Annotated in this window: 52 protein-coding genes and 1 tRNA gene (1 of these 53 running past the window's edge); 19 read left to right on the forward strand and 34 right to left on the reverse strand. The window is 69.5% G+C overall.

The annotated features are described in order from the left end of the window. The 4 genes from BM236_RS07985 to BM236_RS08000 all read left to right on the forward strand — a co-directional run. A partial coding sequence (locus BM236_RS07985; RefSeq protein WP_091122282.1) for a glycosyltransferase family 4 protein occupies positions 1–1048 on the forward strand: 1048 nt, incomplete at its 5' end. 203 nt (positions 1049–1251) lie between these two features. Further along, on the forward strand, positions 1252–1926 hold the full coding sequence (locus BM236_RS07990; RefSeq protein ID WP_175507601.1) for a 2OG-Fe(II) oxygenase: 675 nt from the start codon (positions 1252–1254) through the stop codon (positions 1924–1926). A 55-nt stretch (positions 1927–1981) separates the two neighbouring features. Further along, entirely contained in the window at positions 1982–2737 is a 756-nt protein-coding gene (locus BM236_RS07995; protein ID WP_091122286.1) for a CDP-alcohol phosphatidyltransferase family protein, read from the forward strand. 148 nt (positions 2738–2885) lie between these two features. Then, positions 2886–3314 (forward strand): acyltransferase, encoded by a 429-nt coding sequence (locus BM236_RS08000; protein ID WP_091122287.1) that lies wholly within the window; start codon positions 2886–2888, stop codon positions 3312–3314. 6 nt (positions 3315–3320) lie between these two features. On the opposite strand, the gene BM236_RS08005 is transcribed toward BM236_RS08000, so the two are convergent. The 4 genes from BM236_RS08005 to BM236_RS08020 are packed head-to-tail and all read right to left on the reverse strand — an operon-like array spanning position 3321 to position 8097. Then, on the reverse strand, positions 3321–4805 hold the full coding sequence (locus tag BM236_RS08005) for a lipopolysaccharide biosynthesis protein (RefSeq protein ID WP_281247633.1): 1485 nt from the start codon (positions 4803–4805) through the stop codon (positions 3321–3323). Further along, positions 4802–5878, reverse strand: coding sequence for a polysaccharide pyruvyl transferase family protein (locus tag BM236_RS19325; protein ID WP_245750208.1), 1077 nt, complete (start codon positions 5876–5878; stop codon positions 4802–4804). The genes BM236_RS08005 and BM236_RS19325 overlap by 4 nt, the downstream gene beginning before the upstream one ends. Next, positions 5850–7154 carry a Coenzyme F420 hydrogenase/dehydrogenase, beta subunit C-terminal domain gene (locus BM236_RS08015; protein ID WP_091122293.1) on the reverse strand — a complete coding sequence of 435 codons (1305 nt, stop codon included), beginning with the start codon at positions 7152–7154 and terminating at the stop codon, positions 5850–5852. Before BM236_RS08015 ends, BM236_RS19325 begins: the two co-directional genes overlap by 29 nt. Positions 7155–7158: 4 nt before the next feature. Then, positions 7159–8097, reverse strand: coding sequence for an arsenate reductase/protein-tyrosine-phosphatase family protein (locus BM236_RS08020; protein ID WP_091122294.1), 939 nt, complete (start codon positions 8095–8097; stop codon positions 7159–7161). Positions 8098–8115: 18 nt separating this feature from the next. On the opposite strand from BM236_RS08020, the gene BM236_RS08025 reads away from it, so the two are divergent. Together BM236_RS08025 and BM236_RS08030 are read left to right on the forward strand one after the other, a co-directional pair. Further along, complete coding sequence (locus BM236_RS08025) at positions 8116–9579, forward strand: tyrosine-protein kinase domain-containing protein (RefSeq protein WP_175507603.1); 1464 nt, start codon at positions 8116–8118, stop codon at positions 9577–9579. Positions 9580–9715: 136 nt separating this feature from the next. Continuing rightward, the gene (locus BM236_RS08030; protein WP_139230055.1) at positions 9716–10921 is read left to right on the forward strand and encodes a hypothetical protein; all 1206 of its coding nucleotides are present in this window, start codon (positions 9716–9718) and stop codon (positions 10919–10921) included. On the opposite strand, the gene BM236_RS08035 is transcribed toward BM236_RS08030, so the two are convergent. Both BM236_RS08035 and BM236_RS08040 read right to left on the reverse strand, forming a co-directional pair. After that, positions 10872–11807, reverse strand: coding sequence for a glycosyltransferase family 2 protein (locus BM236_RS08035; protein WP_091122299.1), 936 nt, complete (start codon positions 11805–11807; stop codon positions 10872–10874). The genes BM236_RS08030 and BM236_RS08035 overlap by 50 nt on opposite strands. Further along, entirely contained in the window at positions 11804–16723 is a 4920-nt protein-coding gene (locus tag BM236_RS08040; RefSeq protein WP_217645265.1) for a PKD domain-containing protein, read from the reverse strand. The genes BM236_RS08035 and BM236_RS08040 overlap by 4 nt, the downstream gene beginning before the upstream one ends. Before the next feature lie 1316 nt (positions 16724–18039). Between BM236_RS08040 and BM236_RS08050 the strand changes: the two genes are divergently transcribed. From BM236_RS08050 to BM236_RS08060, 3 genes are read left to right on the forward strand one after another with little or no spacing between them, the layout of a single operon-like run. Then, positions 18040–19356 carry a glycosyltransferase family 4 protein gene (locus BM236_RS08050; protein ID WP_175507604.1) on the forward strand — a complete coding sequence of 439 codons (1317 nt, stop codon included), beginning with the start codon at positions 18040–18042 and terminating at the stop codon, positions 19354–19356. Between the two features lie 32 nt (positions 19357–19388). Next, positions 19389–20408, forward strand: a complete 1020-nt coding sequence (locus tag BM236_RS08055) for a glycosyltransferase (RefSeq protein WP_175507605.1) — start codon at positions 19389–19391, stop codon at positions 20406–20408. Positions 20409–20428: 20 nt separating this feature from the next. After that, positions 20429–21397 carry a glycosyltransferase family 2 protein gene (locus BM236_RS08060; RefSeq protein ID WP_175507606.1) on the forward strand — a complete coding sequence of 323 codons (969 nt, stop codon included), beginning with the start codon at positions 20429–20431 and terminating at the stop codon, positions 21395–21397. A gap of 56 nt (positions 21398–21453) precedes the next feature. Here BM236_RS08060 and BM236_RS08065 read toward each other — a convergent pair whose 3' ends face one another. From BM236_RS08065 to BM236_RS08075, 3 genes are all read right to left on the reverse strand, one after another. After that, positions 21454–22371: a glycosyltransferase family 2 protein gene (locus tag BM236_RS08065; protein WP_245750229.1), complete on the reverse strand. Its 918-nt coding sequence runs from the start codon at positions 22369–22371 to the stop codon at positions 21454–21456. A gap of 23 nt (positions 22372–22394) precedes the next feature. Further along, positions 22395–23609: a DUF1972 domain-containing protein gene (locus BM236_RS08070; RefSeq protein WP_091122310.1), complete on the reverse strand. Its 1215-nt coding sequence runs from the start codon at positions 23607–23609 to the stop codon at positions 22395–22397. Positions 23610–23833: 224 nt separating this feature from the next. After that, positions 23834–24532: a helix-turn-helix transcriptional regulator gene (locus BM236_RS08075; protein WP_091122311.1), complete on the reverse strand. Its 699-nt coding sequence runs from the start codon at positions 24530–24532 to the stop codon at positions 23834–23836. A gap of 426 nt (positions 24533–24958) precedes the next feature. Between BM236_RS08075 and BM236_RS08080 the strand changes: the two genes are divergently transcribed. Then, complete coding sequence (locus BM236_RS08080) at positions 24959–25669, forward strand: response regulator (protein ID WP_245750210.1); 711 nt, start codon at positions 24959–24961, stop codon at positions 25667–25669. A 55-nt stretch (positions 25670–25724) separates the two neighbouring features. Here the strand turns inward: BM236_RS08080 and BM236_RS08085 are convergent, their stop codons facing one another. Next, the gene (locus tag BM236_RS08085) at positions 25725–26483 is read right to left on the reverse strand and encodes a response regulator transcription factor (protein ID WP_091122312.1); all 759 of its coding nucleotides are present in this window, start codon (positions 26481–26483) and stop codon (positions 25725–25727) included. A 538-nt stretch (positions 26484–27021) separates the two neighbouring features. Here BM236_RS08085 and BM236_RS08090 point away from each other — a divergent pair. The 3 genes from BM236_RS08090 to BM236_RS19330 all read left to right on the forward strand — a co-directional run bounded on the left by BM236_RS08090 (position 27022) and on the right by BM236_RS19330 (position 30663). Continuing rightward, entirely contained in the window at positions 27022–28503 is a 1482-nt protein-coding gene (locus tag BM236_RS08090; RefSeq protein ID WP_091122315.1) for a sensor histidine kinase, read from the forward strand. Continuing rightward, a complete protein-coding gene (locus BM236_RS08095; protein WP_091122316.1) occupies positions 28475–29170 on the forward strand; it encodes a response regulator in 696 nt (231 codons plus the stop codon). The genes BM236_RS08090 and BM236_RS08095 overlap by 29 nt, the downstream gene beginning before the upstream one ends. Before the next feature lie 134 nt (positions 29171–29304). Further along, positions 29305–30663, forward strand: coding sequence for a sugar transferase (locus BM236_RS19330; RefSeq protein WP_091122319.1), 1359 nt, complete (start codon positions 29305–29307; stop codon positions 30661–30663). Positions 30664–30681: 18 nt separating this feature from the next. Here BM236_RS19330 and BM236_RS08105 read toward each other — a convergent pair whose 3' ends face one another. From BM236_RS08105 to glmU, 6 genes are all read right to left on the reverse strand, one after another. Beyond that, entirely contained in the window at positions 30682–31443 is a 762-nt protein-coding gene (locus tag BM236_RS08105) for a siderophore-interacting protein (protein WP_091122322.1), read from the reverse strand. A gap of 22 nt (positions 31444–31465) precedes the next feature. Then, positions 31466–32053 (reverse strand): aminoacyl-tRNA hydrolase, encoded by a 588-nt coding sequence (gene pth / locus BM236_RS08110; protein ID WP_091122325.1) that lies wholly within the window; start codon positions 32051–32053, stop codon positions 31466–31468. A 3-nt stretch (positions 32054–32056) separates the two neighbouring features. After that, the gene (locus BM236_RS08115) at positions 32057–32713 is read right to left on the reverse strand and encodes a 50S ribosomal protein L25/general stress protein Ctc (RefSeq protein WP_091122327.1); all 657 of its coding nucleotides are present in this window, start codon (positions 32711–32713) and stop codon (positions 32057–32059) included. Between the two features lie 265 nt (positions 32714–32978). Then, positions 32979–34007, reverse strand: coding sequence for a hypothetical protein (locus BM236_RS08120; protein ID WP_091122329.1), 1029 nt, complete (start codon positions 34005–34007; stop codon positions 32979–32981). Between the two features lie 128 nt (positions 34008–34135). After that, complete coding sequence (locus BM236_RS08125; RefSeq protein ID WP_091122331.1) at positions 34136–35107, reverse strand: ribose-phosphate diphosphokinase; 972 nt, start codon at positions 35105–35107, stop codon at positions 34136–34138. Between the two features lie 51 nt (positions 35108–35158). Next, positions 35159–36658, reverse strand: a complete 1500-nt coding sequence (glmU, locus tag BM236_RS08130) for a bifunctional UDP-N-acetylglucosamine diphosphorylase/glucosamine-1-phosphate N-acetyltransferase GlmU (protein WP_091122334.1) — start codon at positions 36656–36658, stop codon at positions 35159–35161. Between the two features lie 146 nt (positions 36659–36804). Here glmU and BM236_RS18935 point away from each other — a divergent pair, with 146 nt between their 5' ends. Beyond that, entirely contained in the window at positions 36805–36957 is a 153-nt protein-coding gene (locus BM236_RS18935; protein ID WP_175507607.1) for a hypothetical protein, read from the forward strand. 45 nt (positions 36958–37002) lie between these two features. Next, a complete protein-coding gene (locus tag BM236_RS08140) occupies positions 37003–37185 on the forward strand; it encodes a hypothetical protein (RefSeq protein WP_091122338.1) in 183 nt (60 codons plus the stop codon). Positions 37186–37201: 16 nt separating this feature from the next. On the opposite strand, the gene BM236_RS08145 is transcribed toward BM236_RS08140, so the two are convergent. From BM236_RS08145 to BM236_RS08175, 7 genes are all read right to left on the reverse strand, one after another. Next, positions 37202–37280 (reverse strand) — tRNA-Gln (locus tag BM236_RS08145). Between the two features lie 78 nt (positions 37281–37358). Next, on the reverse strand, positions 37359–38906 hold the full coding sequence (locus BM236_RS08150; RefSeq protein ID WP_091122341.1) for a class I SAM-dependent methyltransferase: 1548 nt from the start codon (positions 38904–38906) through the stop codon (positions 37359–37361). Between the two features lies 1 nt (position 38907). Next, the gene (locus tag BM236_RS08155) at positions 38908–39093 is read right to left on the reverse strand and encodes a DUF6752 domain-containing protein (protein WP_091122343.1); all 186 of its coding nucleotides are present in this window, start codon (positions 39091–39093) and stop codon (positions 38908–38910) included. Positions 39094–39096: 3 nt separating this feature from the next. Continuing rightward, positions 39097–40641, reverse strand: a complete 1545-nt coding sequence (locus tag BM236_RS08160) for a class I SAM-dependent methyltransferase (RefSeq protein WP_091122345.1) — start codon at positions 40639–40641, stop codon at positions 39097–39099. 4 nt (positions 40642–40645) lie between these two features. Further along, positions 40646–40903: a DUF6752 domain-containing protein gene (locus BM236_RS08165; protein WP_091122348.1), complete on the reverse strand. Its 258-nt coding sequence runs from the start codon at positions 40901–40903 to the stop codon at positions 40646–40648. Next, the gene (locus BM236_RS08170) at positions 40903–42468 is read right to left on the reverse strand and encodes a class I SAM-dependent methyltransferase (RefSeq protein ID WP_091122350.1); all 1566 of its coding nucleotides are present in this window, start codon (positions 42466–42468) and stop codon (positions 40903–40905) included. The genes BM236_RS08165 and BM236_RS08170 overlap by 1 nt, the downstream gene beginning before the upstream one ends. Then, complete coding sequence (locus BM236_RS08175; protein ID WP_091122352.1) at positions 42465–42893, reverse strand: FAD synthase family protein; 429 nt, start codon at positions 42891–42893, stop codon at positions 42465–42467. The genes BM236_RS08170 and BM236_RS08175 overlap by 4 nt, the downstream gene beginning before the upstream one ends. 85 nt (positions 42894–42978) lie before the next feature. Between BM236_RS08175 and BM236_RS08180 the strand changes: the two genes are divergently transcribed. Together BM236_RS08180 and BM236_RS08185 are read left to right on the forward strand one after the other, a co-directional pair. Further along, a complete protein-coding gene (locus BM236_RS08180; RefSeq protein ID WP_091122354.1) occupies positions 42979–44067 on the forward strand; it encodes an ATP-dependent DNA ligase in 1089 nt (362 codons plus the stop codon). A 99-nt stretch (positions 44068–44166) separates the two neighbouring features. Next, complete coding sequence (locus BM236_RS08185; RefSeq protein ID WP_091122357.1) at positions 44167–44700, forward strand: hypothetical protein; 534 nt, start codon at positions 44167–44169, stop codon at positions 44698–44700. 13 nt (positions 44701–44713) lie between these two features. On the opposite strand, the gene BM236_RS08190 is transcribed toward BM236_RS08185, so the two are convergent. After that, entirely contained in the window at positions 44714–45787 is a 1074-nt protein-coding gene (locus tag BM236_RS08190) for a DNA polymerase domain-containing protein (protein ID WP_091122359.1), read from the reverse strand. A gap of 69 nt (positions 45788–45856) precedes the next feature. Between BM236_RS08190 and msrB the strand changes: the two genes are divergently transcribed. Then, a complete protein-coding gene (gene msrB, locus BM236_RS08195) occupies positions 45857–46255 on the forward strand; it encodes a peptide-methionine (R)-S-oxide reductase MsrB (RefSeq protein ID WP_091122362.1) in 399 nt (132 codons plus the stop codon). Between the two features lie 21 nt (positions 46256–46276). Here the strand turns inward: msrB and BM236_RS08200 are convergent, their stop codons facing one another. The 8 genes from BM236_RS08200 to BM236_RS08235 all read right to left on the reverse strand — a co-directional run bounded on the left by BM236_RS08200 (position 46277) and on the right by BM236_RS08235 (position 54698). Then, positions 46277–47797, reverse strand: coding sequence for a Kelch repeat-containing protein (locus BM236_RS08200; RefSeq protein ID WP_091122365.1), 1521 nt, complete (start codon positions 47795–47797; stop codon positions 46277–46279). 101 nt (positions 47798–47898) lie between these two features. After that, positions 47899–48636 carry a hydrogen peroxide-dependent heme synthase gene (hemQ, locus tag BM236_RS08205; protein WP_091122826.1) on the reverse strand — a complete coding sequence of 246 codons (738 nt, stop codon included), beginning with the start codon at positions 48634–48636 and terminating at the stop codon, positions 47899–47901. Positions 48637–48657: 21 nt separating this feature from the next. Then, positions 48658–49308 carry a response regulator transcription factor gene (locus BM236_RS08210; RefSeq protein WP_091122367.1) on the reverse strand — a complete coding sequence of 217 codons (651 nt, stop codon included), beginning with the start codon at positions 49306–49308 and terminating at the stop codon, positions 48658–48660. Next, on the reverse strand, positions 49305–51374 hold the full coding sequence (locus tag BM236_RS08215) for a sensor histidine kinase (protein WP_139230057.1): 2070 nt from the start codon (positions 51372–51374) through the stop codon (positions 49305–49307). Before BM236_RS08215 ends, BM236_RS08210 begins: the two co-directional genes overlap by 4 nt. 56 nt (positions 51375–51430) lie before the next feature. Further along, on the reverse strand, positions 51431–52147 hold the full coding sequence (locus BM236_RS08220; RefSeq protein ID WP_091122375.1) for a hypothetical protein: 717 nt from the start codon (positions 52145–52147) through the stop codon (positions 51431–51433). 125 nt (positions 52148–52272) lie between these two features. Next, positions 52273–53619, reverse strand: coding sequence for a protoporphyrinogen/coproporphyrinogen oxidase (locus BM236_RS08225; RefSeq protein WP_091122378.1), 1347 nt, complete (start codon positions 53617–53619; stop codon positions 52273–52275). Between the two features lie 81 nt (positions 53620–53700). Continuing rightward, the gene (locus BM236_RS08230) at positions 53701–54204 is read right to left on the reverse strand and encodes a flavin reductase family protein (RefSeq protein WP_091122380.1); all 504 of its coding nucleotides are present in this window, start codon (positions 54202–54204) and stop codon (positions 53701–53703) included. Next, positions 54201–54698 carry an NAD(P)H-dependent oxidoreductase gene (locus tag BM236_RS08235; protein ID WP_091122382.1) on the reverse strand — a complete coding sequence of 166 codons (498 nt, stop codon included), beginning with the start codon at positions 54696–54698 and terminating at the stop codon, positions 54201–54203. Before BM236_RS08235 ends, BM236_RS08230 begins: the two co-directional genes overlap by 4 nt. An 87-nt stretch (positions 54699–54785) precedes the next feature. Here BM236_RS08235 and BM236_RS08240 point away from each other — a divergent pair, with 87 nt between their 5' ends. Further along, complete coding sequence (locus BM236_RS08240; RefSeq protein ID WP_175507609.1) at positions 54786–55763, forward strand: DUF4349 domain-containing protein; 978 nt, start codon at positions 54786–54788, stop codon at positions 55761–55763. 29 nt (positions 55764–55792) lie between these two features. Here BM236_RS08240 and BM236_RS08245 read toward each other — a convergent pair whose 3' ends face one another. Further along, positions 55793–56713 (reverse strand): ATP-binding protein, encoded by a 921-nt coding sequence (locus BM236_RS08245; RefSeq protein WP_091122387.1) that lies wholly within the window; start codon positions 56711–56713, stop codon positions 55793–55795. A 68-nt stretch (positions 56714–56781) separates the two neighbouring features. Then, on the reverse strand, positions 56782–57281 hold the 3' portion of the coding sequence (gene hemE / locus BM236_RS08250) for a uroporphyrinogen decarboxylase (protein ID WP_091122388.1). It continues 571 nt past the right edge of the window; the window shows 500 of its 1071 coding nt (coding positions 572–1071); its start codon lies off the right edge, out of view; it ends in the stop codon at positions 56782–56784.

Genomic DNA, 57281 nt, shown 5'->3' on the forward strand with positions numbered 1-57281 from the left:
CGACGACCAGCAACGCGCTGCTGCTGAGATCTGGTTGCCAACCGACCTTGCGCATGGCCAGCGCCCGCTGTGCCGGGAGCTGGAAAGCCGGGGCGCAACAGTCCGCCACATCGACCTGCCCATCCTGCGTCGTTCGCACCGAACGCCGAGGCATCTGCTCGCGCTGCTACACCGCGTGATGTCGCTGATGAGCGTTCTCCGTGCTACGAACGCGGACACCGTCTACTGCACGACGAGCGCAGCGTTTCTCGTTGCGCCGATCGCCCGACTGTGTGGGGTACCGCACGTCCTCGGCCACGTTCAGGAGATATGGAAGGGCAACGACAGACGCATTCTCGGACTCCTCGCATTTGCTTGCCATCGCCTCCTCGCCATCTCAGAAGCGGTCGCGATCAGCGTCGGCCCACGGTTGAGGTCGCGCGTCACGGTCGTGCCGAACGCGTCGGTCGGCCCCGCAGACCCGTGGCCGTTGGACGGCAGGCGTGGCCCGTTGACGTTCCTCGTCGCCAGCCGTTGGAACGCTTGGAAGGGGCACCAGACGCTGCTAGCTGCTTGGGGACTCGCCGGCTGCCCAGGCAGGCTCGTGATCCTCGGCGGCATGCCGCCCACCGGCGAGGCGACCGATGTCGAGGCTTTGCGTGCGAAGCTGCCGGACCCCGACTCGGTCGATGTAGTCGGCGAGGTCGAGGACGTCGAACCTTACTTGCGCGACGCCGACGTCATGGTGGTGCCGAGCGACCATCCCGAGCCGTTCGGGCTGGTTGCGACGGAGGCCTTCGCCCAGGGACGCCCAGTCATCGCCAGCGCGGGCGGCGGACTGCTGGACATCGTCACTGACGGCAGCGACGGATGGCTGTACCCGCTCGCTGACGCTCAGGCGCTCGCTGCGGTCCTCACAAGCCTCGACCGGCGGGCCGTTACGGCGGCCGGCGCACAGGCGAGGCGGACCTACCTCAAGCGCTTCACACCCGAGCACTTCGCCGTTCACTGGCGATCTGCGTTCGGATCCCGCGCCGCCCAAGCAGCCGCGGCGGCTACCCGAGCATGAGGTTTCGTACCCAACCTTAGGGAGGCGTCCGACTCGCCATCCCCAGTGACAGCCTGTCGGTCCAAAGTGAGGTCAACTTCAGCCGCCCACACACCTGGGGACCAGTCATGTTCAACTCTTGGATCGACCGGGGCGAGGAGCTCAGGTCCGCCTTCTACGCCGGGGACCCCTTCCCGCTGCTCCTCATCGACGACTTCCTCGATGTGAAGACCGCCGAAGGATTGCTCGAAGAGTTCCCCGCGCCCGACGCCATGCCGAAGTCACGGGACTACATGTTCGGCGACAAGCGCGAACTGTCCAGCGTCGCGGAGCAGGGCCCGACCTCGCGAGCGTTCTATGACGCGTTGATGAGCGAACAGTTCAAGTGTTTCATCTGCCAGCTGACGGGCAAGGACCTCATCGTCGATCCTGCCTTTCATGGCGGAGGCTTCCACCAGAGCGGGGACGGCGGACACCTCGACACCCATGTCGACTTCAACATGCACCCGCTCCACGACAACTGGTTGCGGACGCTGAACATCCTTCTCTACCTGAACAAGGACTGGAAGCCGGAGTACGACGGCCGGCTCCTGATCAAGGCCAAGCCCGACGATGAACCGCGCGCGATCGAGCCGTCGTTCAACCGCGGTCTCTTGATGCTCACTGACGACCACACCTTCCATGGGTTCAAGAAGATGAGCCTGCCCCCGGGCGTCACGCGCAAGTCGATCGCTACCTACGCTTACGAGCTCGTCGAGGTGGGGAGCACCGTCCCACGGACGACGGGTTGGGCTCCCGAGGAAGGCAACGTGCTCAAGAAGTCCTTCGCCCGGCACTACAACACCGCCGTCAAGGTCAAGACCCGATTCTTCGGCAGCGCCACCGCCCGCAACCGGTGACCGAGCTGGACGTGAGCCCGAGCAGCGGATCCGATGCACTCATGGAGCCTTAGCCATGACCACCGTGAGCGCCACTCACGCCCGCACGTTCCGGGCCAACCTGGCTGAGTTGCGTGCAGCGCAGAAGCCTTCGTCCGGGACCGCGGCGTACGGCCGATACGTCAACCGGCCAGCGGGTCGGGTCGTGGCAGCGGCGTGCCACCGCATCGGGCTTACGCCAGACCAGGCGACGGCCGTCAGCGCGGCACTCTCGGGCGCAGGTATCGCTTTGCTCGCCGTGAGCTCGCCGTCATGGGGGCCTCTCGTCGCGGTGCTGTTGGCATTCGGGTACGTCATGGACTCAGTGGACGGCCAGCTGGCGCGCCTTCGCGGCCGAGGCTCGCTTCGCGGCGAATGGCTCGACCACACCGTGGACTGCTTCAAGACCAGCAGTCTGCACCTGGCCGTCGCGATCGCCTGGTTCCGGTTTCCTCCGGCAGACGATCATCGGGTGCTGCTGATACCACTCGCGTTCTCGGTGGTGCAGTCGGTGACCTACTTCGGTCTGATCCTGGTGCCGTTCCTGCGAGCGACTCGTGACCCGACCCGCGCAACGCCCCGCACAGAGCATCCGCTGCGGAAGTGGTTGATCCTTCCGACCGACTACGGCGCCTTGATCTGGTTGTTCGTCCTCACCCCCTGGCCCGAGGTGTTCCTGCCCACCTACACGACGCTGCTGGTGCTGGCGGCAGCGATGCTCGGACTTGCACTACGGAAATGGTGGCTCGAGCTCACCGACCCTGCTGACACGTCAGTAGCGAACGGGGGCTGATATGAGTCCTCTGGCCGCTCAACCGCTCCGGCACGTTCGTAACCGGCTCAGCAGCTACTCGCGGGGCTATCGACTCTTCGGTGCCTTTCTGGTTGGCCGCGTGCCAAACCACGCGTTCCGACTCTGGTGGTACCGCAACGTCCTGGGCATGAGGATCGGTGCGCATACCTCCTTCCACTGGCGTGCGACGTTCTACCAGCCCGACGGGGTGAGGATCGGCGCGCACACGATCATCGGCAACGACTGCTTCTTGGATGGGCGGCGCACCCTCGTGATCGGGGACAACGTCAACATCGGCGGTCATGTCCAGATCTTCACGCTCGAGCACAACCCCGACGCCCACGACTTTGCAGTCCAAGGTGGGCCGGTGGTCATCGGCGACCGCGCCTACGTCGCGACCCGTGCCACCATCCTGCCAGGCGTGACGATCGGCGAAGGTGCTGTGGTGGCGGCCGGGGCCGTCGTGACCAAGGACGTTGCGCCGTACGCAATCGTCGGTGGCGTTCCGGCAAAGTTCTTGCGGGAGCGATCTCGGGATCTCGACTACGTGCTCGACTTCCATCTTCCCCTGCAATAGGGGGAGTTACCTCCGCCGCATAGCCGTTCGCGTCGCCGCGAAAACCATCATGGCATCGGCGCGTATCGGCCGCACGCAAGCGACCAGCAGCGCATAGCCGCTCAGACCACACCCGATCGATGCCAGCAAACTGAGAACGGCGGGCACGGAGTCGTCCGAGATGGACGCCCCAGCCCACGCGCCCATCGCCGTCACACTGGTGATGAGGGCGATGCGGCCGGCGCCTGAGTACAGCGGCGCCACCCTGACATTGGCATGGCGGGAGAGCCACCAGAACGAGATCGGCCACGACAGAGCCGGCGCGATCGCATAGCCGACGGCGACGCCGACCACCCCCCAGCGACTGCCGGCCACGACGCACAGGACCTTGATGACGGCAGAGACGACCGAGTAGTGCATGAGGTCTCGGGTCAGCCCCTGGGAGACGTACACCCAGTAGCCGACGAGCGAGAGCGTCTGAAACGCGCCGGCGAGCGCGAGCAGACTGAGTATCGTCGCAACGTCCCACTTCGGGCCCAGCATCACGTCGACGATCGGCTCGGCTCCGCCGATGATCAGCCCCAGACCTGCCACGACCGTGCAACCCAACGCGAGTTGTCCTCGCTCGACGTATCGCTGGCTGCGGCCCGGATCATCCTGCACCCGCGCGAGAAGCGAAACACCCACCGTTCCCGTTGAGCCCCGTAGCTGACCCAGCGGACTCATCACGAGCTGGAAGGCACGGTTGTAGAGACCAAGAGGTCCGGCGCCCAGTCGGCTGCCGATGATGACGGAGTCGGTGTTGTTTGCGACGTAGCCGATCAACTGCGAGCCGACGATGGTCCAGCCGAACTTCAGGAAGTCCCCCATGGGCACGTCTCGACGCGGTCGCCCAGGCAGCCAACCCGCACCGACAACGACGAGAACGAGGACGGTCAGGTACTGGGTCAACAGTTGTGCCACAAGGGCCCAATGACCCGCGCCTGCTACGGCTAGCGCAGTCGCGACCAATAGCCCGACGACGGGCGCCGCAGTATCGGCGACGACCAATCGGCCGAAGAGCATGCGGCGAGTGAGATCTGCTCGGTACTGCGTCGCCATGCCATTGAACAGGAACATGAGCGCGAGCACCTTGGTCATCGGCACCAGCACAGGTTCATGGAAGACGTCGGCAACTAGCGGGGCCGCCACGAATGCCAGCAATGCCAAGCCCGATCCGATGCAGCTGTTGAGCCAGAACAGATTGTCCCGCTGCTCGGGGGTCAACACCTTCGCCTGGATCGCCGCCGTTGACAGTCCCATGTCCCGAAAGATCTCAGCGACCGCCACTACGGACAGCACCATGGCTAGCAGGCCGAAGTCGCGCGGGTCGAGCAACCGAGCGAGGATGACGACAGCGAGCACTTGGACGACCATCCGGACCAACTGGCCACCCATGACAACGAACCCTCCGCGCAACGCACGCCGGCCGAGTCCGCCGTCACTCGCCGGCTCCGCGGCCGAAACGGTCACGACAGGTGCCGTAGGGCGGTGATGGCGGACTCGATGAGGCCCTCCGCCCGCCGCCGGACGCCGGCCGCCTCTGAACGGGCGATCCCGGCTTCCACGATGGCGACGACCCGATCCTGTGGCCGCGGTTCGCTGCGCAGGTCGACGCTGTGGCCCCATCCGAGATCTGCGAGCAGAGGAGCGAACTTCCGGGAGTAGGCCAGCGGGATCGCGGGAGTGCCGACCGACAGAGCGTTCAGGCAGGCGTGCATGCGCGACCCGATGACCAACTGACTCCCTGCAAGGAGCTCACGCACCTCGTCCAGGGAGGAGGGGATGACGGTCTCGCCGTCATGCCCGACCACCTCCGCGAACTCCTTGATGGCCGGCACATCGTTGTCTGCGACCGGCGAATCCACGACATGGGCCAGGAGCGTGACCTTGCGGCCACCCTTGCGCATCTCCTCGTAGACGTCCTGCACCACCGAGCGATAGTGCTGGCTGTCAACGTGAGGGCCCGGTTGCCAAAGCAGGCCGGAGATGTTGAGCACCACGTCCCGCACGGTTTCCGTCTGCGGCTGTCCGAGGGCGAAGACCACGTCCGTCGAGCGGACGTCTACAGGGCGACCGAGTCCCGCCGCCGCGCTGGCGCTGGCTGAGTCGCGTGCCATAGCCATTGCTGCGATCGCCAGGGTGCGCCGCGCGAGCATGCGGCCTCGTCGAGTCTCGAACGGCCCGATCGTCTGGGGCGCTAGGACGTACGGCCGGCGCGCGCGGTGAACGGCCTCGGCTACCAGACTCATCGTCGTGTGTCGGCGCAGTCCGTAGATGTCGGTGAAGCTGTCACCCGCGCGGAGGTCCACGACCAGGTCGAAAGTGCGCAACCACTCGACGACCCCGTGGGACGGCCGCACGAGCTCTTCAATAAGGGGACGAGGCCCCCCGATGCGCATGGTGCCCGCCCTGCTACCGAAGCTCAGGAACGAGATCTCCGCGTCGGGCCAAACTCGGCGTACCAACGCCGAGGTTCCGGCGCCGAGCGCCCTGACCCCCAGGTTGGCCGACTCGTCATCCGCCCAGAGAACCAGTACTCGCACGATCCCTCCGATCGGTGTCGTCGGGCACGGGGCTCCGGCGAGAGGCGACGATTCGGCGTCGTCCACCGCGCGCGGCGCGGAGGTTCTCGCGGACATCCCGCGCGGCTAGCGCAAGGAGGCCGAAGCCGTGGTAGCGAGGCACCCGACGCCCCGCCGAAAGGCACCCCGCCAGCCGGCCGGCCAGAGAGGTCCGTCGCTTCCGTTGGGATGGCTGTACCGCCGCGACCTCGTCCGCTCCCACCTCGTCAGCGATCAGGACGCCTGCGGCGATCGCGCGTCGCACCACATCGGCGCCGCGCTCGGTCCGAGCGGTGACGGCACTTCGACCGTCACCTTCGGTGAACAACGGATAGCCCCGCTCGTCGATGTCCCAGAAGTCGCCGGCGACGATGTCCGCGGATTCGCCAACGCCGTCCGCGCACAGCTTGCAGCGCCATTGCATGGTCGGCCCGAGGTGCTTTCCCCAGGACTCGTCGTAGCTCATCGAGCGCACGGTGTTGCCGTCGGAGGCGACGAAAGCACCCGGCCATCCGTGGCCCCGATATCGGAGCGACGTGATGCCGGCGTCCGGTAGACCGAGCAGCTCGACAAGATCATCGGTGGCGAACTGGTTGGGCGTGCCGGCACAGAAGAACGAGAGAACGAGCGGCGCGGATCCCACGCGCTCGGCGAGAGCGCGCACGGCAGAGGCCTCGCACGGCTTGCCGATCAGTCCGTCGCTCGCCGCGAAGGTTGCACGGGCGGCGTTCGACACAGGTGCGTAGCGAGATCCCGCCGCGGCGAGCGCCTCTTCCTTCGTGCCGATGCTGACGGGCACCGTACGGCGAGCATCCAGGGACGGTCCCGCGCCCACGAACTGCACAATCTCGCCGTTCTCGACGAGCCAGCCCGCTAGTGCCGTCAGCACGCCCCCGCTCGACCCTGCGTGCCGGACAGCAGGGTCAGCAGCGTACGCGGCCCATACTCCGAGGTAGCTGCCGAGAAGCGGGTCGCGCTGAACGCCTCGGGGGTGGGGTGACCTCACCGACCTGCCGGGGCAAATGGCCGCGAAGGTTCGCGCTGGGTCCTCCGACGTCGTCAATGCCATGCCCGACGGGGGCCTCACTCGAACCGGTCGGCTGAAGCCGTCCAGCAATCGCATCTCGAGGCCGTCATCGAGAAGGCAACACGCGCCGCATCCGGAGCAGAGGTCGTCGGCAAGGACGCCCGCGACAGCTGCGTCGAGTCGCTCAGCAGGGCCTACGTGCTTGGGCCGACGACGCCAATGCAAGCCCATGGCGTTACCGGAGCGGCAGACGGACGGTCGACCTGATATCCGCCTCACTCTTCGGCTCGGATCCCACGATGCTCAACACGGAGTCGGGCTCTACCAGCCGCAGGAGTGTCTCCGCGGGCGCCCTCAGCTCAGTGAGAAACCGAGCGACGTCACGGTTGCTCGCACGCTTGAGGTCACGCAGATCGTCAACTTTCGCCTTCCTGACGACCCGGGCGGCACGCTCGCGAGGTGCCAGCTCAACCAAGTTCATGAGGCGGGTCGCGACGTCGGAACCACCGACGGCCGAACGCCCCACTCGTTGGCCGAGGGCCGCCAGCTCGAGCACGGTGAACGTGTACCGGACCGCTGCCGGTACGAGCCGCACAACAGCACTGCGGTGCGCCCGCTCCGCGGCGAGGACTATGTCCGCCTGCCGGATGTGCTTGGCTCTGAGCTGTCGCGCGACGTGGGATGACCCGTCAACGCCGAGCTTCGCCAGCTCGGATGCAACCGGACCGTCGATGCCTTCTCCCACCAACGCCTCCGTGCCGGCGCTGACGACGGTCACACCAGCCTCCGCGAGGCCCGGAGCAGCGTCGGTCCCCTGCCGCAAGATCGCCTCGATCGCCGGCGAGCGTCGAATGTTCCCTGTGCAAACCACGAGAATGGTCACCATCTCGGCGTATATCCCCCACTGATCGGTCCGTCGCGTGTCATTCGGGCAGGCTTCCGCCGTCGAACCGAGAGAGCGTCCCCATGACAACAATTCGCGCTGTGATCTCACCGTAGGCACCGCGCAGCCACGACGTCGCACACTGCCTGGCTTTCCCCAGTTTGGGGGACATGACGTCCGATCGCGCGACGCTTGGCCAGCAAGCGCGATTGCGTGCTCAATGAGTCGACGGGGTAGGCCCGCGCATCGCTGTGCGGCGCCTTCCGAATGGGGACTCGACTCGACGAACATACGTGGGAGAGAGGCTCGATGGATCTGCGCGAATACATCGCCGCCCTGCGCAAGCGGTGGTACCTCGTCGCCGCTCTCACACTTGTCGGCACCTTCTTCGGCGTCTACCAGGCCGAGTCGGCGGAGCCGCAATACCGTGCCACCTCGAAGGCATTCGTGTCCCTGTCTCGCGGTGCCAACACTCAAGAACTGGTTCAGGGCACCACCTACACACAGAGCCTCGTGCAGTCGTACGTCGCACTCGCAACAATGCCCGTGGTTCTCGATCCGGTCATTCAAGAGCTACACCTCCCCGTGTCGGCGAGGGCGCTCGCTGGTTCGATCACCGCAGCCACGCCCCTCAACACGGTGATCATCGAGATCTCGGCGACCACGTCCGACGCGGCACTCGCCGCTGACATCTCGAACGCCGTCGCTCAGCACCTCTCGGAAACGATCACAGATCTATCGCCAGAATCGGGTGCCGCGGAAACGGTGCGGGTAGATGTCGTCGCTCCAGCTGTTCCGCCTTCCTTCCCCGTGTCTCCGAACAAGCGGCTTCTGGTTCTCGTCGGATTCATCGGCGGCCTGGTCGCAGGAGTGGCGCTGGCGGTCGTGCGCGGCTTGTTCGACACCCGCATTCGCAGCGGTACTGACATCGGTCAGGTCACGGACGCAGCCCTGCTCGGAACCATCCCCGTGCTACGCGGGCGCATGGGGCGCGCCGTGACGGCGATCGCACCACGTAGCGTGGCCTCCGAGTCCTATCGGCGGCTGCAGACCAACCTGCAGTTTCTCGATGCATCGGCACCCGTGCAGTGCATCGTCATGACCTCGTCGGTGGGCGGCGAGGGAAAGTCGACCACGTCGATCAATCTCGCACTCGCCATTGCCGAGAAGGATCTACGCGTGCTGTTGGTCGACGCAGACATGCGTCGCCCTGCCATAGCGGACTACTGCAATCTCGAGGGGTCTGCCGGTCTGACGACGATCCTCATCGGCAAAGCCGAGCTGCATGACGTCGTCCAGAGTTGGGCGCAGCCGACCCTCGACGTCCTCACCCTCGGTGAAGTGCCGCCCAACCCGAGTCAGCTCATCGGCTCGCGGCCGATGCAGATGCTGCTCACCCGGATGCGCGAGGACTACGACTTCATCGTCCTCGACGCACCACCGCTGCTTCCTGTCGCCGATGCGACGATCCTCGCGCGTCTCTGCGATGGCGCTGTCGTGGTTGCCAACTGCCAGAAGGTCCACCGCGGTCAACTGTCCGATGCGCTGGCGACGCTGGAGTCCGTGGAGGCCCGGTGTCTGGGTGTCGTGGCCAATCGCGTCCGAGCCACCGCTGACGAAAGCTATTACGGCCACCGTGTGAGGAACAGCCTGTTCGGCCGATTCCGAGCGAACCTGGCCAGCCGGCGTGACCGAAGTGCCAGACAACCGAAGACATCGGCACCCGATATCCCGACGCTGCAGCCCGTGCCCGATTCCGGCCGGGACGAGTAGCGCCGTGGCGCTCCAGTTGGTTCCGCGCGGCGGACTGGGTGGTAGGGCGTCGGCGTCGCGCTCGCGTACCAGGAGGGCCGACTCTTGGGTGGTCCTTAACAGGTTGGTTGCGGCGGCACTTCCGCTTCTGATTGGGGTGAACGAACCAGTCGCCTTCTCGATCACCATTGGTGCTGCGCTCTCCCTCGCGCTCACCCCGGTCTGGATCGCGTCGGCCCGTGGGTTCTTCGGCGCCTCCGTTCTCGGATCGCTCGTGGTGGCGGCTCTCGTTGCCTCACCGATGGTGACCAGGTGGATGGGGATGACGCACCAGACCAGCAGCCATGAGTTCAGGGCTCAGATGGTCTTCCTCATGGGAGCGGCCGCATCCGTTGGCGCCTTGCTGTGGTGCCGAACGGTGCTGCCGACGGGGGTCGTCGCTGCGCTCTACGGGGTGGGAATGTTCGCGGCAACCGCCCTCCATCCCAATCCCTTGCTCGCGACGAACGTGTGGCGATGGGGTTTCGCCATGCCGACGACCGTGTTGCTCCTTGCGTTGGCGATGCTCGCCGGCAAGCGATGGTTCGAGCTGCTTGCGGTGGTATTGCTTGCGATGAGCAACGCGCTTGCCGGCGGTCGATCCGACAGCGGCATCCTCCTCATGGTCGCGGTGATCCTCGCTTGGCAGCACCGGCCCCGATTCAGCCACCGCTCGTCTTCGGCTATCACGGCTGTGGCACTCGTCGGGATGCTTGCCTATGGCGCCTATCGAGCGCTCAGCGGCGCGGCCCTCGAGGGCTACCTCGGCGAAGCGGCACAGGACCGCACCCAGGCGCAGATTGCGCTGTCTGGGTCTCTCATCCTCGGCGGCCGGCCAGAGATCGGTGCCACGGTCGAATTGCTCAGAACGAACCCGATCGGCTTCGGGCCGGGCACCGTTCCCGCTCCCGCCGACATCCTCGTCGCGAAGACCGGGATGTCGCGCCTTGGCTATGACCCGGACAACGGCTACGTCGAGCGGTACATGCTCGGACAGGGGAAGTTCGAGTTGCACTCATTGGTCGGCGACTTCTGGGCTGCTTACAGCATTGTCGGACTGCTGCTCGTGATTGCGATCGCCGTACTCGTGCTTCACTATCTCGGTCTCGGGCTAGCGAGTAGCACCGGCTCGGCTATCGGCTTCTTCCTTGCCCTCCGAACCCTGTGGGACATCGGTTTCAGCCCGATCGTCAGTAGCATCGACCAACTCATCTTGGCAGTCGCCGTCCTGCTTCTACCCGCCGTCCGCGGCCACAGATCCTTCCTGTCGGGTACTACGAACGGCGATATTCATAGACGACCGACCCCCATGCGCCGCGGATGATGCCTGCCCCCCGAAGCATGGTGCGCGTGCCCCGAGCATCGTGGGTGATCGAGCGGATCACACGGCCGTAGACCATTCGGCCCAATCCTGCCGCGACGCGAACGCACCCCCGCACTGTCTGGGCCACCCTTGCCAGCGCTCGGCCAGGCCCCCGATCGGCCAGATAGACGGCAGCGCGGGCGTCAGAATTGCCCATGCGTGCAACGCGGGCCGTGACCCAGCGCCGCGTCGTTCTGTCGCTGGGCACAGCGTCAAAGACGAGAGCCTCATCGCACCAGACGATGCGCCCTCCCTTGGCGACCAGCTGGCGCGTGAAGACCGTGTCAGAGCCGCCCGACAACCCGAAGCTCTCGTCGAACGCCAAGGACAGCGGACGGATCTGAGCCAGGTCCAGGAGAAGGTTGTTCGTCGCTGCCGTTCCTACCAGCGTCCCCGTCGGTCTGCGTGCCCTGTTGAAGAACCCTCCTGCCGTGATCCACGGGTCGAGCGGGCCGGGGAAAGTGGAGACTACCGGTCCGACAACGGCCGGAGCTCGGTATCGATCCCAGGTTGAGACCAGCCCGATCAACCAGCGCTCGGCCGGACGCTCGTCGTCGTCGATGAACACCAGGAGGTCCTGGGCTCCGCATTCGATCATTGCGCGGTTTCGCGCAGTCGCGATCCCGGGCCGAGGCTCGTGGACATAGAAGACTCGGGGATGCTCGGCAGTGACCGCGGCGACCACACGCTCAGCACTCGGCTCCTGATCGTTGTCGATGACCAAGAGGCGAGACTCTGGCACCTGGTCCACTTGCTCGATGATGCCGAGCAGCGCTTCCGCTAGTGCGGCAGGTCGTCGGTAGGTCAGCACCGCCACCGTGATGGTGCGTCCGTCGGCTACGGTCACGGCAGCTCCGAGACGCTCAGGTCGTCGAACGAGACAACGATCGGGTTGGCCCCAGTCGTCGCCGTGTATGACTTGAGCGACACCGACCCGGACGCTTGGTTCGCCGCAGTCGAGTTCGTCGTCGTGTACGTCCAGGCGGTCGGCTCTGTCGTGCCGACCTGCCATACCTTCACCCGCAGCGCCGTTGTCGTCGCGGAGGTGCTCTCCGTCTGGAATCGGACCCAAACCCGATCGCCCGGTGTGTACGTACGCCCGGCAAACGCATTCGTGCCGACCAGCGGGTTGTTGTCACGCGTCAGGTGGAGGCCGTAGGTGCCGTCAGGGTTGAATCGGAGCCGCGCTCCATACGCCGTGCTGCCGATCTTCCGTGTGTTCACCCAGGTCTGCAGCGTGCTCGAAGGCAGCTTGTCGAGCCCCACGCTGACGGCCACGTCGACGTCCCGTGCCGAGACGGAGGCAAGATCGGCTTCAAGATTCGTGCCGACCAGGGACTGGAGACCTCGATCTCCCGAGACCGAGAAGCGTGATGCCAGACCGATGGAGGTCCAGGCACCGCCGTAGTCGGCACTCCCCCATCCACTCGTGGCGCTCCGAGCGAACGAGTCAAGCGCCAGCACGCCGTCGTCCACTGTCACGACCGTCTCCGCGGTGTCGGTCGAACCGTCGTCGTCGGTCACGGTCAATGTCACGGTGTACGTGCCGGCCGCGGCATAGGTGTAGCTCGCCGTCTTCCCCGTCGCCTGATCGCTGGCGCCGTCTGTAGCGCCGAAGTCCCAAAGGTAGGAGGCGACCGTGCCGTCTGCGTCGCTCGAGCCCGAGCCGTCGACGGAGGCCTTGAGACCAGTCACCATGGGCGACCCGATGGAAGCGGTGGGCGACTGGTTTCCGGTGACTTCGACCTGCTGCGTCGCGACCCGCGCTTCGCCCTCGTCATCCGTAACGGTCAACGTCACCGTGTACGTGCCCGTTCCCGCGTAGGTGTAGGAAGCAGTCTCACCGGTCCGCGTGTCACCGCCACCGACCGACTCCCCGAAGTCCCACTGATAGGTCAGCGCCCCGCCTTCCGGGTCGCTTGAGGAACCCGCGTCTACCGATGCCGACAGCTTGTCCGCGGTGGCAGTGAAGGCAGCCACGGGCGGCTGGTTGCCGAGCACCTGGACATCGTGACTGACGGAGCGGCTCACACCGTCGTCGTCGGTCACCGTCAGGGTGACCGCATATGTGCCGGCAGCGCCGTACGTGTATGACGGCGTCTTGCCAGTACGCACGTCACCGGACCCCGTGGACTCACCGAAGTCCCACGCGTACGAGGCGATGCCGCTGTCATCGCTGGACGCGCTCGCGTCTGCCGCCACTGTCCACTTGGAGGCGGTGGTGGTGAACTCCGCGGTCGGAGGCTGATTGGCCGCCACCGTGACGTCGTGCGTCTGGGTGTCCGTCACGCCGTCACCGTCTGCCACGGTCAGCTTGATCGTGTAGGTGCCGGGCGCGGCATAGGTGTGAGAAGCAGTCGAGCTGGCCCCCGACTGCGTGCCGCCGTCGCCGAAGTCCCATGCGTAGTTCGCGACCGGGCCTTCCGGATCGCTCGACGCAGAGCCATCGAGGGTGACGCCAAGGTCGTCGGCGGCGATGGTGAAACGAGCGGTCGGGCTCTCGTTCTGAGTGCCCTTCGTGTAGAGAGCCGCCACTTGCGCCGCATCGACGGCAGTGTTGAAGAGCGCCACCTCATCGAGGTTGCCGTTGAAGTACCGGCTGCTGCTACCGCCCCACGTGGTGTCACCACCGATGCGCCAGTAGCCCGTGTACGACTGCGCTTCGGTCTGACCGTTGGTGCCGACCAGCTGGCCGTCGACGTACATGCGCATGCCGTCCGACTTCGACTGCGAGGACACGAGCATGTGCCAGTTGCCGTCGTTGTAGGAGTTCGGCGAAGTGATCGTGTTCTCCTGACCGGTCCACACGCCGAATCGGAGCTGACCGGTGTCGAGCATGTAGGTGTGTCGGTCGTAGTTGCTCGAGTCACCATTGCTCGCGTCGCCGAACCCGATCAGCTTGCCCCCACTTGTCGTCGACGTCTTGAACCAGAGGACGTTCGTGAAGGCGCCCGGGTTCGTCATCGCCGAGGAGTCCACGATCAGACCGTTGCTGCCGTTGAACGCGGCTGCCGTGCCGGCCTGGTGCAGGAGAGCACCGGGCTGGCCAAGCGTCACTCCGTTCCGGATGGCGCCGGTGTCGGAGCCGGTGAAGGACGAGTCGGCGGCGGTCGCTCCGGATGTCTCATCGAGACGCCAGTAGAACTGAGGATCAGCGGCGAAGATTGCCGCGCCATAGGCGTCGCTCGGCATCGGGTTCGGGTCGGTGCTTGTCACTGTGTGCGACACCGTGGCGATGGCGCCTTCCTCGTCGGTGACCGTGAGCGTCACCGTGCGCGTGCCGGCCGCGGCGTAGGTGTGCGAGGGCGTCATGCCCGACCCCGCCGGCGAGCCATCACCGAAGTCCCAGCTGTATGTCAATGGACCGGCGTCGGGATCCGCGGACTCACTGGCGTCGAATGTCGCGTCGAGTGCCCGCGTCGACGAGGTGAACGACGCAGTCGGAGGCAGGTTGGACAGCGTCCGACCTGAGGCCAGGTACTGCTGGCGGATTGTGGTCCGCGAGAGGGCCTGGCCGAACACCGCGACCTCGTCGATCGTGCCAGCGAAGTTGACGCTGCTCGGAACCGAGTCCCAGCCGTTGAGGTTGTCGCCACCGACCCGCCAGTAGCCGTTGTAGCTCTGCGCGCCGGTGACGTCAGCCCGCTGGGCCACACGAACCCCGTCCACGTACAACTCCATGCCCGCCGAGGAGAGCTGCGCCACGACCTGGTGCCACTGACCGTCTCGGTACGCGGCCGAAGAGGTCACGGTGCGCACCGCGCCGGGGTAGACACCGAAGACCAGCCGACCATCGTTGCGCATGTAGAGGTGTCTGTCGTAGCTGCTCGAGTTGCCGCTACTAGCACTGCCGAAGCCGATGATCTTGCCGCCCCTGTTTGTGGTCGTCTTGATCCACGCCTCCAGAGCGAAGGTGTTCGGGCCGGGAACAGCCGTGCTCGTGCTCGATCGCCCGTCTGACCTCCCCGCGAAGGTCGATGCCGGGTCGCTATCGCCGACGATGGCGCCGCTTGCGCCGCCCGTGACGCCGCTGTCGTTGGTGAGGTCGTAGCCGCCGCCGTAGTCGATCGACGTGCTGCCCGACTCACCCATGCGCCAGTAGTCGACCGGTGAGTCGTTGAGGATCTTCAGTGCATAGGACGACAGTGGTGCGCCGTCGGCAACCGTGACGGAGATCCAGTTCGATCCGGCTCTGTTGCCATATGGATCGACGGCTTCGACGCGGTATTGCTGGGTGCTGCCCGGCGTCAGTCCCGTGTCGATGAAACTGTTCTGCGGCAACTCCCAGAAGTGGTAGCCGGAGACTGTCTTCTCGTACACCAAGTTGCTCAGCGAGCCCCGGTACAGCCGGTAGGTCACCGTCGCGTTGTCACGGTCGGGGTTGCCTGGCCAAGCGACCCGGACCGTGCCGCCCGCGATCGATACCACGCTCGGGTTCCAGCCCCTGGAGCCATTCTGCGTGGGCGGAACCTTGTTCGGCGCGATCTCTCGGCGGGCGAACCGGACCAGGCCACTCTGGGCGACGTTATTCACGCGCGGGAACTCACCGCCGTAGAGGACGTAGTCGTCGTTGCCGGTGACCGTCCACACGGCCTGGTTGGCTCCCGTGAAGCTCCCGATGGACCAGTCGGGGTACCAGTCGAGGAACTCCGGACGGGGCTCACCGGGGTGGTCGGGGTAGCCGTAGATGTCGGCCGTGTTCGTGCCGCGGACGTCCTGGGTGACGGCGGTCGAGTGGTGGAACGTCCAGGGATCGGTCTGCGGGAACCCGCCACTGTTTCCACAGTAGTGCTTGTGGCTCGCCTCGTAGACGACGTCACCAACTGGGTAGACGGCATAGGTGTCGCCGTGACAGTCCTCGATCCACGTCAGACTTCCCGTGGCCCAGTCCGCCTTGAAGGCACCTTCGATGTTGCCGTGGCCGGCGTAGTTCCACGCCGATGCGTAGAAGGACGTGCCGTCAGTCTCGACGTCGAGGAAACCCGCACTTCCACCGCTGCTGTACACCAGATTCCCGACCGGGAGTGAGAGCACCTGACTGGTGGCGACATCGAGCATGGCCATTCCATCAGCGAATTGCGACGAACCGTTGACCTGGGTGAAGTTGCCGACGATGACCACCTTCGACTCGTCCGGCGACACCACGAGGTCCTGGACCCGATAGTCGGGAATCTCTGCGCTGAGCGGCAGCAGCGTCGGATTGGCTCCAGAGGCGCTGACTGCCGCCAATCGGGTCCGCGCTACGCCTCGCACAACCGTGAAGGCACCGCCGAGATAGACGGAGCTGTTGGTCGCATAGACCCCGTTGACCGTCCCGTTCGCGTTCGGATACCAATCCGTGAGGGTGGCGGTAGCGCCGTTGTTGGACAAGTTGAACTGAGCGACCCGACGTCGATTCAGCCCGTTGATGGTGCTGAAGGACCCCGAGATGTACAACTTCGTCTTGTCCGGCGACAGCGACATGTCCAGAACTGGCCCGTTGACACTCGGCGCGAAGCCGGTGAGGAGGACGCCCGTCGAAAGGTTGTAGGCGAGGATGTTGCTGCGCGGTGTCTCGTTGCTGCCGGCCGGCGATCCCGCCGGCCGCGCGCTGGTGAACTCACCACCGGCGTAGACGGTGTTGCCGACGATGACCTGCTTCCGCACGACTCCGTTGATCTGAACGGTCGGCAGCGGATCGGCAGACACGGTTGCCGGCGTCGACGAATCGGCGGGCTGGGTGTCCGCCGATGCTGGCGTCGCCGGGAGTCCCGTCAGGCTCACGACTGCAAGCGTGATGCTGGCTACCACTCCGAGGATGCCGCGTGATCGAGCCCTGTAACCGAGCATGTTGGAACCTCACAACTTCTTCGCCGCCGAGGCCGCCCGAGAGCCCAGGGATTTCGACCTTCTTGCGCAGATCGTGTCTGCCTGGCGGAGCGCGCCGAGCGATCCCCCCTGACGTTCATCGAGATTGATGACGCACCAGCATCACTCCCCGTCCAGCGCAGGACGGACGCCTCGAGCATCGATAGAGACGAGCCGCGCAACCGGGCGTGCGGACGTCGAGACACGGACCTGCGATTGATCGATGTGCCTCGTCGGACGAGTCGCGGAACAGTCGACCGTCGAACCGGTGATGAGGGTCCGTACGCGATGGAACGACGCGTCGTGGCCATCGATCCCACCTGCGGCTGGTTCAGGCGCGCGGTGCCTGTCCCCGGAACAACACGACGGAGTGCCTCACACCGAGGTCCAGCTCAACGGTTACCGAGGCTCGTTGGTCGACTGGTACGCGGAAGACCCAGGTCCCGCTAGCAGCCTTCCTGGCGGGAACCGAGCGGGGAAGGATCGCGCTCCCCGAGTCATTCGGCTGGCCGGGCGTCCTTGCGGCGCCGTAGTACAGATTGACCACCGCCTGCGTGAGGTCGAGCGGTCGCTTTCGATCGTTGCTGATCCTGAGCTGCACTTCGATCGCGGGGCCGGCGACGTCACCGGGAACTATCGCTTCGGACTCCACGGCGCGAACCGATGTCATCTCAGCGGTGATTCCGGGGCCAGGCCGACCAGTGTCGTTCATCGGAACAGGAGCCAACGTCTTGTGCGGCCCCCTCGTCGGAGCGACGCCGGGCGCGTGCTTGCCGTTCCTTGGCGCGGCACGCGGCGTCGGGGCCGAGGTCGAGTAACCCGGCCCGATGGGGCTCGCGGTCGGCGTGGCGGCGCTCACAGGTGGCAACGGTCCCGACCCTGACACTCCGGATCGGGAGGTGCCGATCAGGCCGACGAAGACTGCCGTAACGGCTAGCACTAGTACAAGCCCCACGACAATGATCGCTGCGCGCCCACGTGCGCCGAAGCGCTCGGTGACTTCCTGATGAGGCCGCTGCGCGTTCATGTCGGTCATTGTGTGAGGACTGGAAGGACGCCCTCTGATCTGCTATTTCACACCCCTCACATTGGGTATGCGAGCGAAGTGTTCACTCCGTCGGGATGCGCGGTCTTTAACGTCGCTCTCGAACCGGTCCGGAGGTCGGCCGAACAAGCGAGATCGGTGTGATGACAGAGCAGGTCTCACCGGTCCTGGAGCAAGGGACGATCTGTTGGAGTCGACGCAGTCCACCGCCCAGACCTCCGCGCAGTCCCCCGGGATTCGGGGCTTTCGAGAAGCGCAGGTCCCGCAGACGATGCCGCCCCAGGGTCGTCTGAAGATCCTGATGGGCGCCTACCAATGTGGCCCGACCGGCGGGCCAGAGGCCGGTGCCGGCTGGGCGTTCGCTACCGCGGCAGCCGCAGAACATGACGTGTGGGTGATCTGTCGCAAGCGCTTCGTCCCGAGTATCGAGCACGAGCTCTCGACGAGGCCCGACCTCACAGCCCACCTGCGGGTCGTCCCGTTGGACCCGCCGGGGTGGGTCGTCCGCTTCCTGCGAAGGCCGTTCGACATCTACTGGTTCTACCCCTTGTGGCAGGTCCTCTTGAGCCGCACGGCCCGGCGCCTTCACAAAGAGGTCGGATTCGACGTCGCCCACCACGTGACGTTCGCAAACGACTGGATGCCCTGTGGGCTCACTGCTCTCAATGACGTCCCTCTGATCTGGGGCCCGGTCGGCGGAGCCTCGCAGGCACCGTTCTGGCGGCTGCGAGAGTGGCTGGGGGTCCGCGGAGTGGTCACCGAGCTGGTCCGAGAAACTCTTCTGCGCGTGCCACGCCGCCTCTGGGGCGATTCAGCGGCCCGACACGCTCATCTGGTCGTCGCTCAGAATGCCGAAGTCGCGCATCGCTTCCGCCGGTCGTCGAATGTGACAGTGGAACCCAACGCCGCCCTCGACCTGGCGGCGCTTCCCAACAGGTTGCCGCGAACGGGTGACGGGCGAGGTCGAACCGCAATTTTCGTCGGTCGCCTCATCCCTTTGAAGGGCGCGACGCTCGCATTGCAGGCAATCGCGCGATCGGACCTTGCCGGGTGGCACCTCGACGTCTATGGCGATGGTCCGCTGCGAGCAAGTCTTGAGGGGCAAGCGCGGCGACTTGGCGTAGCGAATCGCGTTGCCTTCCACGGGCATCGTGACCGACTTGAGGTGCTAGAGGCGATGGCCGCCGCTGACGTGATGCTCTTCCCGTCTATGCACGACCAAGCCGGATGGGCCGTCGCCGAGGCGAGCTCGATCGGGCTCCCGGTCGTGTGCCTGCCGTTGGGCGGCCCACCGGTCCTGGCTGACCAGAATGCTTTCCCTGTGTCGCTCGATGAAGACCTCGTGGGGGCTGTTTGCGCTCAGATGGTGCGTGCCGCAGCTAGCGAGGGCCAACCGCACCGGCGTTGGTCGGTTGACCGGCTACCAGCGATCGTGAAGGGCTGGTACGCGGACGCGCATTCGGTGTCGCATCAACGGGTGGAAGGTCCGACGACGGCATGGTGAATGCAGGCCGATCCGCTGGCAGCATTCGGGTGATGGAATCGCTTGGCGCGGTTCTGAGCACCACCAATCCCTACATCGTGCAGTTGATCGACTCCCTACACGAGCGGAGTGACGTCGAGATCCATCTTTTCAGCTTCCGCCGTGCGATCTTTGGTCGTTACGACGTCCTCCACATTCACTGGCCCGAGGTCACGATTGGCGGTCATCGACCCCTCGGTCGTCTGGCCCGCCGGACGCTCACCACCGCGATGGTGTTGAGACTGGCCCTAACGCGAACAGTCATCGTCCGGACGTGGCATAACACTGACCGGCCCGCTGGCCTCTCGAGATGGGACCAAGCGCTTCTCGACGCGATCGACCGGCTCACCGTTGCAGTCATCCGGCTCAACGACCACACTCCAGTGCCGCTCGACTGTCCCACCAGGACGATTCGGCACGGCCACTACCGCGACTGGTACGCCGGACACCGGGTAGCCGTTGGCCGGCACAGCCGCCGCCTTCTCTACTTCGGGCTCGTTCGAAAATACAAGGGGATCGACGGCCTGCTAAAGCTGGCCGCTGATAAACGTGATCTCGATGTCGAGTTGCGCTTCGTGGGCGCACCGTCCGACAAGGAACTCGGGGAGTTAATTCGGATGCGGGCGGCCCGTGACCACCGGATCAGCTATCTGCTGGAATATGTGGACGACGCGACACTCGCACGTGAAATCTTGCAGTCCTCCCTCGTGGTTTTGCCCTACAGAGAAATGCATAACTCAGGTGCCGTGCTTCTGGCCTTATCGCTCGACACTCCAGTTCTGGTGCCGGAGAATCCCGTGACGCGGGAATTGGCCGCGGAGGTCGGGCCGGGCTGGGTGCACATGTTCAGAGGAGACCTCACCATGCACGACATCCGCGCGGCGCTGGTGCGAGCGCAGAATCGGACCCTTAACTCACGGCCCAATCTCGACGCACGATCGTGGAGTGAGGCAGGGAAGGCCCACGCCGCCGTCTTCCGAGCGGCCCTCCGACGAGACTCGGCGGCTGAGGTGCCGAACCTGGACGCACCGTGAACACCGGGAATGAGGCCGACGTGGGCAACGACTTGCCGACCGAGGTCGGGGACCGAACTCAATTCGGCGACCTCGCCATCGTGGTGGTGAACTTTGGGCCTCCAGATTTGCTCCGCCACAACCTCGTCGATGTGGGCCGAGACCTCGACCCTGCCCAGGTGGTCGTCGTCGACAATCATTCAACCGATGACGTGCGCAGGACGGTCCAATCGCAATGTGAGGAAGAAGGATGGGCTGGCGTGTTTCCTGCGGTCAACACCGGTTACGGCACCGGCAACAACCTCGGCGCCCGGGCTGCGATTGCCCAAGGAGCGCGTTTTCTCCTATTCCTCAACCCGGATGCACGTATCGACAGGCGGTCGGTGGAAATGCTATTGGACACGACGAGGCGCGATAACTCGGCCCTAGTTGCACCGGTCATCATCTCGCCCGCCGGCATCACGACGTCGACAGGCAACATCCTGAATCTGGACACAGGCGACATGCAGTCTGCCGCTCGACCTGAGCGGCAAACCCCCAGCGCCGTCGTTCATTGGGTCACCGGGGCTTGCTTTTTAGTCAGCGTCGCGTTGTGGGAGCGGGTCGGCGGATTCGATGACGACTATTTTCTTTACTGGGAAGACGTCGACCTTTGCGCCCGGGTGGACGCCGCGGGTGGAAGGATTGTGGTCATTGCCGAGGCTACCGCCGTCCATCAAGGCGGCGCGACTCACACGACTGTCGGGGCGCGGGCGAAGTCCGCCACCTACTACTACTACAACATCCGCAACCGGCAGATCTTCGCGGCGAAGTGGCTGTCGACTGAGCGTCAGCGCAAGTGGCGGCGAAGCACAGTCCAGTCCGCCCTGCGAATCCTGCTGCGCGGTGGGCGGCGACAGTTCCTCCACCCGATCTCGCCACTAACTGCGGCTTGGAGGGGGGTATTCGACGGTCGACGACTCGCTCGCACCGTCGGCGCCAGCACATTCCACCGGTCGACGATGCAGTGACGCCTTGCTCGACCGTCAGCGTCGGAGGCGGCACCGTCGGTTTCCATCATCGCGGCTCATCCGCGAGCGACTCGCACTTTCAGCAGAACCCAACGGGGGTGCAGGAGCGCCGCGCCGAGTAGATTCAGTGCGAAGGAGATCGGACGTCTCGTCAACCAGGCGAGGCCGGCTCGGCGATATAGAAGGGCACCGCGATCTCGTCGCGCGTACATGAGCCGCTGACGCGCAGTCAACTTGCGCTCTCGGCACCACTGCTCGAAATTTACGTAGGGCTGGTTGTCCAGAACTTGCCTGTTTCGATACCAGATGTAGTTGTCCACGGCTCGCTGCGCTGACATCTTCGCGAACGACATTGACTCTGCGTGCATGCGGTAGTGAATCCCAAGCGTGGTGAGGGTCATAACGCGCCATCCGCCCAGATAGATGAGACGGTTGAACAGCTCGAGATCCTGGGCGCCATCGAAAGATGAGTCGTATAGACCGACGTCATCCAATGCAGCGCGCCGGTACATCACACACGGATGTGGGATGAGGATCGCCTTCCCGCGGGCCCTCTGCTCCTCGAACTCCTCGATGTTGATGGGTCCCGACGCGAAGCGACCGACTATGCGGCCGTCCGGACCGACGTAACGCCCGACGCTCGAGACCGCGCCTAGATCGGGCGCGTCGTCAAGGGCCGCCAGTTGCGCGGCGAATCGGCCCGGAAGTGTCACATCATCGTGCTCCGCAACTGCGACGAACTCCGGGCATCCCGGACGGGTGATCGCCTGGTTCAGTGCACGAGAGACGCCAGTCGGTGCAGGGTTGGTGAGCACTGTTACCCGTGCGTCTGCCTCGACATAGCGCTTGAGGATCGCCGCCGTCGCGTCTGTCGATCCGTCGTCCACGATCACCACTTCTGCGTCGTCTACCAGATCCTTTAGGACGCTGCGCAATGCCTCGTCGACATACTGCGAGGCGTTGTGAACTGGCATCACCACGCGGAGTCTCACCTGACTCATCGGCGCGATCCGGCTCGTATAGACCCGTCGGTGGATGTCGCTCTCGCCCTCAGCACTGCGCCGCTTGCAACCGAAGGCCGGACCGCGACGACGGTACGTCGGCGCCGTGCCGGCATGAACGCGCGGATCAGCGTCTCGTACTGGTCGGTGATCCGCTCCCACGTGAACTCGGCGGCGTGCCGGGCCCGCGCCTCGGCGGCGAGCCGGGGCGCGACGGCGGGGTCGCTGAGCACGCGGTCGAGCGCGGCGACCACACCGTTCTCGTCGGAGAAGTAGAGGGCGGCGTCGCCGGCCACCCAGCGGTTGTAGCGGTTGTCGTGGGCGATGACCGGGTTGCCGCAGCCCAGCGCCTCCACGAGCGACGGGTTGGTGCCGCCGACCTGGTGGCCGTGGAGATAGGCCACCGAGTGGAACCGCAGCGCCTCCACCGTGTCGGTGTCATAGATGGCGCCGAGGAAGACCACCTCATCGCTGGCCGCGTCCAGGACCGCCCGCTGGTAGGGGTCGGCCCGGTCGTAGTCGCCGAGGACGACGAGCTTGCGGCCCCAGGAGCGGCTCGAGAAGGCTCGGAGGACCTCGAGGATGCTGTTCTCCGGCACGGGGCGGGCGACCAGGGTGAGGAAGTCGCCCGGCGACAGCCCGCGCCGCAGCAGCGGCTCCACCGGCGCGTCGACCACGGTGGGGGCGCCGTACGCGATGGTCTTGATCTTCTCCTCCGAGACCCGCGTCGCGAGGTGACGCTTGATCTCGGGGTGGTCGGCGATGAGGTGGCTGCCGAGGTGGCAGGCGGCCCGCTCCTGGCCGTAGAGGAACACCTTCTGGCTGCCCGTCCACCGGGCCCGCTTCCACTCGATGCCGTCCATGTTGATCAGGTTCGGGATCCCGCGCGCACGCAGCAGCGCGGTCAGCATCGCGGAGTTGTAGCCGAACGTGACGCAGACGTCGCGATACCGCGCCGCGTGCCGCACCGAGAGCGTGTCGAACCAGAGCGTGCCCTTGGCCCCCGGGTAGCGGGAGGGCACGTGGACGCGCTCGATCCCCTTCCAGGTGTCCGTGCGTACGACGGCCGCGGGGTCGTCGTCCTGGCAGTAGACGACCACCCGCCAGCCCCGGTCGACCAGGCGGAGGCCGATGTTCTCGACCGCGGTCTCGAAGCCGCCGTGCGCTGCCGGCACGCCGCGGGTGCCGAGCATCCTGACCGTTCGCTCCATCGCCCGGCGCCGATCAGCGGAGCATGAGCATGGCCATGCCGCACATCACGAGTGCGACGCCCAGGACGAGCGACAGGTTCGGCCGAGGCCAGTGCTGATGGCGTAAGACGTTCATCCACTTCTCCCTCCGGCTGTCGCCCCACCCTGTGGAGCGCGCGGGACGTATCGATCGCTCGACCGGGGAGGTCACCCATAGTGGGTAGACCCCGTAACGACGGCTCGGACTAGATGGCGACGCCCTCGAGCTCCTGCATCTCCATCAGGTCGTCGAGCGCGGCGACCGCGCCGAGCTGGCTGTTGACCTGCAGCTTGCGCAGCACCGCCTTCACCTGGCTGCGCACGGTCGCCGGCGAGATCTCCAGCAGCTCGGCGATCCGGGCGACCGGGTCACCGGCGTAGAGCATGGTGAGCACCTCGTGCTCGCGCGGCGTGAGCGACTGCACCCGCTGGCCGACCACCTCGCGCCGCTCGAGCAGCGCCTCCCAGAGGCCCACCAGCCGTTCGCGCTCCGGCGCAGGCGTGGTGAGCTCACCGCGAGCGGTGACGAGGAGCGCGTCGCAGACCTCCTGGAAGCCCGTGCTGCTGGGCAGCACGAGGGTGGCGCCCGCCTCGAGGGCGGCGCCCCACATCGGCCCGTCGGGGGCTCCGGTGAGGACCACCCAGGGCACCGGCACGCGGCTCAGCAGCAGCGTCGAGGCGCGCACCCGCGTCCAGCGGTCGAGGTCGCTGATCAGCAGTCCCACGTCGGGCCCGGCCCGCGAGGGCGCTGGTCGGCGCGGCCCGGCGAGCCGCTCGCCCGGCCACCTCAGCACGGTGCTCTCGAAGCCACGGTCCGCGAGGCTCGTCCGCACTGCGTCCGCGACGAGCGCATGCTCCGAGGCGACCGCAACGCCGTACTGTCCTGCCGGCTCCGATCCGGACATTCTTGCCCCGCATCCCGTCGTGGCCTCGCGGCCGGGTTGACTCCCCCTCGATCCTCAGGGCTGTCCGGGCGCCTGAGATCGACGTCACCGCGCATGCCCCAGTTTTAGGGAGGGCTCGGATGTACGAAACGGCGTGGCTCCGACTCCTGATCCCAAAATTGGGGTAAGGCATCCGCCTCATGCGGTATGCGGCCGGTAGATGGCTACCTTCGTGTTGGGACTTGGACACAGCAGGGGAGTCGCCCTCGGGGGCGTGCAGCGGCCGCAGCGGAAGCGGGTCGCCCCACATCAGCCACAAGGGGGGCCGAAGATGTATTCGTTCAGGGCGCCGGGCACACGTGCCCACAACCGTCTCAGCCTGGGGATGACCCCGGGCTCCACCACCTTCTCGACGCGACAGCCGCAGCTCCGCGGGGAGCGCCGGGCATGACCATGACGATGCCCGTCACCCAGCCGCCATCGACCAGGGCGAAGCTGCGCATCCTCATCGTCGAGGACCACATGCTCTTCGCGGAGTCACTCGAGCTCGTCCTCTCCGTCGAGGGGTACGACGTCCGGCGCATCGCCGTTCCGGACAACTCGGGCTCACCCGGAGCGCTGCTGTCGTCGGTGGTCCGCCTCCGGCCGCGCATCGTGCTGCTCGACCTCGACCTGGGCGGCTTCGGCGACGGCGTCCGGCTGATCGCGCCGCTCGCCAAGGCCGGCATCAACGTGGTCGTCGTGACCGCGTCCGCCGACCGGGGCCGCTGGGGCGAGGCGATCAGGTACGGCGCCCGCACGGTGCTGTCCAAGGCGCAGCCGCTGAGCGGCATCCTCGCGACGGTCCGCCGGATCAACGAGGGCCTGCCGGTGCTGACCCACGAGGAGCGCGAGGACCTCCTGCGCACGTGGCACCAGCAGCGCTCGCAGCTGCAGGAGCTGATGGGCCGGCTCTCCATGCTCACCGCTCGGGAGTCGCAGGTGCTCGGTCGCCTGATGCAGGGCCGCACGGTGCACGACATCGCCGCGCTGAGCGTCGTGTCCGAGGCGACCGTGCGCACCCAGGTGAAGGCGATCCTCGCCAAGCTCGAGGTCTCCTCGCAGCTGGCGGCGGTCGGGCTCGCCCACCAGGTGGGCTGGCGGCCGCCCGCGCTCTGACGCTCGGTCGGAGACTCGATCCTGGACCGCCGGGCGACTGCCGGGCGGTCCGGGGTCAGTGGACGGCGGGCTTCGCGGGCTTGGCCGGGTCGACCGGTTCGGACGTGCGGGGCGTCGGCAGCCGATAGGCGGCCGGGCGGACCTCCATCACGTCGTCGAAGGCGGCGACCGCGGCCAGCTGGTTGTTGACGTCGAGCTTGCGCAGCACTGCCTTCACCTGGCTGCGCACCGTCGCGGGCGCCACTTCCAGCATCTCGGCGATCCGGGCGACCGAGGAGCCGGCGTACATGAGGCGCAGCACCTCGCCCTCGCGTGGCGTGAGGGTGGCAAGGCGCTCGGCCACCGCGTCGTGCCGGGCCCGCATCTCCTCCCAGGACGTCTCGAGCTCGCTGCGCTCGGCGTCGGGCATGCGCAGCTCATCGCTGACCACGAGGGTGAGCATGCTGGTGATGTGGTCCAGGCGCGTGGACCCCGGCAGGACCACCCGAGCACCGACCGACAGGATGGCGCCCCAGGCGGGCCCTCGAGGCGAGGTGGTCAGCACCGCCCATGGCACGGGGATGCGTTCGACCAGGAGCATCGCGGCCTTGATCCTCGACCAGCGGTCGAGGTCGCTGAGCAGCAGACCCACCTGCGACATCGGGGCGGGCGGCGCAGGTCGGCGTCGGGGCGCGCCGGTCTTCTCGCCGGGCCAGCGGACCACGATCACGTCGTGCCCTCGGCTGTCGAGCGCCGCGCGCACGGCCTCGGCGATCAACGCCTGGTCCGAGGCGACGAGGACGCGCAGGCTCTCCCCTGTCGGCGATGTTGCCATGCCTCACCCCGTGTCGGCCGTGTGCTGAATGCTGGCGACGGCCCCCTCCGTCTGCGCCATCGTTGCGGGAGCGCGACCATGGGGCCACCCCTCTCGCGCCGCTCACCCAGATTTGGGGATGCCCCCTCCCGGCCGCGGGAGCATGCTGGACCGGCCACCAGCCGCTCGGGAGGTAGCCGAAGAGCGGGAGGGCTGTTCGGCCAGCGCTTCCCCAGCAGTCCCCCGAGGGAAGTCCGAATCCTCTCGCGCCAGCGTCCTCTCCCCCACGGTGACGCGGGCACCGACCGGGCGGCTGGTGATCGCCTCGCTGGTCCAGACCAGCTGGGTCCACAGCACCCTCCGCCGAACGGCCTCGGACGTTCGATGACCGCTCCCTCAAATCAGGTATAGCGTCACTGTGCGTAAGGGCGGGAATCTCGGTCCCGCACTACCTTCAAGCGGTTTCTGAAGGGGTTCGGGGGTGGTGGCCACGGCCGCCCACCGACGGCTCATCGGGGAGAGACGTCGAGCACCCGTACCAGGGGACTGGGGGGCATGGATGAGCTCAGCGCGTATACCCGCGGGGACGTGGACCTGGCGGCGTACCGGCTTGGTCCTCGGCGTCGTGCTCGTTCCCGTGCTCGCGCTCAGCACGTTCGCCACGAGCGACGACCGTCTCGCCAGCACCGCGCGCTTGGGCGGCGTGATCGTCTCTCCTGCGGCGCTCGTCGCGGCGGTCGCCTGCTACGCCGCGTGGCGGGTCAACCCACGGCCGGGCCTGGCCTGGACCTCCTTCGCGATCGCCCTCCTCGGCTGTCAGGGCCTCATGCTCGCCGCCGTCCAGCTCCTCGAGTTCCCTCGACCGGTGGAGGAGCTGTGGGTGCTGGCGGCGGACGTGACGATCGTCCTGGTCGGCCTGTTCGCCCTCACGATCGGGCAGCGCACGCGGTTCCACCCCGACCCGGCAGCCGCCGGGTTCGCCCTGGGCGCGTTCGTCGCGGTGCTGCGGCTGGCCTGGCTCGACGGCAGCCCACATCTCGGCCACGACCTCCCGCACGCGCCAGTAGCCGCCGTCGCTGTCGCAGCGTTCGTGGTCGCAGCGCTCGGCATCCTGCGCACCCGCAGCATCGCGTTGTGGGCGCGGCAACGGACGGCCCTCACCATCCTGCTGATCGGCGGTGCCCACCTGGCGCTCTACCTCGGCGACAACGCAGTGGCGCACGCCGTCACCGTCGCCGGTGACACGCTCGGCGCCGCGCTCATCGTGAGCACCTCGTTGTCGTTGTTCTTCACCGAGGTGGAGGTCGACGCCGAGAACCGCAGCAACCTCAACGACGAGCTCGAGCGGGCGCAGGCGCGGATCATGGTGCACCGCGGCCAGCTCCACGAGCTGAACTCCACGATCGCGGGCATCACCTCGGCGAGCCGGCTGCTCCGGTCGGCCGACGGGATCAGCGACGAGCGCCGCGACCTCCTCGCCGACATGATCGCCTCCGAGCTCGGCCGGCTCGAACGGCTGATGTCCGAGCCCGCCGACGGCTCCGAGCCTCGCCTCGTGGACCTCGACGAGACCGTCGGCCACCTCGTCGTCTCCCACGAGGCACGCGGGCACCACGTGAGGTGGTCGCCCTCCGGAGTGAAGGTCACCGCTCAGCCCGACGCCATCTCCGAGGTCGTCAACATCCTGCTCGACAACGCCGCCAAGCACGCAGGGTCGACCGCCGAGGTGAGGGTGGAGCAGATCGGCGACACGGTCGAGATCGCCGTGCACGACGACGGCCCGGGGGTCGAGGAGTCGCTGCGCCGGCGCATCTTCGACTGGGGCGCACGCGGCACCCGCTCGACCGGCCAGGGCATCGGCCTGCACATCGCGCACGAGCTGATGCAGCGTCAGGGCGGCTACCTCGAGATCCGCGACGGCAGGTGGGGAGGCGGCGCCACGTTCGTCCTCGGGCTGCCCGCGAGCGGCCTCGAGGCCCCGCCGGGCGACCGCGACGACGCACGAGACGACGATGAGCCCCCCGCCGCAGAGCTCGCGTAGCCAGGTCCGGATCCTCATCGTCGAGGATCACGTCCTCTTCGCCGAGTCCCTCGACCTCGCCCTGTCCGTGGAGGGGTACGACGTCCGGCGGGTCGACGTGCCCGAGGACGGCAGCAACCCGGCCAGCCTGGTCACGACACTGCTGCGGCTGCGCCCGCGGATCGTGCTCCTCGACCTCGACCTCGGCGCCTTCGGCGACGGCGTGCGACTGATCTCGCCGTTGGCGAAGGCCGGCGCGAACGTCGTCGTCGTGACGGCCTCCAGCGACCGCGGCCGCTGGGGCGAGGCGTTGCGCCACGGCGCCCGCGCGACGCTGTCGAAGTCGCAGCCGCTCAACGACATCCTCGGGACCGTGCGGCGGATCAACGCCGGCCTGCCCGTGATGGGCCACGAGCAGCGCGAGGAGCTGCTCCGGGTGTGGCACGAGCAGCGCCGCGAGACCCAGGGCATCCAGGAGCGCTTCGCCCAGCTGACCGCCCGGGAGACCCAGGTGCTGGGCCACCTGATGCTGGGCCACACCGTCCACGACATCGCCGCGGCCGGGGTCGTCTCCGAGGCGACCGTCCGCACCCAGGTGAAGTCCATCCTGTCCAAGCTGCGGGTCTCCTCGCAGCTGGCCGCCGTCGGGCTGGCGCACCAGATCGGCTGGCGCCCACCACCTCTCTGAGGCCTCGTTCCTGTGAGAAGCGCGCGGCCCGAGAAGACCTGTCGGGTTCTTCCCGCATTTGCGGGAAGAGCAGTGAAGCGCCGAGTTCCTACCTTGGAGGCCGACCGGTCGAGCGACCGGCAGGAGGGGAATCCGTGGTCACCGTCTCGGCCGTGCTGGCATCGACCGGCTCCGTGGCGCGACCCCGACCCCTCGCCCACGTCCGACGTGCGGCGCTCCTACCGCTCGCCGGGCTGGCCGCCGCCCTCGCCATCGCGGCGCTGGCCGCAGCCACCGGCTGGCTCACGCCGACGGTGGCCGTCGCCGCGGCCGGGTGGCCGCTCGCGCTCCTGATCGTCGGCGGCCACCCGCCGGCGGCTGGTCCGCTCGGCCGGCACCAGCGCCGGGGCGTTCTCCGCGCGGTGGCCGCCGTCGCCCTGGTGCAGTGGCCGCTCGGCTCCAGGACCGCGCTCGACGACGAGACGCTGCTCGTCACCGTCGCCGCGCTGGCCGCCCTCACACTCGCCGGTGCCGCAGCCACCGCGACCGCTCGGCGCCGGGCCGGCGTGCTCGCCCGGACGCTGGTCGTCGGCGACCAGACCGACCTGCGCGTCGCGATGTCGCAGGTCGCGGTCTCGGCCGGTCGCGAGCTCGACGTCGTCGGGGGGTGCACGCCGGAGGAGCTGGACGTGACCCTCGACCGGCTGCGGCCCGACCTGGTCGTGGTCGTCCCCGGCCCGCGGCTCTCCGGGCGCCGCGTCCAGCGGCTGGCGTGGCAGCTCGAGAACGGCCCCGCCGGTGAGCCGGTGCCCATGCTGCTGATGACCGGCCTCGAGGACGTCTGCGTCGACCGGAGGCGGCCGCTGACGATCGGCGGTCTGGGCGTCACCGAGCTAATGCCGGCCCGCCAGGTCGGAACGCCGGGCGCCGCCAAGGTCCTCTGGGAGCGGGCAGCCGCCGCGGCCGCCCTCGTCGTCCTCGTGCCGCTGCTCCTCGGCCTGGCGCTGCTGGTCAAGCTGGACTCCCCCGGCCCCGCCCTCTTCCGGCAGACCCGCGTGGGTCGCGGCGGAGGCCACTTCACGATGCTGAAGCTGCGCACGATGACCACCGACGCCGAGGCCGTCCGCGACGACCTCAGCAACGAGATCGACGGTGCGGTGCTCTTCAAGGTGCGCCGAGACCCCCGGGTCACCCGGGTCGGCCGGATCCTGCGCCGCTACTCGCTCGACGAGCTGCCGCAGCTGATCAACGTGGTGCGCGGCGAGATGTCGCTGGTCGGCCCACGGCCCGCGCTGCCGAACGAGGTCGCCTCCTACGACCTCGACCCGCGCCGCCGCCTCGTCGTCCGCCCCGGTCTCACCGGGCTGTGGCAGGTCTCGGGCCGCTCGGACCTGTCCTGGCGCGAGTCGGTGCGGCTCGACCTCGACTACGTCGACAACTGGTCGCTGCGGCGCGACCTGGCGATCGTCAGCCGCACCCTCCACGCGGTCCTCGGTCACCGCGGCGCCTACTGAGTCGGCAGAAGCTCTCGGCTACGCGCTCTCCGCCACGGCGAGCTCGGCCTTCCACCGCCGGAACGTATCCTCGGTCCGGCCCTCGCGCCAGTAGCCGGAGATGCTCGCATCCGTGCGTGGCACCGCCCGCTCCTTCAGCAGGTAGGGCCGGATCCCGTGCATGACCGACTCGGCCTCACCGTGCACGAACGCGTGCACCCGCCCGGTCCTCCACGACAGCGCGCGCACGGCGTCCACGAGCGCGCCGCTGTCGGCGCCGTGGACCCAGCTGACCTCGACGCCCGACGGAGCGGCCAGCGGCTGCTCGTGATCGGCGTCCGGGACCTGCAGGACGGCGAACCCCACCGCGTCGCCCGGGAGCGCCGCGAGCGCGGCCCGGATCGCGGGCAGGGCCGACTGGTCGCCGGCCACGAGGTGCCAGTCAGCGGTCGGATCGGGGGCGTAGCCGCCACCCGGACCGCGCAGGCTCAGCCGGTCGCCGACCCGTGCCGACGCCGCCCAGGGTCCGGCGACGCCGTCGGTCCCGTGGACCACGAAGTCGATCGCGAGCGTGCCCTGCTCGAGGTCGGGCTCCAGCGCGGTGTAGGTCCGCACCACCTGCTCACCGTCCGGACCGGTCAGCGCGAGCTTGACGTAGCGATCGGTGAGGACGCTGTCGGCGAACCGCTCGGCGAAGGCGGCGGGGTCCTCGGCGACGAGGCGCACCCGGATCATCCCGGGCGAGAGCCGCTCGGTCCCGGTGACGAGGAGATGCGTGAGTGGTCGATCGGGGCGTGCCATGAGGTGACCCTAACCGGCCGGTTCAGGAGTTGAACCGCGACTGCGTCTTCTCCAGGCCCTCGGTGATGAGGGACTCGACGGCGTCGGCGGCGGTGTCGACCTGGAAGGGCAGGACCTTGCGCTCGGTCGCCGAGTAGTTGGTGAGCACGAAGTCGGCGACGTCCTGGCGACCCGGCGGGCGGCCGATGCCGACGCGGACGCGATAGAAGTCGCCGGTGCCGAGGCTGCCGCGGATCGACTTCAGGCCGTTGTGGCCGTTGTCGCCACCGCCGAGCTTGACCCGCATCGTGTCGAAGGGGATGTCGAGCTCGTCGTGGATGACGACGAGGCGGTCTGGCTGCACCTTGTAGAAGGTGGCCAGCGCCTTCACCGGGCCGCCGGTCTCGTTCATGTAGGTCCGCGGCCGGCCGAGGACGAGCCGAGGGCCGCCCATTCCCAGGCGGCCCTCGACGACGTCTGCGCGGCCCGTCTTGTGGCTCCGATATGAGCCGCCGATCCGCTTGGCCAGCTCGTCGTTGACGAGGTAGCCGATGTTGTGACGGTGCCCGGCGTACGCCGGCCCTGGGTTGCCCAGGCCGACGATCAGCCAGACCTCGTCAGATGTGACCACAGGTCACTCGGCCTCGGCGGCCTCGGCAGCGGCCTCGTCGGCGTCGGCCTGCGACTCCTCGTGGACGATGCCGGCCTCGGCCTCGGCGGACTCGAGCTCGGCCTCGACCTGGGCGGCGGTCGGGGCGGCGGCGACGTTGACGACCGCGGCGTCGGGGTCGGTGAGCAGGGTGACGCCCTTCGGGAGGGTGACCTCGGCGGCGGTGATGATCGTGCCGGCCTGGACGCCCTCGACCGAGACCTCGATCGACTCGGGCACGTGCGTGGCCTCCGCCTCGACGGAGAGCTCGGAGTGCTCGAGGGTCACGAGGCTGTCGGGGCCGGCCTCGCCGACGGTGAGGACCTGGATCGAGACGGTGACCTTCTCGCCGGCCTTCACGGCGACGAAGTCGATGTGCTCGATGACGCGGTGGATGTGGTCGACCTGGACCTGCTTGGTCAGGGCGAGCTGGGTCTTGCCGTCGATGCTGAGCTCGAGGAGGGCGTTCTGGCCGTGGTGCTTGAGCGCCATCATCGTCTCGTGGCCCGGCAGGGTCACGTGGATCGCGTCGGCACCGTGGCCGTAGACGACGGCGGGGATCTTGTTCTGGCGGCGGATCCGGCGGGCGGCGCCCTTGCCGAACTCGGTGCGCGTCTCGGCGGTGATCTTCTCGCTGGTCATGGGGGTGCTCCTGCGTGTCTGGTGGACTGGTCTGCGGCACCCGGCCGAGAGACTCCGACGAACACAGGACGCCGCGACCCTCAGGGCACGCGGCGTCATGGCCAGCCCTGTCGATCACGGAGTCCCTGTGTCTGTGGGGCTCCCTCGCCGAGGCAACTGAGTCAGTCTAGGACCGCCCGGGACGTACGCCGAAATCGCCGGTCCGCATCGGACCCAGAGCAGCACGATGGTCGTCCGGGCGCGCCCCCACCGACCGTCCTGCTACTCAGCGCTGCCATCCGAGCAGTCGCTGGCGGTCACGCGACGTGAGCGCTCGGCGCTGCGCGACCGTCTCGGTCCTCCTCCACCACGGTGGTGCCTCGAGGGTCCATCGCCAGCGCGATCGGTCGACGCGTGACAGCGCGTCGGTCGTCCGCGCCAGGAAGTCACGCGGATCCCGGCGATCGGCGGCCACCATCTCGACGTACTCCAGACCGGCTCGCCGGAACGCGCCCTCCCGCCGGATGTCGCTCGCGCGCCGGGCGCCGTCCAGATGCTCGGAGCCGTCGTACTCGCCGATCATGCCCACGGCCGGCGCGAAAAGGTCCGGCGTGCCGAGGTGGCGGCCGGCGAGGTCGAAGATCGGGGTGTTGCAGCGGACCTCGACCAGGCCGAGGCCGCGCCAGAGCAGTCGCATCTCCGTCTCGGTCGGCGACCAGCTGTTCTCGACCGCCAGGCCGAGGGCCTCGCGCAGCTGGCCCACGCCCACCGCCCCGGCCAGGGTGGCCGTGGTGGATCGACGCACCTCGTCGAGGGAGACGAGGTCCGCGGCTGCGGCCCGGTCAAGCACCTTCACCGCCGCGGCCAGGTCCGCGGCGAACCGGGCGGCGAACGTCACCGACCGGAGCGGTCCGGTGACGGCGAGGCCGTCGAGCACGACAGTCTCCGCGTCGGCCAGTCGCTCGGCCGAGTAGCTGATCCCCGGCTGCGCCCGGTAGCTCGTGCGTGGCACGACGAGGTGGACGGTGTCCTCGTCCAGGTACTTCGCGCCGAGCCAGCGCAGCGCCGCCCAGCCGGTGACGACGCCGACCCCGAGACTCGGCCAGGCGGCGGAGACGATCCGCTGCTCCACGGCGAGGGCCTCGTCGAGGTCGGCCGGCACGTAGGCCCCCACCGAGGTGCGCCGCCACTGGTCGGTCCGGGACTGGGCCCGGGTCGGCCCGATCAGACCGGTCGGGTCGACTGCCGAGGGCCAGACGAGGCCAGGTCGGTTCGGGGAGACCGGGATCGGCGTGGTTCGGGGGCGCCGAGACACCCCTCCAGGATCGCGGAGACGAGCGTCAGGCGTCGGGCGCTGTCCACGGGCCCGGAGAGCAGCAGGATGGTCGCTCGAGTGCTCCTCGAACGACCATCGTGCTGCTCAGTGGCGGTGAGGCCGGACCGTCAGGCGTGACCGTCGAACATCTTCGTGACGGACCCGTCCTCGAAGACCTCGCGGATCGCCTGCGAGAGCATCGGCGCGATCGACAGCGTGGTGAGCTTGTCGAACTGCTTCTCCTCCGGCACCGGGAGGGTGTCGGTGACGATGATCTCGACGGCCGGGCTGTTCTTGAGCCGGTCGACGGCGGGCTCGGAGAGCAGGGCGTGCGTGGCGGCGATGATCACGCCCGCGGCGCCCTCCTTCATCAGCGCCTCGGCCGCCTTCACGACGGTGCCGCCGGTGTCGATGATGTCGTCGGTCAGCACGCAGATCTTGCCGGCGACCTCGCCGACGACGCGGTTGGCGACGGTCTCGTTGGGCCGGGTGATGTCGCGGGTCTTGTGGATGAACGCCAGCGGTACGCCGCCCAGGCGGGCCGACCAGCGCTCGGCGACCTTGATCCGGCCGGCGTCCGGGGAGACGACGGCGAGCTCCTGGTCGCCGTACTTCTCCTTGATGTAGTCGGCGAGGACCGGCAGGGCCATCAGGTGGTCGACGGGACCGTCGAAGTAGCCCTGCAGCTGGTCGGCGTGCAGGTCGACGCTGATGATCCGGTCGGCGCCGGCGGTCTTGAAGAGGTCGGCGATGAGACGGGCCGAGATCGGCTCGCGGCCACGGTGCTTCTTGTCCTGGCGGCTGTAGCCCCAGAACGGCATCACGACGGTGATCCGCTTGGCCGAGGCCCGCTTGAGCGCGTCGACCATGATCAGGTGCTCCATGATCCACTCGTTGATCGGAGCGGTGTGGCTCTGGATCACGAAGGCGTCGGAGCCGCGGACGGACTCCTCGTAGCGCACGTAGATCTCGGAGTTCGCGAACTCATAGGCACTGGTGGGCACCAGCTCCGTGCCGAGCAGCTCGGTGACCTGCTCCGCCAGCGCCGGGTGGGCCCGGCCGCTGAAGACCATCAGGTGCTTCTCAGTGGTCTTCTTCATTCCGGTCACAAGCTGCTCCTGCCGCAGAGGTCGCCGGGTTCGGTCGTCCGGTCAGGATTCTGACGCACCGGCGGGCGTCTCCCCAACTCGCTGGGAGGCGTTGTGAGACGCCTCATGTTCACCCGCTGTTCCAGGGCCCGCCGCCTCGGCGGCGGCGGCCTGCTCGGTCCCCGGCCGACGACGCTGCGCCCAGCCCTCCATGATCCGCATCGGACCTGCGGAGACGGCCAGCGCACCGGCGGGGACCACACCGCGCACGACCGTCCCGCCGCCCGTCCCGGCACCGTCGCCGATGCTGACCGGAGCGACGAACGTGTTGTTGGAGCCGGTCTTCGCGTGCTTCCCGACGGTGGTGCGGTGCTTGTCCACCCCGTCGTAGTTGGCGAAGATCGTGCCGGCTCCGATGTTGGCGCCCTCGCCGATCTCGGCATCGCCGACGTAGGACAGGTGCGGCACCTTGGCGCCGTCGCCGATGGTGGCGTTCTTGGTCTCGACGAAGCCGCCGATCTTGCCCTTCGCGCCCAGGACGGTGCCGGGGCGGAGGTAGGAGAACGGTCCGACGTTCGCCTCGGCGCCGATCACGGCCAGCTCGGCGTGGGTCCGCACGACCTTCGCCCCGGCCCCCACCTCGCAGTCGCGCAGCGTCGAGTCCGGACCGACGACGGCGTCCTCCTCGACCTTGGTCGCGCCGAGCAGCTGTACGCCGGGCAGCACCGTGACGTCCGGCGCCAGCTCGGCGTCGGCGTCGATCCAGGTGGTGGCCGGGTCGACGACGGTGACGCCCTCCCGCATCCACCCGGTGACGATCCGCTGGTTGAGCAGGCGGCCGAGCGCCGCGAGCTGGGCGCGGTCGTTGGCGCCCTCGATCTCGGCCGGGTCGTCGACGGGTCGGGCGCCGACGGGCAGCCCGGCGGCACGCGCCAGCGCGACCGCGTCGGTCAGGTAGTACTCGCCCTTGGCGTTGTCGTTCCCGATCCGCCCCAACGCGTCGGCGAGGAAGGCGGCGTCGAAGGCCAGGATCCCGGAGTTGATCTCGTTGATCGCGCGCTGCTCGTCGGTCGCGTCCCTCTCCTCGACGATCGCCTCGACGACTCCCCCGCCGCCGCGCACGATCCGCCCGTAGCCGAAGGGCTCCACCACGACACCGCTCAGCACGGTGACCGCGTTGCCGTCCGCCGCATGGTCGTCCAGCAGCCGACGCAGGCTCTCCGCGCGCAGCAGCGGCGTGTCGCCGTACGCCACCAGGACGGTGCCACCGAGGCCGTCGTGACCCACCGCCTCGACCGCGACGCGGACCGCGTGCGCGGTGCCGAGCTGCTCCTCCTGCACCGCGACGACCGCGTCGGGCAGCAGGCCGGCCACGTGCGGCTCGACCAGCTCACGCTGGTGACCGACGACGGTGACCACGCGGGACGGTCCGAGCTCGCGTACGGCGGCCAGGACGTGCCCGACCATGCTCCGGCCGCACACCTCGTGGAGGACCTTGGGGGTCTTCGACTTCATGCGGGTTCCGCCACCGGCGGCCAGGACGACGACAGTCAGCTCGGTCACGCTCCGAGCCTATGCGCAGCCCGGCCAGGCGACGATCCCCGCCCTCGCGGCGAGGAAGTCCGGGAATTCGGGCCGAGCGATGTCGTATGAGAACGCCCCCGTTCGTGGTCCTAGTGAGAGTGGTCGACGAGACAGGAGGCACGGTCATGTGGGACACCGTTCAGGACAACACGATCCACCTGACGCACGATCTGCCGTGCCCGCGCTGCGGCCACGCCGTGCACACCTACCTCGCCTGCAGCGACAGCTGCTCCTGCGAGCCGACGATCCTGCCGGGCAGCGCGCCGCTCGCCGCGTGAGCGCCGCCACGGTTGAGCGCGGTCTCCACGGGGAACACTCACCTCATGAGTGAGACCCCGATCTTCACGTCCGTCGAGCACGACCTCGAGGTGTCGTACGACGACCTCGCGGCCGAGCCGGCCACGTCGGAGACCCAGTCGACGACCCAGTCGACCCAGTCGATGGTCCAGCCCCCGCCGACGTCGACGACGCCCGACGCCGGGCCCGCGGCCGCCCCCGCCAGCTAGCCTCGAAGAAAATCTGCTCCCCGGGTAGGAGTCGAACCTACGTCGCTAGTCCTGATTCAAAGTCAGGCGGGCCCTGCCGGCAGACCAACCGGGGATTGAATTGTCGGCCCGCCTGCGGGACCGCTTGGAACGGCCCGGCAGACCAACCGGGGAAAGTCACACCCAGAGACGACTCACGGATGCGGCCAGACCGCCCGCAGCCGCGCCACGGCCGGATCCGGCTGGTCGAACATATCGGTCCCGGGCGCGATCTCCAGAAACTCCACGACTCCCCCGAAGGACTCGATCTCCTGGCGCAGCCACTCGGGGTCGAACCGGCGGGTGAGCGGGCGCGGCTCCGGGAGCGGCAGGTCGGTGCCGGGCACGAGCGCGGAGAACTCCAGGAAGAGCGACTGTCCGCCGCGCAGCACGACCGACGCGAGCCGGAAGAGGTTCTCGCGGGCCGCGCGGTCGAGCGAGCCGATCAGCCCGCGACCGTAGAGGTGGTGCGGGTCGCGCGAGAGCGGCCCGACGAAGGACATCACGCGGCGCAGCTCGTTGAGGACGAGCATCTCCAGCCGGACCCGCGACTCCCCCATCGCGTCGCGCTTGCGCCGCATCAGCGACATCGCGGGCAGCGAGAAGTCGGTCGCCAGGACCGGATGCCCCTGCCCCGCCAGCCAGAACGCGTCACGCCCTGTCCCGGCGCCGAGGTCGACGACCTTGTCGCCCGCGCCCAGCTGCGGCTCGACCCACCCGGCGAAGGACGACGGCCCCGACGGGATCCGGGAGACCGTCGGCTCCTGGTAGGCCTTGGCCCAGCCCGGCACCTCGGTGCGGGTCCCGCGGAACCACGCGTCCAGCCGCTTGGTGCCGACCGGGCTGTCCTGGTAGCGGAAGCCGGGGTCGGGGACCCGCCAGTTGGGCCCGTAGATGAAGGCCAGCATCTCCTCGGGATGCTTCGGGGCGGCGAACTCCTCGCCCTCCAGCGTGATGGTGCCCAGCGGCAGCAGGTGAGCGTCGGCGTCGAAGGAGCCGTTGCGGTTGCCGAACTGGTAGAAGGTCCCGTTGATCGTGAACGCTGAGAAGATGTCGATGTGCGCGGTCTGGCCGTCCGACAGCGGCCACAGCACCTTGATGTCGCCGGCGGACATCCGCAGCACCCGCCAGTCCAGCCCGCGCAGGGCCCGCTGGATCCGGTAGCTCTCGGCGATGATGTCGGCCGGGGCCGACGCCTTCGTGTAGTAGCAGAGGTCGACGTCGGAGTCGTGGCCCAGCATCGTGCCTTGCCGGACCGCGCCGAGCAGCGCGCCGTAGCAGAGGTAGGCGTCCAGGCCGCACCGCTCCCGCAGCTCGCGCAGCACCGTGTGCGTCGCGTCGAGCAGCTCCTGCTTGACGTCGTCGGAGGTCTCCTCGAAGGCACGGGTCAGGTGACCCACCTTGTCGATGGAGTACGGCGCCCCGCTCTCGTCGACGAAGGCGACCCGGCCCGCACCCGACCCGAACGTCACCTCGGCGTCGTGGAGGACCACGCCGCCGTCGTACGTGGCGACCCGGACCCGCGTCGTGCCGGACAGGAACGGGCGCATCACCCGCGGCCAGGCGATCTCGAAGGAGTCGCCGGAGAGCGTGCCGTCGCGGCCCGGCGTGAACGACCAGACGTACTGGTCGTCGAAGTGCACCAGCAGCGGGACGCTCGGGGCGCCCTCCAGACGGAGCCCCTCGGCGGAGATCTCGGGCACGCTAGGCCGATCGGCGCAGAGCGGCCAGGAGCTCCTCGACCCGAGCCTTGTCGCCGTCGACGGTCGCCACCAGCAGCTGGGCGAGCTGGTCGGTGATCTCCTCGACGCGGCGGCGCAGGACGCGGTTGTCGGCGACCTCCTTCTCGAGGCGCTCGACCCGCTCGCGCAGGCTCTCGTTGACAGCCATGTCTCAGTGCTCCTTCGGGTGGGGCCAGGTGATGCGCATCCGGCACACGGCCGGGTCGGGGACGTCGAACATGTCGACTCCCGCGGCGGTCTCGACGCGGACGATCCTGCCACCGCTCGCCGCGACCTCGGCGGCGACCTGCTCGGGGTCGAGCCGCCGGACCAGCGGCTGCGGGCCGGGCGGCGGGGCGTCGACGCCCGCGGGCAGCGTCGCGGAGAACTCCAGGAACATGGACCCGCCGCCGCGCAGCGACATGGCCCCGATCCGGAACAGGTTGGCGCGGGCGGTGGCGTCGAGGCAGCCGAGCAGCTGGCGGGCGTAGAGCTGGTGCGGGTCCCGGGCCAGCCGGGCGCCGAGGATCAGCGCCCGACGCAGCTCGTTGAACATCGTCTGGTCGGAGCGCACACCCTGGATCCGTCGGGTGCGCGCGAAGGAGCGGCGCGAGAAGTCGACGGCCCGCACGGCGTGGCCGCGGCGGGTGAAGTAGCGCGTGTCGCGGCCGTTGCCGGCGCCGAGGTCGGCGATCTTGTCGTCCCGGCCGACCTGCTTCTCGACCCAGCGGGCGAAGTCGGACGGCTTGCGGGCGATGTCGCGGGCGCGCTGATCGTAGACGTCGTTCCACTGCGGCAGCTCGGTACGGAAGCCGCGGAGCCAGCCGTCGAGGCGAGCAACGCCGAGCGGGTTGTCGCGGTGCACGAACGACGGGTCCGGGACCAGCCAGTGCGGGCCGTAGACGAACTCCAGCATCGCCTCGGGGTGCTTGGGCGCGGGCAGCTCGACGCCCTCCAGCGTCACGGTCCCGAGCGGCAGCAGGTGCTCGGCGGCGTCGAAGTCACCGCTGCGGTTGCCGAGCTGGTAGAAGGTCCCGGCGACGGTGAACGCGCCGAAGATGTCGATGTGGCACTTGCCGCCGTTGGAGAGCTCGCGGACCACCTTGATGTCGGCGCCCGACATGCGGGTCACCGTCCAGCCCTGGGCCCGCACGATCCGCTCGATGCGGTAGCTCTCGCGGATGATGTCGACGGGCGTGCTCTTGTGGCTGTAGTAGCAGACGTCGACGTCGGAGTCGTGCCCGATCATCGTGCCGCTGCGCATCGCGCCGAGCAGGGCGCCATAGCAGAGGTAGGCGTCGGCGCCGCACTGCTCGCGCAGCACGGTCAGCACCTCGACGGTGGCGCGGAGGAGCTCCTGCTTGATCTCGTCGGGGGTCTCCAGGAAGGCCCGCCCGAGGTGGCCGACCTTGTCGACGGAGAGAGGGGTGCCGCTCTTGTCGACGACGGCGACCCGCGCGGTCGACGTACCGAACCGGTGCTCGGCGTCGAACCACACCGTCTCCCCGCTCACGTCCGCGAGCCTGATCCGCACCGCGCCGTCGAGGAAGCGCACGAGGTTGCCCGGCCACGGCACGAAGCTGCCGCCGCGCAGCGGCCGGCCGTCGCGCGACGGGGTGAACGACCAGATGTAGCGGTCGTCGAAGTGGACCGTCACCGGCTCGGACGGTGGCTCGTCGAGCCAGATGCCCTCCGCGGTGACCTCGGCGGAAGTCAAGCGCTCAGATCGTCTTCCGGTAGCGCGAGAGCACCTCGTTGACCTTGGCGTCGTCGCGGTCCTGGATCGGGATCAGGAGCTCGGCGACCACGTCGGAGAGCTCGGCGACCTTGCGGTGGAGCTGGCGATCGGCCTCGAGCTCCTCCTCCAGGCGCTGCACGCGGGCACGCAGGGTGCTCTCGTACGCCTTGCTGCCGCGCACCCGGTCCTCCACCAGGCCTCGGACCCTGCGTGCGAAGTCCTTCGCGTTGCCACTCGCCATCAGACACTCTCCTCGTTGTCGTCCGTCGGACCGCCGGTGAGCCCGGCGGTGCGGACAGCTGGCCAGGTGACGCGCATGCGCGCCACCGCCGGGTCAGGATTATCGAACATGTCGACGCCGGGTGCGATCTCGAGGTGCTCGACGCGTCCGCCGCTGCGCTCGATCTCCGCCGTGAGTACGTCGACATCGACCCGCTCAACGAGGCCGGCCGGCTCGGGGGCGAGGGCCACGCCGTGCCGGACCGCGAACTCCAGCCACATGGACTGACCGCCGCGCAGCACGGAGGCGCCGAGGCGGAAGAGGTTCTCCCGGGCCGGCTCGTCGAGGCAGCCGACGAGCTGGCGGGCGTAGATGTGGTGCGGCCGACGCGCGAGCACCGCGACGAGGTGGAGGACGTGGCGCGTCTCGTTGAGGATGACCTGCTTGATCCGCACGCCCTTGACACCGGAGGCGTCGAGGGCCGCGCGGACCTCGACCGCCGAGCGGCGGGAGTAGTCCGAGGACCGGACCGAGTGCCCCTGCCGGGCGAACCAGACGCTGTCGCGCCCGTTGCCCGCGCCGAGGTCGAGCACCGCGTCGTCCGGGCCGATCTGCCGGTGCACCCAGGCGGCGAAGTCCGAGCCGTCGGTGGGCACCGGCGAGCGGGGGCCGGCCGTGCCGCGCAGCAGCGGCGTCCAGCCGCTCATGCCCTGACGGAACCCGCGGAACCACCCGTCGAGCCGGGTCTTGGTCAGCGGGTCCGCGACGGCGACGAAGCCCGGATCCGGGACCCGCCAGCCCTCGCCGTAGAGGTAGACCAGCATCGCCTCGGGGTGACGGGGCGCCGCGAACTCGTGCCCGTCGAGCGTGACCGTGCCGAGCGGCAGCAGGTCGTCGAGGTCGAAGCGGCCGCGCTTCTCGCCGAGGATGTAGAGCTCGCCGCCGATCACGAACGACACGAAGACGTCGATGTGGATGCGCCGGCCGTCCTGGAGCGGCCAGACCACCTTGAGGTCGGCGGCCGACATGCGCAGGACGTCCCAGCCCAGCAGCTTGAGCTCGCGCTCGATGCGGTAGGACTCGCGGATGATGTCGACGGGGTCGCCGTGGCGGCTGAAGTAGCACAGGTCGGTGTCGGTGTCGTGGGCGATCATCCCGCCCTCGCGGACCGCGCCGAGGAGGGCGCCGTACCCCAGGTAGGCCTCGACGCCGCAGCGCTCGTTCAGCTCGCGCAGCACGACCTGGGTGGCCTCGAGGATCTCGTGCTTGGTCTCGTCGGTCGTCGAGGAGAAGGAGCGGGTCAGATGGCCCATCTTGTCGACGGCGTACGGGTGCCCGGCCTCGTCGGCGAAGCGGACCCGGCCCTCTCCGGAGCCGAACGCGTGCTCGACGTCGCAGTGGGTGTTGCCGTCGGTGTCGGTGACGCGGACCCGGGTCGACCCGTCGAGGTAGGGGCTCAGCACGTGCGGCCACTCGGCCCGCGGGCCGGTGAAGGTCCAGATGTGCTGGTCGTCGAAGTGGACCAGCAGCGTCCGGCCGGTCGTGCCCTTGAGGCTGAGGTGGGAGTCGGTGATCTCGACGGTCACGACGCGGCTTCGCCGCGGGCCAGGTGCTTGCGCAGGGCCGTGCTGGAGGTCTGGATCGAGTAGGGGAAGTAGTGCACCTCGACGCCCACCTCGGCCATCTGCTTCTCGAGGCGGTCGCCCTTCGAGGTGCCCTTCCAGTCGTCGCCCTTGAAGAGGCGGTGGAAGCCGACGTCGCGCCAGGCGTCCCGCTTGTCGAGGGTCAGCTCGACGTAGGTCGCGTCCACGATGCCGATCGCGTCGACGATCGCGACCCGCTCCTCGAGCGGCACGGTCGGCCGGATCCCCTTGCCGAGCTCGCACATCTCGTCGGACACCACGCCGGCGACGAGGAGGTCACAGCGGCTGCGCGCCTGGCGCAGCATGTTGAGGTGTCCGATGTGGAAGAGGTCGAAGACGCCCGGGACATAGCCGACGATCTCGCTCATGAACGTTCTCCATCTTCCCGCATTTGCCCGGCAGCCTAGGTGACGTCACCAGCGGCCACCCAATCGCTCATCTAGGCTCAGCGACGTGGATCTCCCGGTCATGCCCCCGGTCCTGCCGATGCTAGCCAAGTCCGTCGCGGCCGTGCCCACGACAGGCGGATACAGCTTCGAGCCGAAGTGGGACGGCTTCCGCTGCCTCGTCTTCCGCGACGGTGACGAGGTCGAGCTCGCCTCGCGCAACACCAAGCCGCTGACCCGCTACTTCCCCGAGGTCGTCGCGGCGATCCTGGACCAGCTGCCGCCGCGGTGCGTGCTCGACGGGGAGCTCTTCGTCTCCGTCGGCGACCGGCTGGAGTTCGAGGTGCTGCAGGAGCGGATCCACCCGGCCGCGTCGCGGATCACGATGCTCTCGGAGTCGACCCCTGCCTCGTTCGTCGCCTTCGACCTGCTGGCGCTCGGCGACGAGTCGTACGTCGACCGCCCGTTCTCCGAGCGTCGAGCAGCCCTCGAGGCGGCGCTGGCGGACCTGCCGCCGTCCGGTCCGTGCCACCTGACCCGGACCACGACCGACCCGGACGAGGCCGAGCAGTGGTTCCGCCAGTTCGAGGGCGCCGGGCTCGACGGTGTCGTCGCGAAGCCGCTGTCGGCCGTCTACGCGCCCAACCAGCGCACGATGCTGAAGATCAAGCACGCCCGCACCGCCGACGTGGTCGTCGCGGGCTACCGGCTGCACAAGAACTCCACCGAGTCATCGCCCCTGCTCGGGAGCCTGCTGCTCGGGCTCTACGACGGCTCCGGCGAGGACGCCCAACTGCAGCACGTCGGCGTCTCGGCGTCGTTCACCGCCAAGCGCCGGGCCGAGCTGATCGAGGAGCTCGCTCCGTTGGTGGTGCCGATCGAGGAGCACCCCTGGGGGCGCTGGTCGGAGTTCCTGACCGCCAACCCCGACCGGGTGCCCGGCACCCAGTCCCGCTGGTCGCAGGGCAAGGACCTCTCCTTCGTCCCGCTGCGTCCCGACCGGGTCCTCGAGGTGGGCTACGACCACATGGAGGGGCGGCGCTTCCGGCACACCGCGCAGTTCAAGCGGTGGCGGCCCGACCGCGACCCGACCTCGTGCGGCTACGACCAGCTCGAGGAGCCGGTGTCCTACGACCTCGGCGAGGTGCTGGGGTAGGTGCTGGGGTAGGTGCTGGGGTAGGTCCTGAGCTGGATCCTCCGCGGCTGGGGCGCGTCCGCCGGGTGCAACCGCGGAGAAGCGCCCTACGCTGTAACCATGAGTTACGACGTCGTCCTCCTCGTCGAGCAGGCCCTCTCGTCAGCGGACGCCGCCCAGGTGCGGTCCCTGCACGAGAGCCTCGACGAGCCCGTGGCCTACCACGTGCTCCTCCCGATGGAGGACGCCGCCGCGAGGATCGAGGCCTCGCTCGGCACGCTCAGCGGCGGCGAGCTGCTCGGGACGCCGTCGCTGCTGGTCAACGAGGTCGACCTCGACGCCGTTCGCAAGGACTGCCTCGACCGGGCGACCGAGGACCTCTCCACCACGCTGGACGCCCTGCGCACGGCCGGCGCGAGCGCCGAGGGCACCGTCGTGGACGTCTCCCCCATCGACGCGCTGAAGACCAAGGTCGCCGAGGTGGACGGGCGCGAGGCGATCATCCTCACCCGCCCGCACGTCGTCGCGGAGTTCTTCCACGTCGACTGGACGTCGCAGGCGCGGCGCAAGATCGGTGTGCCCGTCCTGCACCTGCTCGAGCACGAGAACTTCGACGAGCAGGCCGGCGAGGGCGAAGGCATCAACGGCGTCTGACGGCGGCCCGGCCCTACTTCTCGACCCGGTTGCCGTCCTCGTCCCAGTGGGCGGCGACCTTCTTGCTCGGCTGTACCCGCGGCGGCTCGCCGGGCATCTTGGGGTAGTCGGGCGGGAAGTTCGTCTCCACGCCGTCCCACAGCGCGATCAGCGGGTCCAGCGAGTGCGCCGCCGAGTCGATGCCGGCCCACGGGTCGGCGTCCTGCAGCCGGTCGGGCACGGTGAAGAGGTTGAGCTCGCGCGGGTCCTTCAGGTCGGCGAGCTCGGCCCAGGTGAGCGGGGTGGAGACGGGGGCGCCGGGCCGGGGCCGGAGGGAGTACGCCGAGGCGATCGTCCGGTCCCTGTTGTTCTGGTTGAAGTCGACGAAGATGCGCTCGCCCCGCTCCTCCTTCCACCAGGCCACCGTGACCCCGTCGTCGCGGCGGGCCAGCTCCTGGCCGAAGCCGATGGCCGCGTGGCGGACGTCCTCGAACGGCCGGGTCGGCTCGATCCGGACGTAGATGTGCACGCCGCGGTTGCCGCTCGTCTTCGGGTAGCCGGTGATGCCGAGCTCCTCGAGCAGCTCGCGGGCGACGCCGGCCACGCGGACCGCGTCGGCGAAGCTCGTGCCGGGCTGCGGGTCGAGGTCGATGCGCAGCTCGTCGGGATGGTCGACGTCGGGGCGGCGTACGGGCCAGGGGTGGAAGGTGAGGGCGCCCATCTGCGCGCACCACACCGGAACGGCCGGCTCGGTCGGGCAGATCTCGTCCGCCGTACGGCCGCTGGGGAAGGTGATCCCCACCGTCTCGAGGTAGTCGGGTGCGCCCTTCGGCACGCGCTTCTGGTAGAAGCCGTCCCCCTCGCGGTCGGTGGGCCCGGTCGCGAGCCGCATGCCCTCGCGCCAGCCGTCGGGCCAGCGCTCCAGCGCGGTCGGCCGCTCGCCGATCGCCCGCAGCAGCGGCGCGCTGACGTCGGCGAAGAACTGCGCGACCATCAGCTTGGTGACCTCCGGCGTCCGGTCGGTCGCCTCGTAGATCACCCGGTCCGGGCTGGAGATGCGCACCGCCCGGTCGCCCGCGACGACCTCCGCGGCTGGTGTCTTCGCCATGCTGGTCAACCTAGCTGCTGGCGACCCTCGCCCGCCGGAGCGGCGTGAGGCGCCGCGTAGACTCTGCGCGTGGGTTACAACGTCGAGAAGAGTGACGCCGAGTGGCGTGAGCAGCTGTCCCCCGAGGAGTACCGCGTGCTGCGCGAGGCGGGCACCGAGCGCGCCTTCGCGGGCGAGTACACCGACACCGAGGCCAAGGGCATCTATCGCTGCAAGGCATGCCAGGCGAAGCTCTTCGAGTCGGACACGAAGTTCCACTCCGGCTGCGGCTGGCCGTCGTTCTACCAGCCGATCACCGACACGGTGGAGTACATCGAGGACCTCTCCCACGGCATGCGCCGCATCGAGGTCCGCTGCGCCAACTGCGGCTCGCACCTCGGCCACGTCTTCCCCGACGGCTTCGGTACGCCGACCGGCGACCGCTTCTGCATCAACTCGATCAGCATCACGCTCGAGCCGAACGACTGACCCGGCGCGATCGCTCGCGGGTCACCGCACCCGCACGCCGACGGCCAGGGTGCGCCCGCCCGTGCGTACGCCGAGCCTCCAGGCCGCGCCACGCATCGCGCGGGGGAACCGCACGGTCGTCGACCAGCGGCCTCTTCCGGCTCGACGCAAGGCGTTGACTGGCGAGTGGGGCTTGCCGTGGCGAACCGGGCGCAGGTAGGTCGGTCGGCGGCTCGCCGCCACGATCAGGGTGTAGCGATGCCGTGGCCGGACGACGAAGGCGCCGTCACGGAACGCCGATCCACGGACGAGCACTCTGGCGGCGTACGCGTCAACGGTCCGGGTGGCGGTGTTGCCGGCGTTGTCGACCGCCGTGGCGGCGTACCGCACCCGACGGATCGCTCCGTTCCCGCTGGTGCTCACGCTCACCGTGCAGGAGCGGATCCCGGAGGCGTCCGTGGCCTGGCAGCGGACCTGCCCGGCGGTCGGAGCGGCGACGAAGTAGGCCGCACCCGCGGTCACCCCGGCGATGGAGACCGCCGGCGGCGTACGGTCGTCGGCGGGGGACGGCTCGACAGTGACGGTGAGCCGCCAGGTGTCGGCCAGGTCGCCGCCGACCATGGGCTGGCCGCCGAAGAGCAGCAGCCCGTGCTGTTCGGGCGTCGCCGCCATCGCCGAGTCGAGGCGCGCCGGCGGCGGCAACGTGCCCGTCGTCGGGGACCAGGTCGATCCGTCCCAGACCCACGTGTCGGACAGGTAGGTGTTGCCAGGGCCCGTCCCTCCGAAGAGGACCAGTCGCCGCGCGTCGGCGTCGTAGGCCATCGCGCCACGCCGGCGTCCCGGCGGAGCCGCCGCAGGGTGGAGCTGCGTCCAGGTGGAGCCGTTCCACGTCCAGGTCGCGTCGCTGGAGGCGCCGCCTCCGAAGGAGATCAGAGACCTGCTGGCGCCGTCGAAGGCGAGCATCGCGCCGGCCGCGGCGGGCCCGGTGGTCGCGAGCGGTGCCTGCTCCCAGACCTGGGTCTGGCCGTGCCACAGCCAGGTGGCGCCGCCAGTCGGCAGGACGACCTGCTGCGTCTGCGGGTCCCACGCCATCGGGACTCCGTTGAGGGCCGGCGGCGCGCTCAGGGGATGGACCCGGCTCCACGCCGTGCCGTTCCAGACCCAGGTGTCGTCGAACAGGGGCGCTCCTCCGTCGAACCCCCCGAACAGGACGACGGTTCCGGTCGTCCCGTCATAGGCCATCGACGCTGCGCCGCGCGCCGGCGGGCCGGGCACGACGTGCTGGGTCCACGTCGTGCCGTCCCACGTCCACGTGTCGCCGAGCTCGCCGCCGCCGCCGAGCTGGGTGCCTCCGAAGAGGACCACCTGGTGATGAGCCTCGTCGTAGACCATGGCGAACTCGTCGCGGGCGGACGGCGCTGTAGCCGGGGCGAGCTGGGTCCAGGTCGCCGACGCAGGTGGCGGGGCTGCGTGAACCGCGCCGGGCGGGACGGCGACCCATCCGCCGACGGCTACCGCGAGGACGCCGACGAGGGCGAGGACCCGGCTGGCGATGGCATGCACGACGCACTCCGTTCCGGCCAGTGCTGCGTGAGGGCACCGGCAGCCGGCTCATCCTAGGACCGAGCGGCCCGTCCGGGAACGGAGGACAGCGAGGGGACCGGTCAGTACGACGTCGACGGCATCAGCTCGACGAGCTCGTCGACGTTGATGCGCCGCCCCGTGTAGAACGGGACCTCCTCGCGCACGTGCCGACGCGTCTCCGAGCCGCGCAGGTGCCGCATCAGGTCGACGATGCGGGAGAGGTCGTCGGCCTCGAAGGCGAGGATCCACTCGTAGTCGCCGAGCGCGAAGGCGGGCACGGTGTTGGCGCGAACGTCGGGGTAGTCGCGCGCCATCTGGCCGTGCTCGGCGAGCAGGCGGCGGCGCTCGGTGTCCTCGAGGAGGTACCACTCGTAGGAGCGCACGAAGGGGTAGACCGCGACATAGTCGTGCGCCCGCTCCTCCGCGAGGAAGGCCGGCAGGTGGCTGCGGTTGAACTCCGCCGGCCGGTGCAGCGCCATCTGGCTCCAGACCGGGACGAGACGTGAGCCGAAGCCGGTGCGGCGCAGGCCGTGGTAGGCCCGCTGCAGCTCGTCGGAGGACTCCGCGTGCCACCAGATCATCACGTCGGCGTCGGCGCGCAGTCCGCCGACGTCGTACACGCCGCGGACCACGACGTCCTTGTCGATCAGGTCACCGAAGAAGTGCTTCAGCTCGGACAGCTCCTTCTTCGGGTCGTCCTCGTCCTGGTCGAACGGCTCCTCGAAGCGGAAGACCGACCACATCGTGTAGCGGATCGCCTCGTTGAGCTCGTTGATCCGGGCGGCGTTGGACTTGATCTCGGCTTGGGGGTCGGTCATGCCGTCCATTATTCGCCCGGCTCAATCGCGGCCGTAGCCGGCCTCCCGGGCCTTGATGATCGCCTCCGCTCGACCGGCCGCGTGCAGCTTGGCGTAGATCCCGGACACGGCGTTGCGGACCGTCTTGGAGGAGACGTAGAGCTCCCCCGCGATCTGGTCGTTGGACCGGCCGGCGGCCAGCAGTCGCAGCACCTGCCGCTCCCGCTCGGTCAGCTCGGGGAACGGCTCGGGAGCCTCGGGACGGGCCGGGCCGGAGAGATAGGAGGCGACCTTGGCGGCGAGCGAGGCGCCGAACACCATGCCTCCGGCGGCCGCGGCGCGGATCGCGTGCTGGACCTCCTCGGCGCCCGAGCCCTTGAGCAGGTAGCCGCTGGCCCCGCCCCGGATCGCGGCCAGCACCGTCTCGTCGTCCTCGTTCATCGTCAGCATCACGACCCTGACGTCCGGGTGGCGGCCGGTGATCCGACGCGTCGCCTCGAGCCCGTCGAGCCGCGGCATCTGGATGTCCATGACGACCACGTCGGGCGCGGTCTGCTCCACGAGGTGGATCGCGTCGACGCCGTCGGTGGCCAGGCCGACGACCTCGATCCCGTCGAGCGCGCCGAGGAGCGCGTTGAGCCCGTCCCGCACGATCTGGTGGTCGTCGGCGACCACCACCCTGATGCTGCTCATCCCTGTCCTCCTGCCAGTGGGAGCTCTGCGGTCACGACCGTCCCGCCCTCGGGCGGGCAGACGACCGCGACCCGGCCGCCGAGCTCGAGCGCCCGCTCGCGCATCGAGCGCAGCCCGATCCCTGCCTCGACCTCCTCGGCCAGCCCGATGCCGTCGTCGGCGACCTCGACCCGCAGGGCCGGCGCCCCGTCGGGTTCCACGACGGTCAGCCGTGCGCCGGCCCGGGTGGCGGCCGCGTGACGGACCGTGTTGGTCAGCGCCTCGGCGACGATCCGGTAGGCCGCGACCTCCACGGCGGCCGGCAGCGGCCCGAGCCCGTCGTCGGACACCGTGATCGCGGGGCCGCCGCGGGCCAGCTGGTCGGCGAGCTGCCCCAGGGCGCCGACGAGACCGAGGTCGTCGAGGGCCGGCGGGCGCAGGTCGTGCACGAGCCGGCGTACGTCGGCCACGACGTCCTGCACCGTGCGGCTGGCCTCCTGCAGCCGGGTGCCGGCGGTGGCCGGGTCCTTCTCGACGAGCAGCCGGGCGCCCTCGAGCTGGAAGACCACGCCGCTGAGCACGGGACCGAGGCCGTCGTGCAGGTCGCGGCGGATCCGGCGGCGCTCCTCCTCGCGGGCGGTGACGAGCCGCTCGCGGCTGCGCTGGAGCTCCTCGGCCAGGCCGCTCGTGCGTGCGGCGGTCGCGGCCTGGCGGACCAGGTCGGCGAGGAGCTGCTCGTCACGGCGGGAGAGCCGGCTGCGCGGTCCGCGGGCGGGCAGCACCATCCGGCCGACCTCGGCGCCGCGGTAGACGATCGGCAGGCTGCGGGTCTGGGCCGGCCGGACGCCGTGGGTCGCGACCACACGCTCACCGGTGCCGCGGTCGACCTCGACGGACACGTAGCGCACGCGGAACGCGGTCGCGACCGCCCGGGCGACGGCGGCGAGCTGTTGCGGGCCCTCGTCGGTCGACTCGAGCGTGGAGGCCAGGCCGGCCACGACGTCGTACGGGTCCGAGCGCCTGCCCAGCAGCAGGAACCGCACGCCGCGGACGAGCCGCGCGCGCAGGGGGCCGTAGAGGACCACCGAGACGAGCAGGACGATCAGGACCAGCTGGCGCTGGGTGAGCGAGTCGTCGAGCACGGCGCTCAGGCCGCCGACGACCGCGATGTCGGCGAGCAGGATCACGCCCGCGAGGACCGCCCACAGCAGCGTGCGGGCGAGCAGGTCGTCGATCGCAACGAGCTCCGGGGCGACGACGCCGATCGTCATCGCCGTCGCCGGCAGCAGCATGATGAGGAAGATCGCGGCGTCGTTGACGGCCTGGAACTCCAGGCCGAGGGTGACCACGAGGACGAGCGCTATGGCGACCACGCTCCACAGGAGCCACCGCATCCGGTCGCGCTCGAGCCCGCGGGAGCGGCGGTAGCGGACGACGACGGCGAGCATCGCCGAGAGCAGGCCGGCGACCTGGACGGCGACGCTGGCCCCGACGGCGCCGTCCGCCGCCCCAGCGCCGAGTGGCAGTACGCCCCAGTCGACGTCCACCCCGGGCGGGAGGGCGACGTCGGGCAGGCTGTCTCCGACCGGCAGCAGGACGACGAGCAGCGCGCCCAGTGTCATCGCCACCGTGGCCGCCCAGCCGGCGACGCGCCAGCGACCGGGCAGGAAGCGACCGGTCGGGAAGAGCAGCATGAGCAGCGCGCCGCTCAGCGGCAGGAAGGCGCCGAGCCGGTTGAACGACCACAGCGCGAGGTTGACGAGCGGGAGCGCGTCGTCGGCCCGGATCCCGAAGCGGGCGTAGGACTGGCTCAGTCCGTCCTGCGACCAGAAGAGCCCGGTCCAGGCCAGCCCCCAGCCGATCCCCTGGCGGGGGTCGCGGACGAGGATGACGGCGGCGAGCGCGCTGAGCAGCAGGCCGAGCAGCGTGTAGCTCCAGCCCCACCCGGGCGCCAGCCGCGCGCCCGGCCCGCTGGTGTCGGTGTGCAGGTCAAGCCAGACGCTGCCGGCGAACGTCGCGGCCGTCAGCAGCACGACCAGCCCGACCGCCCAGGGGACGGTCGGGCGCCGGTCGCGCGACGGCTGCACCGGCACATTGTGGAGCCGGTCCGGCCCGATGGGGGCCGGACCGGCGGAATCGTCGCTCACTGACGGTAGTGCTTGTCACCGACCGTGAAGCCGACCGCGGTCACGAGGACCATCAGCGCACCCGTGGCGCCGGCCATGTACTCCAGCGGCGAGACGCCGAGCAGAACGGTCAGGCCGCCCAGCACCAGGCCGACCCGGCCGATCCAGCGCGGCACGCCGCCACGGCGCGAGACGGCGTACGTCGCCAGGCCCGCGAGGCCGGCGAGGGTCCACAGCCACGGGATGGTGCCGACCCAGTGGTTGTACATGACCGCCGACTCGGGGATGATCGCCTCCGGCTGGCTGCTCAGCGTCATCATGAACTCGGTGTCGAGACCGCTGCCCAGGATGCTCACCACGGCGGTGCCGACCAGCCCGGCGACAGCGACGAGCGGCGCGATGCTGTCACGGCCGCTGCCGGCGCGGAGCCGGGCGGCCAGGCCCACGCCGAAGACGACCATCAGCAGGGCGCCCAGCGCGGTGACCGAGTGGAAGACGAACATGTTGGGGGTCAGGTCCGCCAGCTTGTCCGCGATCGCGGGGGCGTCGCCCTGGAGCTTGGCGTCGTAGACGGCGCTGATCGACGACGAGATGGCGATGGTGGCGAAGCCGGCCAGGCCGGCGCCGATGCCGGCGAGTGACCAGAGCCGGCTGCGGCTCGCCGTCGGGGCGCCCTCGCCGAAGCGCCCCTCGCGGACGTCGTCGCGGGCCGGGTGGTGGGTGGTGATGCTCATGGGGTTCTCTCCTCAGGGTGTTCTCGGCGTCTCTTCGCCGACCTGGGGACGACTCTCCGGGGCCGGATGTCCCACCGCCCAGGGACATCGGGGCAAACGTCGCCGACTCGGCACCCGGAGGGCAGTCAGGAGGAGGCGAGGAGCTCGTCGGCGGCGCGGCGGGAGGAGGCGATGACGGCCGGGATGCCGACGCCGTCGTACGCCGCCCCGGCGACCGCCAGTCCGGGCACCTGCGCGACCGCCTCGCGGATGACCTCGACCTGGCGCCGGTGGCGCAGTGCGTACTGCGGGAGTCCGAGCGGCCAGCGCTGTACGTGGCTGTCGACCGGCCGGGCCGTGAGCCCGACGGCGTCACGGAGGTCGGCCAGCGACTGCGCGATCAGCTCGGTGTCGGTGAAGTCGAGAGCCTGCGAGTCGCGGGCCCGGCCGATGCTGGTGCGCAGGAGCAGAACGCCGCGGGCCTCACCTGCCGCGCGCACCCAGTCCCACTTGGCGAAGGAGAACGTCGAGGCCTTGATCCGCCGATGCTGGTCGGGCGGGACGAGGAAGCCGCTGACGTCGTGGCCGAGCGGCCAGTCCTCGAGCCGGACGGCGTGGGTGACGACGGCGACCGAGGCGTGGTCGATGACGCGGAAGGTGTCGGCGAGCGAGCCGCCGGCGCACCCCGCGATGATCTGCGCAGCGACGTGGGCCGGCGTGGCGAGGATGAGCCCATCCGTCACCTCGACGCCGTGGACGAGCTCGACCAGCAGCCGGTCATGCGCGTACCCGGTGCCGAGCACCGGCTCTTCGGTGCGGACGTCGAGACCGGCGGCGAGCCTCTCCGGCAGCAGTCCCATCCCGCCCTCGATGCCGGCGAAGACCGGCAGGTCGCTCCCCCTGGGGATCGCGGCCAGCTGCGGGGTGAGCGGGCCCCTGTCGTAGAGCGCCGCGAGCTGGGGAACGGCGGCCCGCGCTGAGATCTCACGGGCTCGGCCGGCGTAAACGCCTCCGAGCAGCGGCTCGACGAGCCGGTCGGTGACCTCCGGGCCGAACCGCCGATCGATCAGATCTCCGACGGTGCAGTCCTCCCCCACCCGGTGGACCGCCGCCAGGTTCGCCTCAGCGCGCGCCTGGGCCATCCCCGCCGGGGACAGCACGCCGGACGCCTCGAGCGCGTCGAGGTCCATCGGTGCGCCCATCAATGACGGCGGCATCGGCCGCAGCGCGCCGTCGACCCAGAGCCGCGACGTCGCCTTCGTCGGGTGCACGATCGGCAGGCCGAGGTCGCGGGCGAGGTCGATGCCATCGGCGCGGCGGGCGAGCATCGCCTCGGCGCCGACGTCCACCATCACGTCGGCGACGGACGCCCGGCGCAGCTTGCCGCCGATCCGCTCCGAGGCCTCGAGCACGACGACCTCGCAACCGCGAGCGGCCAGGAAGTGTGCCGCCGCCAACCCGGCGACGCCTGCTCCGACGACGACGACCTTCACCCCTGCAGTCTCGCAGACGCGCGCAGCGCCACGGCCCTCGTGCGGTGGCTGCGGGGTGCACGCCGCCACCGCACGAGGAGTTCAGGAGGCGGGTCGCTCGAGCTTGCCGAACCCGCTGCGGTGGAAGACCAGTGGATGCCCCTCGGCCGCGTGCCGCACCGCGTGCAGGCGCAGCAGGGCGAGGACGTGGTCGCCCGCCTCGACCTCGCGGTAGACGGTGCAGTCGAACTGCGCGAGCCCGTCGTCCAGCGTCACGGCGCCGTCGTCGCTGACCGAGTAGGCGACGCCGTCGAAGCGGTGCTCGACCGGCCCGGCCAGCTGGCGGCACACCCGCGCGTGGTGGTCGGCCAGCACGGTGACGCCGAGGTGGGTCGCGCGGCGCAGGTCGGGCCAGGTCTTGGACGTGTGGGCCAGGTTGACCGACACCAGCGGCGGCTCGAGGCTGACCGAGGTGAACGAGCTCGCGGCCAGGCCGACGAGCTCGCCGTCCACCTCCGCGGCGACGGCGACCACCCCGGTCGGGAAGATGCCGAAGGCGTGGCGCAGCCGGTCGGGGTCGAGGTCCTGGTTGGTCGTCAGGGTCATCGGCGTCCGTTCAGGTAGCTGTCGGTGAGCGGCTTGGTGGCGGCGAGCCAGTCGGCGTACGCCGCGGGGTCGTCGTGGGCGCTGTCGAGGACGAAGAGGCCCCTCCCCGGGACCGTCGCGCCGAGCTCGGTGAGCACCGGCCGCAGGGTGTGCTCGGGTGCCAGCGAGTGCGCCGGCGAGCCGCCCAGCATGAGCGGGACGGCGAGCCCGCGGAGCCCGGTCCCGCCGGCGAACCGGTCGAGGAAGAGCTTGAGCAGCCCGGTGTAGGCGGCCTTGTAGGTCGGGCTGGCGACGACCACGAGGTCCGCCTCGCCGACCTGCCCGACCAGACCGGTGACGGTCTCGTCCGACCAGTCCAGGACGGCGTTGCCCAGGGTGGCGAGGTCGACGACGAGGTCGGGCTCGGCGCCGACGAGCTCGCGGGCGAGGTACGTCGCCGCGCTGAGCGTGCGGCTCGCGGGTCGGGGGTTCCCGACGACGACGGCGGTGACCATTCGGCTCCTCATTGTTGTCTAAGTTACTCGACTTAGAAGACCGTAGCAGGTCGGGAACCGGATCTGCGCCACGCCCGTCCCATGGACATGAACACAGCACCCGCTCGCCTCGCTGCCGCGCTGGCCGTCCCGCTCCTCGCCCTCGCGGCCTGCTCCTCCGGCGCCTCGGACTCCTCCGATGGTTCCTCCAGCGGCTCCGCCCGCGCCGCATCAGATCCGGGCGGCGGCTCCAGCAGCCTGCTCTCGCACGCCTCGGGCGACACGGCCGGCGAGACGGCGGGCGACACAGCCGGCGCCAAGGCGGCCGACGGCGCCACCGCATCCAAGGCCGACGGTGCCGCGCAGCCGGTCGAGCAGCCGTCGATCATCTCCACCGGCAGCGTGTCGCTCAGCACCGAGGACGTCGCACGGACGCGGACGGCCGTGCAGCACGTCGCGGACGCGTACGCCGGCCAGGTCACCGACCAGGAGACGACGGTGTCGGACCACCAGGAGCTGGGCTACGCCCGGATGGTGCTGCGCGTCCCCGCCCGCTCGTTCTCCCAGGCGGTGGCCGACCTCGAGCAGGTCGCCGACCTGGTGGACTCCACGACGAAGAGCGTCGACGTGTCGACCCAGGTGGTCGACACCGACGAGCGGGTCAAGGCGGCGCGGGCCAGCATCGACCGCATCCGCACCCTCCTCGCCCGCGCCGTGAACATCGGCGACGTCATGGCGATCGAGTCCCAGCTCGCCGGTCGCGAGGCGGACCTGAACTCGCTGCTGCGGCAGCAGGCCCACCTCGCCGACCAGACGGCGCTGTCGACGATCACCGTCAGCATCGATCGGGCGGCGTCTCGCGCGCACCCGCGCGAGGCCACCGACGACACCGGCTTCCTCGCCGGGCTGCGGTCCGGCTGGGGCGCCCTGCGCGGTTTCGCGACGGCCGCCGCGACGGTCCTCGGCGCGCTCCTCCCGTGGACGCCGCTGATCGTGCTGGTCGGCGTACCGGCCTGGCTGGCGCTGCGTCGGGCCCGTCGCGCGCAGGCGGTGCCGGCGGTGTCGGCGACCTCAGCCGAGGGGTGACGGTGGGCCGAGGGCGTCGGACCGGGCGCTCACCGCTTCAGCTCGGCCCACACCAGCTTGCCGGAGTCGCGCGGCTCGATCCCCCAGCTGCGGGCGAGCGCCGCGACGAGGTGGAGGCCCCGGCCGGAGGCGTCCTGGTCGGTGCGCGGCTCGGCCACGACGGGCAGCTCGTCGCTGTCGTCGCGGACGGCGACGACGATCCGTCCGTCCTCCATGGCGAGGCTCACCGAGAACGGCGTGCGGGCGTGCCTGGCCGCGTTGGCGGCCAGCTCGCCCAGGATGATCTCGGCGTCGGAGAGCTCCGGCCCGCTGAGCCCACGGGCCCGCAGCGCAGAGGTCACGACCCGGCGCGCAGCGCCCGCGAGGGCCTCTCCCGCCTCGAAGTCCCAGGTCCGCTCGAACCGGTCGCCGGCGACGACGGCGGAGTGCAGTCGGCAGACGGCGCGCACGTCGTCGGCCGCGGTGTGGTCGTCGACGACCGTGCTGTCATAGCCGCAGAGGAGGTCGGCGCCGGTCTCGTCGAGGAGGGCGTTCCACGCCGTCTCGAGCTCGAGGGCCTCGCCCACCCGACCGTCTTCCCAGAGCAGGCCGACCATCTCGCCGAAAGCGTGCACGGGGCCGCGACCCGCGGCCTCCCGGACGAGGGTGCCGACCACCCGGTCGAACGCGCCCGCGTCGAGTGCGCCCGCGTCGACGATCCGGCCCAGGACCGTCGCTGCGTCGAGCTCGACCAGGGACCCGTCGGCCCGGGCGGCCCCCGGGTCGACGGAGCGCGCGGCGAGACCGTCGGCGAAGGCCGAGCGGTGGTCCGGCGTGGCGATGACGATGAGGGTCGAGCCCGCGGCGTGGGCCCGGGCCAGCCGGTCGCCGGCGACCGCGACCAGCTCGGCGTCGCTGTCGGCGAAGATGACGTCGTGGCCGGCCGCCTCCCGCTGCGCGGCAGTGCTCATCGCGCCACTGTAGTGCCGCGGCCGCCCGGTTGTCGGACGATGAGCGCGGCCGGCCTGCCGAGAGGCCGTCAGTCCAGCGGGTACGACTGCACGAACTCGGTCAGCCGCTTGAGCTGGTCGGGGTCCGTCGACGGAATGACGCCGTGGCCGAGGTTGAAGATGTGCCCCTTGGCCATCCGGCCCGCGTCGATGATCGCCGCAGCCCGGTCGAGCATGACCTCGGTCGGCGCGAAGACCAGGGCCGGGTCGAGGTTGCCCTGGACGGCGCGGTGGCCGACCTGCCCGATCGCCCAGTCCAGCGGGGTGCGCCAGTCCACGCCGACCACGTCGGCGCCGACGTCGCCCATCTGCCGTAGCAGCAGCGACGAGTTCACGCCGAAGTGGATGCGCGGGACGCCAAGGGCGCCGGCGCGGTCGAGGACGAGGGCGGAGTACGGGGCGACGTACTGCTCGTAGTCGGCCGGCGTGACCGCTCCCGCCCACGAGTCGAACAGCTGCACCGCGGACGCGCCGGCGGCGATCTGGACCTCGAGGAAGCCGGCCGAGATGCCCGCGATCTTCTGCATCA

It is taken from the genome of Nocardioides terrae, from assembly GCF_900112345.1.
Taxonomy (GTDB): domain Bacteria; phylum Actinomycetota; class Actinomycetes; order Propionibacteriales; family Nocardioidaceae; genus Nocardioides; species Nocardioides terrae.

What these genes read in the sequence shown, in the direction of transcription:
- BM236_RS07995 (WP_091122286.1), top strand. Translation starts at nt 1,982, where the DNA reads ATGACCACCGTGAGCGCCACTCACGCCCGCACGTTCCGGGCCAACCTG.
- BM236_RS08000 (WP_091122287.1), top strand. Translation starts at nt 2,886, where the DNA reads ATGAGGATCGGTGCGCATACCTCCTTCCACTGGCGTGCGACGTTCTAC.
- BM236_RS08015 (WP_091122293.1), bottom strand. Translation starts at nt 7,154, where the DNA reads ATGGGCTTGCATTGGCGTCGTCGGCCCAAGCACGTAGGCCCTGCTGAG.
- BM236_RS08020 (WP_091122294.1), bottom strand. Translation starts at nt 8,097, where the DNA reads ATGTTCGTCGAGTCGAGTCCCCATTCGGAAGGCGCCGCACAGCGATGC.
- BM236_RS08025 (WP_175507603.1), top strand. Translation starts at nt 8,116, where the DNA reads ATGGATCTGCGCGAATACATCGCCGCCCTGCGCAAGCGGTGGTACCTC.
- BM236_RS08055 (WP_175507605.1), top strand. Translation starts at nt 19,389, where the DNA reads ATGGAATCGCTTGGCGCGGTTCTGAGCACCACCAATCCCTACATCGTG.
- BM236_RS08065 (WP_245750229.1), bottom strand. Translation starts at nt 22,371, where the DNA reads ATGCCAGTTCACAACGCCTCGCAGTATGTCGACGAGGCATTGCGCAGC.
- BM236_RS08070 (WP_091122310.1), bottom strand. Translation starts at nt 23,609, where the DNA reads ATGGAGCGAACGGTCAGGATGCTCGGCACCCGCGGCGTGCCGGCAGCG.
- BM236_RS08075 (WP_091122311.1), bottom strand. Translation starts at nt 24,532, where the DNA reads ATGTCCGGATCGGAGCCGGCAGGACAGTACGGCGTTGCGGTCGCCTCG.
- BM236_RS08080 (WP_245750210.1), top strand. Translation starts at nt 24,959, where the DNA reads ATGACCATGACGATGCCCGTCACCCAGCCGCCATCGACCAGGGCGAAG.
- BM236_RS08085 (WP_091122312.1), bottom strand. Translation starts at nt 26,483, where the DNA reads ATGGCAACATCGCCGACAGGGGAGAGCCTGCGCGTCCTCGTCGCCTCG.
- BM236_RS08090 (WP_091122315.1), top strand. Translation starts at nt 27,022, where the DNA reads ATGAGCTCAGCGCGTATACCCGCGGGGACGTGGACCTGGCGGCGTACC.
- BM236_RS08095 (WP_091122316.1), top strand. Translation starts at nt 28,475, where the DNA reads ATGAGCCCCCCGCCGCAGAGCTCGCGTAGCCAGGTCCGGATCCTCATC.
- BM236_RS08105 (WP_091122322.1), bottom strand. Translation starts at nt 31,443, where the DNA reads ATGGCACGCCCCGATCGACCACTCACGCATCTCCTCGTCACCGGGACC.
- BM236_RS08115 (WP_091122327.1), bottom strand. Translation starts at nt 32,713, where the DNA reads ATGACCAGCGAGAAGATCACCGCCGAGACGCGCACCGAGTTCGGCAAG.
- BM236_RS08125 (WP_091122331.1), bottom strand. Translation starts at nt 35,107, where the DNA reads ATGAAGAAGACCACTGAGAAGCACCTGATGGTCTTCAGCGGCCGGGCC.
- BM236_RS18935 (WP_175507607.1), top strand. Translation starts at nt 36,805, where the DNA reads ATGTGGGACACCGTTCAGGACAACACGATCCACCTGACGCACGATCTG.
- BM236_RS08140 (WP_091122338.1), top strand. Translation starts at nt 37,003, where the DNA reads ATGAGTGAGACCCCGATCTTCACGTCCGTCGAGCACGACCTCGAGGTG.
- BM236_RS08155 (WP_091122343.1), bottom strand. Translation starts at nt 39,093, where the DNA reads ATGGCTGTCAACGAGAGCCTGCGCGAGCGGGTCGAGCGCCTCGAGAAG.
- BM236_RS08165 (WP_091122348.1), bottom strand. Translation starts at nt 40,903, where the DNA reads ATGGCGAGTGGCAACGCGAAGGACTTCGCACGCAGGGTCCGAGGCCTG.
- BM236_RS08175 (WP_091122352.1), bottom strand. Translation starts at nt 42,893, where the DNA reads ATGAGCGAGATCGTCGGCTATGTCCCGGGCGTCTTCGACCTCTTCCAC.
- BM236_RS08185 (WP_091122357.1), top strand. Translation starts at nt 44,167, where the DNA reads ATGAGTTACGACGTCGTCCTCCTCGTCGAGCAGGCCCTCTCGTCAGCG.
- BM236_RS08190 (WP_091122359.1), bottom strand. Translation starts at nt 45,787, where the DNA reads ATGGCGAAGACACCAGCCGCGGAGGTCGTCGCGGGCGACCGGGCGGTG.
- hemQ (WP_091122826.1), bottom strand. Translation starts at nt 48,636, where the DNA reads ATGACCGACCCCCAAGCCGAGATCAAGTCCAACGCCGCCCGGATCAAC.
- BM236_RS08210 (WP_091122367.1), bottom strand. Translation starts at nt 49,308, where the DNA reads ATGAGCAGCATCAGGGTGGTGGTCGCCGACGACCACCAGATCGTGCGG.
- BM236_RS08220 (WP_091122375.1), bottom strand. Translation starts at nt 52,147, where the DNA reads ATGAGCATCACCACCCACCACCCGGCCCGCGACGACGTCCGCGAGGGG.
- BM236_RS08230 (WP_091122380.1), bottom strand. Translation starts at nt 54,204, where the DNA reads ATGACCCTGACGACCAACCAGGACCTCGACCCCGACCGGCTGCGCCAC.
- BM236_RS08235 (WP_091122382.1), bottom strand. Translation starts at nt 54,698, where the DNA reads ATGGTCACCGCCGTCGTCGTCGGGAACCCCCGACCCGCGAGCCGCACG.
- BM236_RS08240 (WP_175507609.1), top strand. Translation starts at nt 54,786, where the DNA reads ATGAACACAGCACCCGCTCGCCTCGCTGCCGCGCTGGCCGTCCCGCTC.
- BM236_RS08245 (WP_091122387.1), bottom strand. Translation starts at nt 56,713, where the DNA reads ATGAGCACTGCCGCGCAGCGGGAGGCGGCCGGCCACGACGTCATCTTC.